Raw genomic sequence first — 57,671 nt, forward strand, 5'->3', positions numbered from 1 at the left:
GTCTCGAGCTCGGGCCCGGGCGCGCGCTCCGACTCCCGCGGGACCTGCCGGAGCGCCTCGGGCCGCCGGGGCTGCTCGGGGCGCGGACCGGCGGCGGGCCGGTCGGGCGCGCCGGGGGGCTCGCCCGCCGCCGGCGGAGCGGGCTCGGGCTCGGCCGGCATCGACCGGGCCAGCTCGCGCAGGGCGTCCCGGGCCGCGTCCACCGACGGCTCGGCGGGCGTGTCCCGGACCGGCTCGCGGGCGTCGACCTCGTGGCGGGGCAGCCGGGTCCCGGGTGCCGGGTCGGTGCGGTCGGCCCGCTCGAGCGGGTCGGTGCCCGCGGCCGCGACCGTCCGGTACTCCTCCTCGACCGGCTCGCCCGCGGTGACGGTGCCGACGCGCTCGTCGGCGCCGTCGCGCGGCACACCGAACGGCGGCACCTCGTCCGCGGGGCGACGCCACGGCGCGGCCTCGGGGCGGTGGTCCACGACCGGGCGGGGACGCACCGCCGCCGGAGCCGCCGGGCGGACGACGGCGGAGGAACCGCCGGTCCCGGCCTCGGGGGTGCCGAGCGGACGGGCCGCGCGCACGGCGGCGCGGTGGTACGCGGGCAGCTCGGCGCCGGCCGCGAACACCTCGACCGAGACGGCCCCGTGCTCCCGCGCCGCGTAGGCCACGTGGTGGGCGACGTGCTCGCAGTCGTCGGGCGAGTGGGTCTCGACCAGCACCACCCGGTGCGGCACCGGACCGGGCGCGGTGCCCGCCGGCGTCGTCCGCCAGCACTGGCGCACGCGCTGCACCCCCGGCAGGCGGGCGGCGGCACGGGCGACGGCCTCGCCGGCCCCGCCCGCGCCGGCGCCGGGCGGCGGGTCGGCGGTGAAGCGGTGCTCCTCGCGGCGGTCGGCGTCGGGGTCGCGGGGCAGGGCGTCGACCAGCTCGGGGTCGACCCGCGACGCGGCGAACCACCGGCCGAGCACGGCGTGCTCGCGCGCCGTGACGCCCGCGGCGGCGGCCAGCAGGCAGCCGCCGAGCAGCTCCGCCGCCGCGGCCTCGTCCTCGACGGCCACGAGCTCGCGTACCGAGGTCAGCGCGTCGTCGTCGATGCGACCGGCGAGCGAGAGCAGGACCTCGTGACGGCTGCCGCCCTCGCTCGGTGTGCCGGGGCGCGATTCGAGCCCGCTGCGGGCGCTCGGAGCGCCCTGCGGCCCTCGCCCCGGAGCGCCGCCGGCGTCCCGGGCCTCCGGCTCGACGACGCGGGAGCCGAACCACGGCGCGAGGTCGTCCTCGTCGGCCGAGCCCGGGTCGCGCCCGGCCGCCGGCGCGTCGACCGGCGCGGGGGCCGGCTCCGGCGTCGGCTCCGGCTCGGGCGTCGGCTCGGGGTCGTGCGACACCGCCGGCTCCGGCGCGGGCTCGTCCACCACGAGCACACCCTCGACCTGGACGACGTCCTCCACCTCGTCCCCGGCGTCCACGGCGTCGCCCGCGTCGGGCACCCTCTCGGGCTCCTCCGGCTCGACCGACGCCACCCGCCCGGCCTCCGGCTCGACCGGTTCCACCCGCCCGGCCTCCGGCTCGACCGGTTCCACCCGCCCGGTCTCGGCCGGCCCGGCGTCCGCGACCACCGTCTCCTCGGACCCGCGGGGCTCGCCCGGCACGGGCTGCCCCGGCACGTCGGTCGCGTGCGTCCCGTCCGCCGGTGTCGCCTCGCCCACCGCGGTGACCCCCGAGGCGCGCAGCCGCCGGCGCTCGGCGACGCGGCGCCAGGCGGCGAGGGCGACGGGGTCGCGGTCGGGACGGTCGGCGCCCGCCGCGCGCTCGTCGCGCACCGACCAGGGCGGGAGGTTGGCGAGGTCCCCGCCGCCGCCGGCGAGGCCGCCGAGGTCGGGGAGCTCGCCCAGGTCGCCGAAGCCGAGCCGGCCGATGCGCGGCGAGTCCTCGGCGCGACGGCGGGCAAGGCCGGGCGCGGGGTCGACGTCCGGCCGGTCCTCGCCGGTCATGTCCCGCTCAGCCATGGCCCACCAGCTCCCCGGCCTGGGCGCCCTGCCCGGCGCGCGTGGGCGACGGCACGCGCCCCTCGGCCGAGCGCCAGAGCACCTCGGAGGCCGCCAGCGCGGCCCGGTGGTACGGCGACGGGCCGGCGGACGGCCCGAGGACCTCCACGCACGGGTCGGCCTCGCCGCGGGCGCGCAGCGCGCGCTGCACGGCGCCGGCGAGCGTCGGCCGGTCGGCACCGCCGTCGGCGGCGACGAGCACCACGCGCACCGGCGCGCCCGAACCGGCGCGCCAGGCGCGGCGGATCGCGGTGACCCCCTCGGTGACCGGGGCGAGGGCCCGCAGCACGAGGTCGGTGTCGTCCCAACCCGGGCCGGCGCCGGGGTCGAGGAACGGCGCGCCCGGCTCGCCGACCGCGTCGACGTGCAGCACCGCGTCCACGAGGCGGGCGGGCCCGCCCCACGCGAGCACCGCGGCGCGCAGGCGGGCGCGCTCGTCCTCGGTGACGCCGACGCGGTGGCGCAGCAGGGCCCGGGGCAGCGCGGTGCGCAGCGCCACGTGCGCGCCGCAGGACAGCCAATCGCGCAGGCGCCAGAGCAGGCGGTCCGGCAGTCGCCCGGCCATGGCGAGCAGCACGTCGTGACACGCCTGCTCGGCATCGCCGGACGAGGGGGTCCAGGATCCGGTCCCGGTCCTCGATTCCACGCTCAGTGCTCCGATCCGCCCGCGGCGTCACCGCTCGCCCGCCCGGGGTGCCGGGTGGGTCTTCTCCCAGCTCACGTGAGGTCGACGACGACCTCAACCTCGACGGGGGCGTTCAGCGGCAGCGCCGCCACTCCGATCGCCGAGCGGGCGTGCTCGCCCGCCGAGCCGAACACGGCCCCCAGCAGCTCCGAGGCGCCGTTGACCACCTGGGGCTGACCGCCGAACCCGGGGGCCGACGCGACGAAGCCCACGACCTTGACCACCGACGCCACCGCCTCGAGCCCCACCAGCGCGTCCACCGCGGCGAGCGCGTTGAGCGCCGCGATCCGCGCGTAGGCGGCCGCGTCGTCGGGGTCGACCTCGGCCCCGACCAGCCCGGTCGCCGGCAGCTCGCCGCCGACGAACGGCAGCTGGCCGGACGTCCAGACCTGGTCGCCGGTGCGGCGCGCCGGGACGTAGACGCCCTTGGGCGCGGCGACGGGCGGGAGCTCGAGCCCCAGCGCCGCCAGCCGCTCCCGCGGTCCGTCGCTCATCCCCGCGGCTTCTTCAGGTAGGCCACGTGCTGCTCACCGGTGGGGCCGGGCAGCACGGTGACCAGCTCCCAGCCGTCCTCACCCCACTGGTCGAGGATCTGCTTGGTGGCGTGGGTCAGCAACGGCACCGTCGCGTACTCCCACTTCACGGCCTCGGCACTCATGGCCGCGAGGGTAGAGAAGGGCCCCGGCACCGCTGTGACCCGGACCCCGTGCGCACCGGCCGCGGCCCCCGACCGCCCGGCCTACGCTGGACGCCGTGACCGATCAGCGCTGGCCCGCCGCCCTCGCCGAGGCCCGGCTGCACGTGGTGAGCGGCAAGGGCGGCACGGGCAAGACGACGCTGGCCGCGGCCCTGGCCCTGGCCCTCGCCGCGGGCGGGCGACGGACCCTGCTCGTGGAGGTCGAGGGCCGGCAGGGCATCGCCCAGGTCTTCGACACCCCGCCCCTGCCCTACGCCGAGCAGCGGATCGCCGTCGCCCCCGACGGCGGCGAGGTCCGCGGGCTGTCCGTGGACGCCGAGGCGGCCCTGCTCGAGTACCTCGAGATGTTCTACAACCTCGGCCTCGCCGGTCGGACCCTGCGGCGGATGGGCGCGATCGAGTTCGCGACCACGCTCGCGCCGGGTCTGCGCGACGTCCTGCTCACCGGCAAGGTCAAGGAGTGCGTGGGCCGCACCGTCGGCGAGGACCGCCGCGGCGGCCGCCGGGTGCCGCTCTACGACGCCGTCGTGCTGGACGCGCCGCCCACCGGCCGTGTCGTGAAGTTCCTCGACGTCACCAAGGCGATGGGCTCGCTGGCGCGCACCGGCCCGATCCACTCGCAGAGCGAGGGCGTCGTGGAGCTGCTGCACTCGTCGCAGACGGTGGTGCACCTCGTCACCCAGCTCGAGGACCTGCCCGTGCAGGAGACCCTCGACACCGTCGACGAGATCCGGGAGGCCGGGCTGCCGATGGGCGGCGTGCTGGTCAACCGCGTCCGCCCCTCGCGCCTGCCGGCCACGGCGCTCACCGGGGCGGCCACCGGCGCGGGGCTCGGCGCCGGCCTGCGCTCCGGGCTCGAGGCCGCGGGGCTGTTCCTCAAGGACGAGGAGGTGGACGGGCTGGTGTCGGAGACGGTCGAGCACGCCGAGCGGGTGCAGGTCGAGGCCGCGGTGCGCTCGCGGCTCGACGCCGCCGGGCTCCCGCAGCTGGAGCTGCCCGAGCTCACCGAGGGCGTGGACCTGGGCGGGATCTACGAGCTCGCCGAGCTGCTGCGCGAGCAGGGGGTGCGGTGATGGCCGACCAGCGTCCGGGACGTCCCCGCCACCTCGACCTCGACGAGCTGCTCACCGACCGCTCCACGCGGGTGCTCGTGTGCTGCGGCTCGGGCGGGGTCGGCAAGACCACCACCGCCGCGTCGCTCGCGCTGCGCGCCGCCGAGCAGGGCCGGCGCGTCGTCGTGCTGACCATCGACCCGGCGCGGCGCCTCGCCCAGTCGCTGGGGCTCGAGGAGCTCGACAACGAGCCGCGCACCGTGCCGGGCGCGCTGCCGCCGGGCTCGGGGGACGGCGAGCTCCAGGCGATGATGCTCGACATGCGCCGGACCTTCGACGAGATGGTCGCGGGCCACACGACGCCCGAGCGCGCGCAGGTGATCTTCGACAACCCCTTCTACCAGACCATCTCCACCTCGTTCTCCGGGACGCAGGAGTACATGGCGATGGAGAAGCTGGGCCAGCTGACGGCCACCGGCACCTGGGACCTCGTCGTCGTCGACACCCCGCCGTCGCGCTCGGCGCTGGACTTCCTCGACGCCCCGCAGCGGCTCTCGTCGTTCCTCGACGGGCGCATGATCCGGCTGCTCTCGGCGCCCGCCCGCGCCGGCGGCAACGCCTTCCGCAAGCTCGTGGGCTCGACGTTCAACCTGTTCGCCAAGGCCGTGTCGACGATCCTCGGCGGGCAGATGCTCGCCGACGCCTCGGCGTTCGTGCAGGCCTTCGACACGCTCTTCGGCGGGTTCCAGGAGCGCGCGAACACGACCTACCAGCTGCTGCGCGCCCCGGGCACCGCGTTCGTCGTCGTCGCGGCCCCCGAGCCCGACGCCCTGCGCGAGGCGAGCTACTTCGTCGAGCGCCTCTCGGCGGAGAAGATGCCGCTGGCGGGCCTGGTGCTCAACCGCACCCACCCCGTGCACGCGACCCTCTCCGGGGCGCGGGCGCGCGAGGGCGCCGAGACCCTCGAGGCCTCGCGCGGGGACGCGCTCGCCGCCGCGGTGCTGCGCCTGCACGCCGACCGCGTCGAGACCGCCGAGCGGGAGCGTCGCGTGCTGGGCCGCTTCACCCGCGCGCACCCGACGGTGCCGATCGTCGACGTGCCCGCCATGGCCACCGACGTGCACGACCTCGCGGGCCTGCGCGAGATCGGTCGCCGACTGGCCTCCTGAGCCTCCTGGGCGACGGCCCGGTCGCCCCCGCGGCGACCGGGCCCACGCTCGGTCCGTCAGCCCACGTCCCGCTGGTCGCCGCCCTCGGCAGCCCCGGCCGTGCGCGGCGCCTCCACCGCGGCCGGGCGGGCCGTGCGACGCGGGCGGGCGGGGGCCTGCGGGTTGGCCGGCGGGCTCGCGGCCGCCGCGCGGCGCGCCGACTCGAGCAGCGCCGCCCAGGAGATGACGTCCGGGCGGCGCTTGAGCAGCGCGCGCCGCTCGCGCTCGGTCATGCCGCCCCAGACGCCGAAGCGGATGCGGTTGTCGAGCGCGTGGGCCAGGCACTCCGTGCGCACCGGGCAGGCCGTGCACACCTCGCGGGCGTCGCGCTGCTGGGCGCCCTGGACGAAGAGCGTCTCGGGATCCTCGTCGCGGCAGCGTGCGGAGTGCCGCCAGTCGATCGAGGTCGCCGCGCTCGCCGGCATCGACTCACCTGTCACGTCGTGTCCCCACCCTCTGTTCCCCGTGCGGGCCCCTCGTCCGTGGACACACCTCCCCGCAGGTGGGTCCACGTGCGCGCGCCGGATCGGTCCCCGGGCGCGTCCTGCCCGTCACTGGGGTCTGACGCAGCGTAGGAGCGGACGGTTCCACCCACAACGGGATCGGAAGGATCTCTGACGATCTGTGCTCGACCCGGCACGCGCCGACGGGCCGCTCACGCCCGGCCGCGTACCCTCGTCGCCGTGGCGCGGGGTGGACGGGACATCGGGACGAAGGTGCGACCGATCACCAAGCTCCTGGCGATCTGCCTGGTCGCCGGGGTGATCGTGGCGGGGATGGCGTTCCCGTTCGTGGGCGGCGTCGGCCTGCTCTCGAACGACGCCAGCGACACCGTGAACGCGACGTCGTCGGACCTCGCGGCGGGCCAGCTGCCCGGCGTCACCACCGTCCAGGACAACCAGGGCGCCCCGATCGCCTACCTGTACGAGCAGAACCGCACGCCGGTCCCGCTGGAGCAGATGTCGCCGGCGATGCGCGGCGCGATCGTCGCCATCGAGGACCGCCGGTTCTACGAGCACGACGGCGTCGACTGGACCGGCACGCTGCGCGCGCTGGTGACCAACCAGACCGCCGGCTCCACCCAGCAGGGCGCCTCGACGCTGACCCAGCAGTACATCAAGAACTACCAGCTCTACGTCACGGCGCAGACCGAGTCGGAGCGGCTGGAGGCCACCGAGCCGACCTACGCCCGCAAGCTGCGCGAGGTCCGGGTGGCCCTGCAGCTCGAGCGCGAGCTCGCCTCCGGGCGCAGCAAGCGCGAGGCCAAGGACGAGGTGCTCGAGCGCTACCTCAACATCGTCTTCCTGGGCAACAACTCGTACGGCGTCGCCGCCGCCGCGCGCACCTACTTCAACACCACGCCCGACCGCCTGACGATCCCGCAGGCCGCGATGCTCGCCGGGATGGTGCAGTCGACCACCCAGTTCGACCCGACCCGCCACCCGCAGGCCGCCACCGGCCGGCGCAACGAGGTCATCAACCAGATGCTGGGCCAGGGCATGATCACCCAGCAGCAGGCGCAGGAGGCCGTCGCGTCGCCCCTCGGCATCGTCGAGCCGCTGGCCACGCCGTCGAACGGCTGCATCGGCGCCGGCAACGCCGCGTTCTTCTGCAAGTACGTCGTCGACTACCTCGGTGAGTCCGGCATCTCGGCCGAGCAGCTCGACCGCGGCAGCTACACGATCCGCACCACGCTCGACCGCAACGCCATGAACGCGATGCAGCAGGCGCTGAACGACGAGGTGCCCGCCCAGCAGCGCAACGTCGCCGACGTCATGGCGACCGTGGCACCCGGGCAGGACCGACACCGCGTGGTCGCCATGGGCGCCAGCCGCGTCTTCGGCGTGAACGGTGACGCGTTGCAGACGAGCTACGGGCTGCCGTGGGAGCCGGTGAACCTCGGCGCCGGCTCGACCTACAAGATCTTCACGGCGGCCGCGGCCCTCGAGGAGGGACTCGGCATCAACTACAACATGCCGATCCCGCCGGACGGCTACGCGTCGCCGATCTACCGCGACGGCTCCGGTCGCCCGTTCCCGGTGCGCAACGCGGAGGAGGGGCTCGCGCCCTTCCTGTCCATGACCGACGCGCTGGCGCAGTCGCCGAACACCGGCTTCGTCAAGCTCATGGAGACCACGGGCGTGCCCCCGGTCGTCGACATGGCGGTCAAGCTCGGCCTGCGCTCGCTCGCCGACCCGGGGCCGAGCGGCGAGTCCATCGCCGACACCGCCCGCGAGCAGAACCAGGGCTCGTTCACCCTCGGTGTCACGCCGACCAGCCCGCTGGAGCTCGCCAACGTCGGGGCCACGCTGGCCTCCCACGGCACGTGGTGCCCGCCGAGCCCCATCGAGTCGATCACCGAGGCGTCCGGCGCGCCGGTGCCCGTCGCCGAGCAGCCGTGCGAGCAGGTCGTCGACCCGGCCCTGGCCGACACGCTGATGACCGGGCTGAGCAAGGACGACCAGCCGGGCGGGACCGCGGCGGCCGCCGCCGCGGCCAACGGCTGGAACCGGCCCCTGTCGGGCAAGACCGGCACGACCCAGAACAACCGGTCGGCGGCCTTCCTCGGCTTCAACCCGCAGTACTCGGGCGCGGTCATCACGTTCGACGACTCGTCCTCGCCCCGGACGCTGTGCGACGGCGGCGGTGAGAACCCGCCGTTCCCGTGCAGCGACGGGAACCTCTTCGGCGGCACCACGCCGGCCCGGACGTGGTTCAAGGCGATGAACCCGATCTTCGCGCCGCTGCCGGTCGCGCCGCTGCCGCCGACGACGCCCCGCTACCTGCAGGGCGGGTCGAACGAGCAGGTCCCCGAGGTCATCGGCGACCAGGCCGACGAGGCCACCGAGGAGCTGCGGGACGCGGGCTTCCAGGTGCAGCAGGTGCCCGTGGGCAACCGCGCGCCCGTCGGCACGGTCGTCGGCCAGAACCCGCGGGGCTCGGTGCTGCCCGACCAGGTCGTGACGCTGCAGGTCTCCGACGGCCGAGTGCCGGCGGCGCCGTCGCCGCCGAGCGGCCCGCCGCCGCTGGCCGGCGCCGCACCGGGGGCCGGCGGATGAGCGGCCTCGGCGGGACGCTCCTGCGCGCCGGTGCCGGCCTGACCGCGGCCGGCGCCCTCGGGCTCGGCTACGCCGTCGGCGTCGAGCGGCAGTGGTTCGCGCTGCGCCGGGCCCGGCTCGAGGTCCTCGACCCCGGGACCGCCGCCGGCCGCAGCCTGCGCGTGCTCCACCTCTCCGACCTGCACCTGCGCCCGGGGCAGCGCCTCGAGCGACGGTTCGTCGAGGGCCTGGCGGCGCTCGAGCCGGACCTGGTGGTCGACACCGGCGACAACCTGTCGCACCCGCGCGCCGTGCCGGAGGTGCTGCGAGCGCTGGGCACCCTGCTCGACCGGCCCGGCGTCGTCGTGTGGGGCAGCAACGACTACCACGGGCCGAAGCCGAAGAACCCGGCCGACTACCTGTTCCGCCCGCAGCACCGGATCCTCGGCCCGGAGCTGCCGTGGCGTGACCTGCGCGCCGCGATGCTCGAGCGTGGGTGGCTCGACGCGACCCACACCCGGCACACGCTGACCGTCGCCGGGGTGCGCATCGCCGTCGCCGGCGTCGACGACCCCCACATCGGCCGCGACGACCACGACCGCATCGCCGGGCCCGTCGACGAGCCCTGCGACCTGCGCCTCGGGCTCACCCACTCCCCCGAGCCGCGGGTGCTCGACGCGTTCGCCGCCGACGGCTACGACCTCGTGCTCGCCGGCCACACCCACGGCGGCCAGCTGCGCCTGCCCGGGTACGGAGCGCTCGTCACCAACTGCGGCATCGACCGCTCGCGGGCCCGCGGGGCGTCGCGGTGGGGGTCGCACATGAGGCTGCACGTCTCGGCCGGTCTGGGCACCTCGCCGTACGCGCCCGCCCGCTTCTCGTGCCGGCCCGAGGCGACGCTGCTCGAGCTCGTGCCGCGGCCCGCCGCGCGCGGTGCGGTCGGCGCCGCCGTCCACGACCGGGAGGGGCGGCCCCCGTCAGCTCGCTCGAGGGCGGACGGGTAGAGTCGTCCCTGCGCGATCGCCTCCGGGGTGTGGCGCAGCTTGGTAGCGCGCCTCGTTCGGGACGAGGAGGCCGTGGGTTCGAATCCCGCCACCCCGACACGCAGCACGACAGCCCTCATCCGCCGAGCGGATGGGGGCTTTCGTCGTTCCGGAGCAGTGACGTGGCGTCCCTCATCCGCTCCAACACTTGGCGGTCTCCGTCCGGTAACGACACGATGTCGACCGACGATGCCCCTCACGGATCACCCTGTCGGGGGGCTCTCACACGGATCGGGGACACCATGCGACACGGACGGGCACCGGGACCGCCCGCCGGCCGGCACGCCGCGCCGGTGACGCCGCTGCACCGCGACGCCGGACCGGGCGACGAGGTCCACGCGCCCGTGGCTCCGCTGCCCGGCGGACGGCACACGCGCCCGGCGCCGGCTGGGCTCGGCGGTGCCGGCGAGGAGTCCTTTCCGCACCTGCGGGCGGTGCCGGGCCCCGGTGTGCGCCCCGAGGACGGGCGCCGGACGCCGCGGCTCGCCGACATCCTGTCCGCGACGCCGGCCCCGCCCGCCCGGTCCTGGCACGCCGACACCCCGGAGATCGTGCCCGCGCCCCGCTCGGCGTCGGGGCCGTCGGCGCCCCCCGCGCCGCGTCCGGCCCCGCGCGGCGGCGAGCACCCCTCGTTCCCGGACCTCGCCCCCGTCCGGCCCGCCGGCCCCGTGCCGCCGCAGGGCCCCGCACCCGCGACCACCCGCCACGCGGCCCCGGTGCCCCGCGAGACGCCGCGACCCGCCCCGGTCCAGCCCGCCCAGTCCGCGGCCCCGACCACGTCCGCGCCCCCGATGACCGCGACGTCGGTGACGCCGATGCGCCCGCCGGTGAGGAGCGCCGCCGCCCCGACAGGTGTCGTCACGCCGAGCGTCACCACGAGCGCCACCGGGACGGTCGCCACGAGCATCACCCCCGCCGGCGCCACGAGCGTCACCCCGACCGGCACCACCGCGTCCCCGGCGGCGCCCGCCCGCCGCCCGGCCGCCCGGCGCTCGGACCCCGCCGAGATCGCCGCCCGCTCGTCGACCACGCTGCGGCGCGAGTCGTCCCGCACCAGCGCCACGGCGGTCGCCCCGGAAGCCCCCGCCACCCCCGTCTTCGCCGACGGCACGGGTCGCCGGGCGCGGCGCTTCCGGACCGTGGCGATCGCGGCGACGGCGGTCTGCGCGTCCTACGTCGGCGTGGTCGCGGTGGGCGCGGTCGCGGGCCCGGTCGGGCCGACCGCCGCGCCGACCCTGCTGCCCGCCCCGACGGCCGCACTCCCGCCGCCCGTCGCGGTCCCGCCGACGGTCGACGCGCGCAACGTCGCCGAGGTCGCGCCGACCACCACGACGAAGCGCTCCGCGCGGGCCACCACCCGCAGCACGCCGCGCTCGACCACCGCCCGGGCGCCGCGTGCGGTCCCTCGCCAGGTCGTCGAGCCCGCCGAGCCGGTGGCCCCGGCCCCCCGCGCCCAGGCCGTCCCGCCGGCCCAGCAGGCCCCGCAGGACGAGCTCCAGGGCCCGCAGAACCAGACCGACGGCGGCGCCGACGACGACGCCGCGGACACCTGAGCCGCCGGCGGCGCCGCGCGGCACGACCGTCGCCGGGCGCCGTCCTGGTCGCCGCGCTGGTCGCGGTGCTCGTCACCGCACCCGTGGTCACCGGGGAGACGCCCGTCCACGAGTCGGCGCTCACCGACGTCGCGGGCACGCGCGCCCCGGCCGCACCCGCGCGCCCCGGCGTCGCAGCCCCTGCCGGACCGCTGCCCGACGTGGCGTTCGCGCCCTACGTCGACCTGACGACCCCGCCCCTGCCGGCGATGACCGACATGGCCGACGCCACCGGCCACGCCGACGTGGTGCTCGCCTTCGTCCTGGCCGGCGCCGAGGACTCCTGCACGCCGACCTGGGGCGGCACCACACCGCTCACCGACCCCGCGATCGCGGCGCGCGTGGCCGGGCTCCGGGCGCACGGCGGGCGGATGACCGTGTCGTCGGGCGGCGCGCTCGGCGACTACCTCGAGACCGCCTGCCCCGACGCCCGCTCGCTGGCGAACGCCTACGCGGGCGCGCTCGACGCGGTCGGCGCCGACCACCTCGACGTCGACGTCGAGACCGACACCGGGCGCGAGGTGTCGACGCGCCGGATCGCCGAGGCGCTCGCGCTGCTCCAGCACGAGCGCGGCACGCGGGTCACGCTGACCGTGCAGGTCGACGGCGTCGCCGAGGGCCTGTCCGCGGACGCCCGCCGGCTCGTGGAGGACGCCACCGCGGCCGGCGTGGCGGCGCGCGTGAACCTCATGGTCATGAACTTCTCGTACGACGGTGGCTGGGCCGACGCGATGATCGGCGCGACGCGCACCGCGGTGGGCCAGCTCGAGGCGATGTGGCCGGGGAGCGAGCCCGCGGACGTCCGCCGCCGCGTCGGCGTCACCGTCATGATCGGCCGCAACGACATGGACATGACCACGACGCCCGACGACGCCCGCGCGGTCGTCGACGACGCCCGGGGCAACGGCTACGGCGGCGTCGGCTTCTGGTCGCTCGCCCGGGACAACGGCTCGTGCCCCGGCACCGAGGACGAGGCCGACGACTGCAGCGGTATCGAGCAGGAGCCCTGGGCGTTCACGCGGATCGCCCAGGGCTTCACCGCCCCGCGCTGACCTCCCGGGCCGTGGTCGGCCGGCGCACCGGGCATCCGTGACCGGACCCGGGGGCGCCGCTCACCGGGGGTCCGCGGGCCGTGCCACCGGGTAGGGTCCGGGGCAGCACGGAGCCGCGACGTCACCGCGGCACGGGGTCGCGAGGGGTGGGCGTTGAGCACGCAGAACGATCTGGCGAGGCTCCCGGACTCGGGTGACCGGCCGCTGGTCGTCCTCGTCGACGCCCCGTCGAGCACCGAGCGCCGCCTGGTCGACCGCTGGCTCGCCGCGATCCGCCACGACGTCGCGCGCAACCGGGGCATCGAGGTGCTGCCGGCCGAGGGCCAGCAGCTCGCCGGCCGGCTGACCCGCGGCGACAACCCGCTGCTCGTCCCCGTGCGCGTCGTGTGGTCGAACGACCCGGAGCCCGACCGCACCGTGCTGCGGCTCGTCGACGTCCTCACCCGCGGCTGGGCCCTGCGCTCGCGCGCCCGCGCCGCGCGCCGGACACCGCCCCAGCACCGCGTGGTCGTCGGCCGTCCGGCCACCGTCCGCGAGCTCATGCGCCGCCACCACCGCGAGCGTCCCGCCACCGACACCGCGGACTTCGTGCGCTTCGTGGCCCGCCAGGCGACGCTCGCGCTCGACCGTGCCGAGCGCGCGCTCACGGGCAACCGGTTCAAGGTGCCGCGCGAGGTCGCCGGGCAGATCGTCGGGTCGGCGCACTTCAGCCAGGAGATCCGGCGGCTGGCGGCGTCGACGGGACGGCCCGAGGACGAGGTGGCCACCGAGGCGGCCGCCGATCTCGAGAGCATCGTCGCCTCGCTCGACCCCGCGGCCGTCGACCTCTTCTCGGGCGTCCTGCGGCCCATGCACCAGAAGGCGTGGACGGTGCACGCCGACACCGCGGGGCTGGAGCCGCTGCGCGAGCTGAACGCCGAGCACGCGCTGGTGTTCCTGCCCTCGCACCGCTCGTACACCGACCCGTTCGTGCTGGCCGACGTGCTGCGCAGCAACGACTTCCCGCGCAACCACGTGCTGGGCGGCGACAACCTGCGGATCTTCGGGCTCGAGCAGCTCGCCCGCCGCAGCGGCATCATCTTCATCCGCCGCAGCTTCGGGGGCGACCCGGTCTACAAGGCCGTCGTGCGCGAGTACTTCTCGTGGCTGTGCGCCAAGCGCTTCAACCTCGAGTGGTACATGGAGGGCGGGCGCACCCGCACCGGCAAGCTGCGCCCGCCGAAGTACGGGCTGCTCTCCGACGTGGCCAGTGCCGTGGAGACGCGTCGCACCGAGGACGTCTACCTCGTCCCGGTGTCGATCATCCACGACCAGCTGCAGGAAGTGCACCAGATGGCGGCCGAGCAGACCGGCGCCGACAAGACGCCCGAGGGCCTGCGGTGGCTCGCCGGCTACGCCCGCGCGCAGCGCCGGCCGGTCGGCGGGGTGCACGTGAGCTTCGGCGAGCCGCTGTCGCTGCGGTCCGCGCTGACCGCCGCCAACGACCCCGCGCTCGACGCCCGGCGCGCCACCGAGGAGGGGGGCGAGTGCGCCGAGGACGCCGAGGACTCGGCGGCCCGCCGGCTCGCGCTGCAGAAGACGGCGTTCGAGGTGTTCGTGCGCATCAACCGGGTCACGCCGGTGACGCCGATCGCCCTCGCCGCGCTGGCGCTGCTCGGGGTGCGCGACCGCGCGCTGACGCTCTCGCAGGTCCGCCGCGTCGTGGAGCCGGTGCTCGACTACGTCGACGCCCGCCGGCTGCCCCACACCGGCATCGCGTCGCTGCGCACCAACGGCGGCGTCGCCGAGGCCCTGCTCTCGCTGCGGCGCGAGAAGGTCGTCAGCGCCTACACCGAGGGCTCCGAGCCGGTGTTCTCGGTGGAGAGCGGGCACCACATCGTCGCGGCGTTCTACCGCAACTCGGCGATCCACCACTTCGTCAACCGCGCGATCGTCGAGCTCGCGATCCTCGAGGTCGGTGACCTCACGGGACGCGAGGCGCTGGCCAAGGGCTTCCAGGCCGCGCTCGACCTGCGCGACCTGCTCAAGTACGAGTTCTTCTTCCCCGACAAGGAGACCTTCCGCCGCGAGCTGGCCGACGAGCTCACGCTCATCGACCCCGACTGGCGCTCCGACGACGGCGACATCGCCCGCACCCGCAAGATGCTGCGCCAGAGCCGGTTCCTGTGCGCGCACCGCGTGCTGCGCTCGTTCGTCGACGCGCAGTGGGTGGTGGCCGAGCGTCTCGCCGAGCACGACCCGGACACCCCCGTCGACCAGGACGCGCTGCTCGGCCGCTGCGCCGCCGTCGGGCAGCAGCTGCTGTTGCAGGGCAAGCTGCACGGGCCCGAGTCGCTGTCGCGGGAGCTCTTCGCGTCGGCGATCCGGCTGGCCGCCAACCGTGGCCTGCTCGCCCCGAACTCCTCGCCGGGCGACGGCGGGCCCGACCTCGCGACCCGGCGTCGCGCGTTCGCCGCCGAGGTCCGCGGGGTGGTGGAGCGGGTCGTGGCCATCGACGAGACCGACGCGACGAACCGACAGGAGTCCGCGGGTGTCCGACCCTGACCACCGCTTCCAGGACCTGATGGACGCGGTCGACGCCGCGCCCGACGGGCCCGAGGTAGGCGCGTTCTTCGACTTCGACGGCACGGTGATCGCCGGCTACTCGGTGACGGCGTTCATCCGCCACCACATCCGGCACCTCGACCTGCACCCGCGCACCACCCTCGGCACGCTCGCCAACGGCTGGCAGGGGCTGAACGACGAGGAGGACTTCCGCAAGTTCCTCGGCATCACCCTGCGCACGTGGGCGGGCCGCACGCCCGAGGAGCTCGAGAAGATCGGCAACAAGCTCTTCCGCGACGAGATCGGCCCGAGCGTCTACCCCGAGTCGTGGCGGCTGATCCGGGCGCACCTGGAGAAGGGCCACACGGTCGTGCTCGCCAGCTCGGCGACGCGCTTCCAGGTCGAGCCGGCCGCCAAGGCGCTCGGCGTCGACCACACGATCTACACGGCCGTCGAGATCGGCGAGGACGGGACGCTCACCGGGCGCCCCGACGGCCGCTCCCCCTACGGCGAGGGCAAGGCCGCCGCGGTCAAGGAGTTCGCCGCCGCGCACGACGTCGACCTCGACGCGAGCTTCGCCTACTCCAACGGCGGCGAGGACGTGCCGTTCCTCGCGACCGTCGCCCACCCGGCCGCGGTCAACCCGAGCGCGGGCCTGCGAGGCGCCGCGGCCGAGCGCGCCTGGCCGGTCGTCGACTTCACCGGGCGGCCCTGGACGACGCCGGTCGAGGTCGCCCGCACCGCGGCCACGTTCGCCGGGATGATGGGCGGCTTCGCCACCGGCCTGGGGCTCGGGCTGCTCGGCGGGTCACGGCGCGCCGGGCTCAACCTCGGCATCGGCCTGGGCGGCGACCTCTCGCTCATGGCCTCCGGGGTCTCGCTCGACGTGTACGGGGCGCGCCACATCTGGGAGTCCCAGCCGGCGGTCTTCCTGTTCAACCACCAGAGCCAGCTCGACGTCCTCGTGCTCGGCGGGCTGCTGCGCGGCAACTTCGCGCCGGTGGCGAAGAAGGAGCTCGCCAACGACGTGCTCTTCGGCGGGCTCATGCGCCTGCTCGAGACGGCGTTCATCGACCGCGCCGACAACGCCCAGGCCCGCAAGGCCCTGGAGCCGGCCGTCGAGCGCCTGCGCGAGGGCACCTCGATCGTCATCGCCCCCGAGGGCACCCGCTCGCCCACCCCGACGCCGGGCCGGTTCAAGAAGGGCGCGTTCCACCTGGCGATGCAGGCCGGGGTGCCGATCGTCCCGCTCGTCTTCCGCAACACCGGCGCGCTCATGAGCCGCAACGCGATGATCATCCACCCGGGCGTCGTCCAGGTCGCGGTGCTGCCGCCGGTCGACGTGTCCGACTGGACGCGCGAGGACCTCGACGAGCGCATCGAGGGCGTGCGCCAGCAGTACCTGCACACCCTCGCGCACTGGCCCGGCGAGTAGCCGGACCGACGCCCTCAGCCGATCGCGGCATGACGCCGGCGCGCTGGAGCCAGCCGAGCCAGTCGCCGAAGTGCCAGATCTCGACCGGGCGCTCGCCCTCCCAGTGGACGACGTGACTGCCGGACGCCTCGGTGGCGTTGCCCGTCGGAGCGCCGGGCAGGAGGCCGCCCTCGCCGGTGAACGTCGCCGTGCAGGTCCACCGGTGGGCGCTGCGGTCGCCGTCGACGAGGGTCTCCTCGATGCGGAGCGAGAAGTCCGGGAACGACCGGCAGAACCCGGCCATGAACCCCTTCAGCGCTTCCCGGTCCATGTCCGGGAAGCCGGCGAGGTGGTAACGGATGTCGGCGGGGAGGAGGTCGTCCACCTCCTCGACGCGACCGGTCTCCCAGACCTCACCGAACTGTGCGAAGAACTTGCCCTGATCCGGCATCGTCGACCCCGATCGACGTGGACGTGTGTGGGTCACGCAGTGTGCGAGCGTCCGGCAGGAACGGACAACACCGACCACCCGGGCAGCCGAAGATCGAGCGCGCAGGGCACCGCTGCCGTCACCCGGCGTCGACCGCGTGGTCTCCGCGGCGCTGGTCAGCGCCCGCGGAAGACCGGCGCCCGCTTCTCCTCGCGCGCCCGGCGGCCCTCGGCGAGGTCCTCGCTCGCCCAGCAGGCGTCGAACGCCGCGGCGACCTCGTCGGGCACGGGCGCGTCCTCGAGCAGGCGGGCGACGGCGAGCTTGTTGTAGGCGAGCGTCAGGGGTGCGAGCGCCGCGATCTCGGTCGCCCAGGCCAGCGCGGTGTCCCGGTCGCCGACGCGGTCGACGAGCCCGGCCGCGCGCGCCGCGTCGTGGTCGAGGCGCTCGCACGCGAGCAGCAGCCGCCGCGCCGCTCCCCCGCCCGCGACGAGGGCGAGGCGGCGGACGGTCCACGGGTCGACCGCGAGCCCGAGCGCGGCGGTCGGCAGGCCGAACACGGCGGCCTCGGCGCCGACGCGCAGGTCGGCGGCCAGGGCGAGCTGGGTGCCGGCGCCGATCGCGGGCCCGTGCACCGCCGCGACGACCGGCACCGGGACCTCCGCGAGCCGGTGCAACATGCCGTAGAGCGCGGCGAGGAAGTCGGTGTCGCCGACGGTGTCGAGGTCGGCGCCCGAGCAGAACGCCGTCCCCGCGCCGCTGAGCACGAGCGCGCGGGCCCCGTCGGCGACCGCGGCGTCGACCGCCGCGTGCAGGTCGCGGCAGTGCGCGGTGTCGAGGGCGTTGCGCCGCTCGGTGCGGTCGAGACGGATCTCGTGGACGCCGGCGTCGTGGCGCTGGGTGCCGATCACGGGGTCATCACGGCAGCGATCATCCCGGCCGTCACGGCACCCGCGCGACCACACCCCACAGCCCGCTGCCCGTGACCTCGGCGCCGGGCGCGGGCCCGGTGGGCGTCCAGTCCGGCGCGGACACCCAGCCCGGGCCGATCAGCTCCATGCCCTCGAACCAGGGCGCCATGTCCTCGGGGTCACGCAACCAGGGCGCGTAGGAGTAGCCGGAATGGCGGATGTCGCACCAGGCCCGCAGGTCGGGGTGCGCGAGGCCCGTCGGGTGGCTGAGGGCGATGACGCTGCCCGGGGCCAGCGCCTCGCGGTAGCCCTGCACGGTCCGGCGGGCGACGTCGTCGGTGGAGCTGTGGAGCACCGCCACCGCCAGCACCGCGACGGGACGATCGAGGTCGAGCAGGCGTCTGACGCCCGGCGAGCCGAGGACGGCCCGCACGTCGGTCGCGTCGGCGCACTCGACCGCGACGCCGGGCTCGTCGGCCACGAGCCGCGCGGCGTGCTCGACCGTCTCCGGCACCCGGTCCACGTAGACCACGCGCCGGTCCGCGACGGACCGGGCGGCCACGGTGTGGACGTGGTCGACCGTCGGCAGCCCCGAGCCCAGCTCGAGGAACTGGTCGTACCCGCTGTCCGCGAGGTGGCGCACCACCGCGCGGGAGAAGCGGCGGTGGTCCCGGCACAGCTGCCGCATCGCCGGGAAGACCCGGTCGGCCTCCTCGGCGAACTCGCGATCGATCGCGAAGTTCTCCGTCCCCCCGAGGAAGTGGTCGTAGATGCGCGCCCGATTCGGAGTCGGGCCCGCCAGTTCCGGTGGCTCCTCGCGCACCTGGTGTCCCCCCATGTGTGCTGGTCGAGACCATCCTCTCCCACGCCCGGGTCCGTGCGGCGCACGCGGCACCGCGACGGGCAGGATCGGGGGCATGACGTCGTCGCCCACCCGCCGCTCCGACCCGGTCCCCGCCGTCCCCGAGGCCCTGTTCGCCGACCCCGAGGTCGAGGCCCGCTGGCGCGGCCGGTTCACCGCGGCGCGCGTCTCGGTGCCCGACTGGGCCCGCGACGCCCCCGACCGCAGCGTCTACTCGTCGAACGCGACGGGCACCTGGGAGATCTACGCCTGGGACCGGGCCGCGGACACCCACCGCCGCGTCACCGACCGTCCCCAGGGCACCCGCGGCGGCGCGGCCAGCACCGACGGCGAGAGCATCTGGTGGTTCGACGACACCGACGGCGACGAGTTCGGCGTCTGGGTGCGCGAGCCCTTCACCGGCGGGGAGGCCTCCCCCGCGGTGTCCGGTGCGGCACCGGGCTACCCGGCCGGCCTCGAGCTCGGTCGGCGGACGGTGGCGGTGGGCTGGTCGACCGACGACGGGTCGACGCTGGCGGTCAGCGAGGACGGCGGGGACGCGCGCGTCGTCTACACCCACACCGAGGACGCCGGCATCGGCGCGCTGTCCCGCGACGAGACGCTGCTCGCGATCTCGCACGCCGAGCACGGGGACTCGCGCCACCCCGCGATCCGGGTCATCCGGGTGTCCGACGGCGAGCCCGTCGGCGAGCGCCACGACGGCGAGGGGAAGGGCCTCGACCCGATCGAGTTCGCGCCGGTCGAGGGCGACCAGCGGCTGCTCGTCGGCCACGAGCGCCGGGGCCGCGACGAGCTGCTGGTCTGGGACCTCGCGACCGACACCGAGACCGAGGTGGCCATCGACCTGCCCGGCGACCTCTCCGCGGGCTTCTACCCCGACGCGTCGGCGCTGCTCGTCGCGCACACCCGCGCCGGGCGCACGACCCTGCACCGCTACGACCTCGCCACCGGTGAGCTCACCGACCTGCCCACCGCGCCCGGCTCGGTCGGCGGCGCGGACGTGCGTCCCGACGGCACCGTCGAGTACGGCTGGTCGTCGGCGGCGTACCCGTCGTCGGTGCGGGCGCTGCGCCCCGACGGCACCGACACCGAGCTGCTCGCCCCGCCCGGCGAGCGCCCGGCGCCGTCGGTGGCGCTCGACGACGCGTGGGTCGACGGGCCGGGCGGGCCGGTGCACGCGCTGTGGACCCGCCCGGCGGGCACCACCGGACCGGTCCCGACCGTCTTCATGATCCACGGCGGGCCCCAGGCCGCCGACGAGGACCGCTGGTCGCCGGTGCGCGCGGTGTGGGTCGACGCCGGCTTCGCGGTGGTGCACGTGAACTACCGCGGCTCGTCGGGCTACGGCTCGGCGTGGCGCGACGCCATCGAGGGGCGCCCGGGCACCACGGAGCTCGAGGACGTCGCCGCCGTGCACGACTGGGCGGTGTCGACGGGCCTCGCCGACCCGGCCGCCTGCGTCCTCGAGGGCTGGTCGTGGGGCGGGTACCTGACCCTCCTGGGTCTGGGTCGCCAGCCCGAGCGCTGGGCGGTCGGCTGCGCCGGTGTGCCCGTCGCCGACTACCTCGCGGCGTACGAGGACGAGATGGAGCCCCTGCGGGCGTTCGACCGCTCGCTGTTCGGTGGCTCGCCGGACGAGGTGCCCGAGCGCTACCGGGAGGCCTCGCCCCTGACGTGGGTGGACGCGGTGCGCGCGCCGGTGCTGGTGCTCGCCGGCGAGAACGACCCTCGCTGCCCCATCCGCCAGATCGACAACTACCTGGACGCCCTCGCCGAGCGGGGTCGCGAGTACGCGATGGTGCGCTACGACGCCGGCCACGGCTCGCTGGTCGTCGCCGAGACGCTCGCGCACACCGTCGCCGAGATCGCCTACGCCCGCGCGGCCCTGGGGCTCCCGGTCCCGGCCTGAGCCGCCCCCGAACGAAGGAACGGCGCTCTCGCTGCATCGCAAGCAGCGAAAGCGCCGTTCGTTCTCGCAGGTCGGGAGGCATCCAGCCGCCCGCGCTGGCCCGGGTGGACGCGGCTCAGGCCGTCTTGGCCTGCCACATCCAGTGGGCCTCCTCGAGCTTCGCGGTTTGCGCGATGAGCAGGTCCTGGGTCACCGGGTCGGGCTCGTCGGTGGCGGCGATGCGCTCCCGCATGCGCTCGATGAGCGTCTCGAGGGTCTGCACGACCGCCTGGTTGACGTCCTCGACCTGGCGCCACCCCTCCTCGGTGGTGGGCAGGCCGCTGCTCTTGGCGACGGTCTCGGCGCGCCCGTCGGGCGAGACGCCGAGTGTGGCCGCGCGCTCCGCGACCTCGTCGGTGTAGGTACGGGCGAGGTCGACGAGCTCGTCGAGGTGCAGGTGCGCCTCACGGAAGTTCCTGCCGACCACGTTCCAGTGCCACTGCTTCGCGGTCAGGGACAGGTCGACGTAGTCGGCCAGGCTGTCCTGGAGGACCGTCCCGACGACCTGCTTGGCGTCGTCGGACAGCGGGCTGGTGATCGGGGCTCCTGCCATGGTGGTGTTCACTCCTTCACGACCGTGGATCGCACGGTGCACGACGGGTCAGACCGGGGTTAGCCGTCGCGGCGGTGGCGATAACGCCGGACACACCGCGACCCGCCCCACGTACAGCGTGGGACGGGCCGCGGTTGTTCCCGCTGTTGTTCACGAAAGGGCAGGTCAGGAGCGGGTCAGCTCTGGCTGAGGACCTTCTGCTCCTTGCCCGTGAGCTCGCGCACGCGGGCCTCGACGCGCTCGCCCATGCCCTGGTCGATCGACTTCCAGTAGTCGAACGCGCGGGCCAGTACGTCGTCGCCGACGCCCTTGGCGAGGTGGCCGGAGACGTTCTCGACGAAGCGGTCGCGCGCGGCGTCGTCCCAGACCTCGAGCATCATCGTGCGGGCCTGGACCTCGTCGGTGTCCTCGGCGTGCGGCACGTAGGCAGCGCGCTGGATCTGTCCGTCGGAGTACCACGTCGGCGGCTGGATCGTCTCGGTCGTCTGCGGGCCGCCCTTGGTGTTGGGCGCGTAGACGGGGTCGGGCGCGTTCACGACGCGCATCGCCCCGGCGACCGTGTACGGGTGCGCCTCGGTGCCCTGCGGCGAGTTCACCGGGATCTGCTTGTAGTTGACGCCGAGCCGGGCGCGGTGGGCGTCCGCGTAGGAGAACCCGCGGGCCAGCAGCATCTTGTCCGGCGACAGGCCGAGCCCCGGGGGCTGGTTGTTCGGCTCGAACGCGACCTGCTCGATCTCCGTGTGGTAGTCCTCCGGGTTGCGGTTCAGGGTCAGCTTCCCGACCTCCTGCAGCGGGTAGTCGCCGTGCGGCCACACCTTGGTCAGGTCGAACGGGTTGAACCGGTAGGTCTTGGCGTCCTCGAAGGGCATGATCTGCACCTTGAGGGTCCAGCTCGGGAACTCCCCGCGCTCGATGGCCTCGTAGAGGTCGCGCTGGTGGTAGTCGGCGTCCTCACCGGCGAGCCGGCCGGCCTCCTCCTCGGTCAGGGTCTCGACGCCCTGGTCCGAGATGAAGTGGTACTTGACCCAGAACTCCTCGCCGGCGGCGTTGATCCACATGTACGTGTGGCTGCCGTAGCCGTTCATGTGGCGCCAGTCCTTGGGGATGCCCCGGTCGCCCATGAGCCACGTGACCTGGTGCTTCGACTCCGGCGAGAGCGTCCAGAAGTCCCACTGCATGTCGTGGTCGCGCAGGCCGTTGCGGGCGAGGCGCTTCTGCGAGCGGATGAAGTTCTGGAACTTCATGGGGTCGCGGATGAAGAAGACCGGCGTGTTGTTGCCGACCATGTCCCAGTTGCCCTCGCGGGTCCACAGCTTGAGGGCGAAGCCGCGCGGGTCGCGCCAGGTGTCGGGGCTACCCCGCTCACCGGCGACCGTCGAGAAGCGGATGATGCCCTCGGTGGTCTCGCCGGGCTGGAACACCGCGGCCTTCGTGTACGCGGTCACGTCCTGGGTGACCTCGAACGTCGCGAACGCGCCACTGCCCTTCGCGTGCGGCTGGCGCTCCGGGATGCGCTCCCGGTTGAAGTTCGCCATCTGCTCGATGAGGTAGTGGTCCTGCAGCACCAGGGGGCCGTCGGTCCCGACCGTGGCCGAGAACTCGTGGCTGGGCGCCGGGATGCCGGCGTCGTCGGTGGCGTAGGAGCGATGCGAATTGGTCACGTTCGCCTCTCAGGGTGGTGGTGGCTCTCGTGCAGGACCGCGACGGCGCCGCGCACGGCACGCCGCGAGTCCCGGGTACCCGCTCCTGCTCCGGCGCAGGTCGGACACGTCCCCCAGAAGACGACCTCGGCCTCGTCGATGACGAAGCCGCCGGCATCGGAGGGGACCAGGCACGGGGGCTCGCCGACGACGCAGTCGACGTCGGCGGTGGCCCCGCACGAGCGGCAGACCACGTGGTGGTGGTTGTCCCCGGTGCGGGTCTCGTAGCGGGCCGCCGAGCCCGCGGGCTCGATGCGGCGGACGAGACCGGCGTCCACGCACGCGGCGAGGACGTCGTACACGGCCTGGGTGCTGACGGACCCCAGCCGCGCACGCACGTTCGACGCCACGGCCTCGGCCGTGGAGTGCGGGTGCTCGCCCAGGACCCCGAGGACGGCCTGCCGCGGCGCGGTGACCCGCAGGCCCGCCTGACGGAGGCGGGCCCGCGGGTCGGCGATGTGGTGGCGCGGATCCGGGGCCGGACCGGGCACCGACTCGGCCGCGGCGATGGGCGCAGCCTCGTCCCGAGGACCGGTCGGTGGGGTCATGATGGCCCCACGGTGCCAGCGAGATTGGAACGAGTCAAGAAAAGCGGGGCGCGGCCGGGTCAGCGCCGGACGAGCTCCTCGGCGATCTCGTAGGTGTTCAGCGCCGCGCCCTTGCGCAGGTTGTCGCCGCACACGAAGAAGTCGAGGGTGTTGGGGAAGTCGAGCGCCTGGCGCACGCGGCCCACGTACGTCGGGTCCTCGCCGACGACGTCGGCGGGCGTCGGGAAGCGCTTGGCCTCCGGCTCGTCGACCAGCACGATCGACGGCTGCGACGCGAAGACCTGGTGCGCGGTGGCCACGTCGACCGGCCCGTCGAAGGTCGCGTGCACCGCGATCGAGTGCGTCGTGACGACCGGGACGCGCACGCACGTCGCCGACACCTTGAGCTCGGGCAGCCCCAGGATCTTCCGCGACTCGTTGCGGACCTTGAGCTCCTCGGAGGTCCAGCCGCCGTCCTTGAGCGAGCCGGCGAACGGCACCACGTTGAGCGCCAGCGGCGCGTTGAAGGGCGACTCCGCCGACAGGCCCGCCGACGCGATGGCCTCGGCGACGTCCCCGCGCCGGTGGCCCACGCCCTTGCCGGCGACCGCGGCGATCTCGTCCTGCAGCCGGTCGATGCCCTCCTGGCCCGCGCCGGACGCGGCCTGGTAGCTCGCGACCACGAGCTCGCGCAGCCCGAAGGCACGGTGCAGGGCCCCGAGCGCGGCCATCATCGACAGCGTCGTGCAGTTCGGGTTCGAGACGATGCCCTTGGGGCGCTCGTGGGCCTGCTCGGCGTTGACCTCGGGCACCACCAGCGGCACCTCGGGGTCCATGCGGAAGGCGCCGGAGTTGTCGACCGCGATCGCCCCGCGCGACACCGCGACCGGCGCCCACTCGGCGCTCACGGCGTCGGGGACGTCGAACATCGCGATGTCGACACCGTCGAAGGCCGCCGGCGACAGGGCGACGACCTCGATCTCCCGGCCGCGGACGGTCAGGCGCTTGCCGGCCGAGCGGGGCGAGGCGATGAGCCGGATCTCGCTCCACGGCACGCTCTCGCGCTTGTCGATGATGTCGATCATGACGGAGCCGACCGCACCGGTGGCCCCGACGATGGCGAGCGTCGTCATGGCTCTCTCCCGTCCCTACCGACCGGTCCCGGCGTGCACCACGGCCTCCTCGTCGCCACCGAGGTCGAAGGCGTCGTGCAGGGCGCGGACGGCGTCGTCGAGCTGGGTGTCGCGCAGGAGCGCGGAGATGCGGATCTCCGAGGTGTTCATCATCTCGATGTTCACGCCGGCCTCGGCCAGCGACTCGCAGAACGTGGCGGTGACACCCGGGTGGCTGCGCATCCCCGCGCCGACCAGCGTCACCTTGCCGACGTGCTCGTCGTAGATGACGTCCTCGTGGCCCACCTCGGGCTGCACCGCGGCGAGCGCCTCGACCGCCCGCGGGCCGTCCTTGCGTGGCAGCGTGAAGGTCACGTCCGTCTTGCCCGTCTGCAGGTGCGAGATGTTCTGCAGCACCATGTCGATGTTGACCTCGACGTCCGCGACGGCGCGGAAGATGCGCGCCGCGAACCCGGGCTGGTCGGGCACGCCGACCACCGTCACCTTCGCCTCGGACCGGTCGTGCGCGACGCCGGTGAGGACCGCCTGTTCCACGCTGAGCTCCTCGATGGACCCGACGATCGTCGTGCCGGGCTTGTCGTTGTACGACGAGCGCACCCGCAGGGGCACGTTCTCGCGGCGGGCGTACTCGACGGCGCGCAGGTGCAGCACCTTCGCCCCGCACGCGGCCATCTCGAGCATCTCCTCGTAGGTGATGGTCTCGAGCAGCTTCGCGTTCGGCACGATGCGCGGATCGGCCGAGTAGACGCCGTCGACGTCGGTGTAGATCTCGCAGACGTCGGCCTTCATGGCGGCCGCCATCGCGACCGCCGTCGTGTCCGAGCCGCCACGGCCGAGCGTCGTGATCTCCTTCGAGTCGACGCTGACGCCCTGGAAACCCGCGACGAGCGCGATGTGGTCCTCGGACAGGGCGGCGTGGATGCGGCCCGGGGTGACGTCGACGATGCGCGCGTCGCCGTGCTTGCCCGTGGTGATCATGCCGGCCTGCGAGCCGGTGAACGAGCGCGCCCGCCCGCCCTGGGCGTTGATGGCCATCGCGAGCAGCGCGTTGGAGATGCGCTCGCCCGACGTCAGCAGCATGTCCAGCTCGCGCGGGGGCGGGCTGGGGTGGACCTGCATCGCCAGGTCGGTCAGCTCGTCGGTCGTGTCGCCCATGGCCGACGCGACGACGACGACGTCGTTGCCGTCCTTGCCCGTGCGCACGATGCGCTCGGCCACACGACGGATCCGCTCCGCGTCCTGGACGGACGAGCCGCCGTACTTCTGGACGACGAGTGCCACCGCGACTGACCTCCACCTGCTGGTCGGCGAACGCGCTCGACCCTATCCGAGGCGGGGGACGTCACGAGGTGTCCGGTGACACCCCTGGGCCGCCTACGGCGCGAGGGCGTTGAGCAGCTTCGAGACGACGATCCCGATCACGATCCACACCACGGCCGCGAGGCCGAAGTTGAGGATGATCCGCAGCGACTCGCTCGCGGGCAGGAACAGGTCGCCGATGCCGAGCGTGAGGTTGGACGCGAGGTCGCGGAAGAAGACCGTGATGCCGTTCGCGGGGTTGGCGCCCGCGACCGACAGGATCACGTGGATCACGAGGATCGCCGCGAAGACGACCGTGAGGACGCGGATCACCGAGGCGGCAACCGTCAGGACCTTCCGGGTGAGCGCACGGAGGTCCTCTCCGGTGTGCGAACGCCGCTGTTCGGACGTCTCCGTGCTCGCATCCTGCGCCATGCGCGACATCATGGCACGCGACTTGACTCGTCGGTAGCCAGGGCTGCGACCTGTGTCACCAGCGGTCGATCGTCGCAGTTCAGCGGCACTGTCCGGCCCTCGAGACACCCTCCGTCAGGGGCCCGGGGTACCGGGTCGGCGCGTCGCGGGGCTACCGTGGAAGGTGATGTCCCTCGCGCTCGCAGCCCTCGGGCTGCTCCTTCGCCGCCGCGGCGGGGTCTGAACCGACCGGCCCCCTGTCGCGGGTGATGTGCGCTGCCGGTCGCCATCCCCCGCAGTGCTGCAGGCAGGAGCGCGACACCCCATGAGCATCACCCCCGGCGTATCCGGCAACGACACGCCGATCGCCGACATCCGCTCGACCGTCGTCCATCCCGACGGCGACATCCCGGCCGACCAGCCGGCGTGGAACACGCAGCGGCCGAGCAGCATGCCGGTCCACCGCTACCGGCCCTTCGCCGACCTCGTCGAGAAGATCTCGCTGCCGGACCGCACGTGGCCCGAGAAGGTCATCACCAGGGCCCCGCTGTGGGGTGCGGTGGACCTGCGCGACGGCAACCAGGCGCTGATCGACCCGATGTCGCCGGCCCGCAAGCGGCGCATGTTCGACCTGCTCGTGCGCATGGGCTACAAGGAGATCGAGGTCGGCTTCCCCGCCGCGTCGCAGACCGACTTCGACTTCGTCCGCGAGATCATCGAGCAGGACGCGATCCCCGCCGACGTGCGGATCCAGGTGCTGACGCAGGCGCGCCCCGAGCTGATCACGCGCACGTTCGAGTCGCTCGAGGGCGTCCACTCCGCGGTGGTACACCTCTACAACTCGACCTCGATCCTGCAGCGCCGCGTGGTCTTCCGGTCCGACCGCGACGGCATCACGAAGATCGCGACGGACGGGGCGAAGCTGGTCCGCGAGGAGGCCGAGAAGCGCCCGGACACCGACTGGCGCTTTCAGTACTCGCCGGAGTCGTACACCGGGACCGAGCTGTCGTACGCCAAGGAGATCGTCGACGCCGTCGGCGACGTCTGGGAGCCGACGCCCGAGCGCCCGATGATCGTCAACCTGCCGGCCACGGTGGAGATGGCGACGCCGAACGTCTACGCCGACTCCATCGAGTGGATGCACCGGAACCTCGCCCGGCGCGACTCGATCATCCTGTCGCTGCACCCGCACAACGACCGCGGCACCGGCGTCGCCGCCGCCGAGCTGGGCGTCCAGGCCGGCGCCGACCGCGTCGAGGGCTGCCTGTTCGGCAACGGCGAGCGCACCGGCAACGTCTGCCTGGTGACCCTCGGCATGAACCTGTTCAGCCAGGGCATCGACCCGCAGATCGACTTCTCCGACATCGACGAGGTCCGCCGCACCGTCGAGTTCTGCAACCAGCTGCCCGTCGGCGAGCGCCACCCCTGGGGCGGCGATCTCGTCTTCACCGCGTTCTCCGGCTCGCACCAGGACGCGATCAACAAGGGCCTGCAGGCGATGAACGCCGAGGCCGCGGACGCCGGCCACGACGTCGACGACCACCCGTGGGAGGTCCCGTACCTGCCCATCGACCCGAAGGACGTCGGCCGGACCTACGAGGCCGTCATCCGCGTGAACTCGCAGTCGGGCAAGGGGGGCGTGGCGTACCTGATGAAGGTCGAGCACCAGCTCGAGCTGCCGCGGCGCCTGCAGATCGAGTTCTCGCGGCGCGTCCAGGAGGTCACGGACACCGAGGGCGGCGAGGTCTCGGCCAAGGAGATGTACGACATCTTCACCGAGGAGTACCTCCTGCGCCGCGTCCCGCTGGAGCTCGTCAGCTCGCGGGTGCAGACCCACGACGACGGCAAGGCCGAGCTGTCGGCGACGCTGAAGGTCGAGGGCGACCTGCACGAGGTCACCGGCGTCGGCAACGGCCCGATCGCCGCCTTCGTCGACGCCCTGGCGACGGTGGGCTACGACGTGCGGGTCCTCGACTACGCCGAGCACGCCATGTCCGCCGGCGACGACGCCCGCGCCGCCGCCTACGTCGAGGCCGCGGTCGGCGACGTCGAGGTCTGGGGCATCGGGATCGACGGCTCGATCCTCACCGCGTCGCTCAAGGCCGTCGTGTCGGCCGTGAACCGGGCGATGCGCTAGGAGCTCGTGTCGTAGGTGTCCTGGGTGGCGGAACCCGCGCCGGGCGCGGGTTCCGCCACCGAAGCCCTTGATCGCGGTCTCGGTGACGGAGCGCCGCAGATCTGCGGGGGTTCGTCACCGAGACGTTGATCATGCCTCGGGGAGGTCGAACTCCCCCGCCTTGACGCCGGCGACGAACGCGGCCCACTCGCCCGGGGTGAAGCGCAGGGCCTCGGACGACTTGGTGTCGACGACGCGCACCTCGCCGTCCCCGATCGCGACGCCGACGCAACTCCCGTCACTGCAGAAACTGCTCGTCACCAGCACGTTCGCGTCACGATGCGGTTGCACCGAGGCATCTTCGACGGCAGCTGCTCGCCGCGGAAGGCGGACTCACCCGTCGGAGGCGGCCATGCGGCGAACGGCTCGTTTCAGCAGGGGGATGGACTCCGGCTCACTCAACGCCGCCGCGTACAGGCTCCCCAACCAGACCTCGTGGTCGGCGATCTCCGCCGGGTCCGCGAGGAACTCCCCCGCGATCGGCGGCCGCTCGACGTACACCAGGCCGTGCTCGATGCCCTCGCTGTAGTCGAGCTTGGCGAAGGCGCCACGGCTCCCGGGCACGAGGCCCGCCGAGAAGGGGAGGACGCGCACGTCGACGTGCTCCTCCTCGGCCGTGGCCAGCAGGTGCTCCAGCTGCGCGCGAAGGATGTCCGGTGATCCGACGACGCGGTTGAGGATCGACTCGTCGAGCACGCAAGAGAACGAGAGCCCGTGCTCCTGCTTCAGGGCGTCCTGACGCCGCATCCGGACCTCGACGAGCTTCTCGATGGCGCGCTCGGGAGCGTCCGGTCCGAGCGCGCTGCGGAGCACGACGCGCGCGTAGTCCGGCGTCTGCAGGAGCCCGTGGACGACGAACGGCTCGTAGGCCTGGATGCGCGCCGCGTCCCACTCGAGCTCGACGTAGGTCGCCATCACGGGCGGCATCACGTCGGCGTACTTCGACCACCACATCGGCGCACGGCCGCTCTGCGCCCAGTCGAGCAGCCGCGCCCGCTCGTCGCCCTCGGGCACGCGGTAGACCTCGAGCATGTCCCGCACGTCGCGCCAGCGGGGCACGCCCTTGCCGTTCTCGAGCCGACTGATCTTCGAGGGCGAGCACTCGAGGCTGCGTGCGACGTCCTCGAGCTTGAGGCCCAGGCCTTCACGGAGTCGCTTGAGCTCGCCGCCGAGCCGGCGACGGGTCACCACGGGGCCGGGTGACTGGGACATCCGTACGCCTCCTGCGTCGGGCGAACGATGGCGGAGAGGCCGGCTCCCCCTCGACCGGCGGCTGTCCGTACACGGTAGACCGCGCAGGGCCATGTCGTCACGCAATCGTTGCGTGCAATTGCAGAATTCGCTTGTGCGGTGAACTCGCACACAGCACTCTCATGAAGACCGGAGCTGTTTCGCCGGAGCCGTGGACCGCACAACGGACTGCACGACTCGACGGGAGGCACTGATCATGAAGGCGACGAAGGGCGGCCGACGATGACCGCCATGACGATCATCATCGCGGTGGTGATCTTCTGGGCCCTGTTCGTGGTGGGCGTGCTCGTGGGCATCTCGGTGCACCGCGAGGCGACGCGACGTCGCAGCGCCCGCCTGCACCGCGCCGAGATGGCGTTCGACCACGACACAATCATCGCCGGCCGCACGCCCGTGCGCGGCCGGGACTTCCGCATCTGACCTGCACGACGTCTGAGCAGATCGACGTCCGACCGGCGAGACGCCTGCCCGGCTAGAAGGCGCGGCGACCGGCGAGGGCGCGGCCGAGCGTGAGCTCGTCGGCGAACTCGAGGTCGCCGCCCATGGGCAGGCCCGAGGCCAGCTTGGTGACGGTCAGGCCCGGGAAGTCGCGCAGCAGCCGCACGAGGTAGGTGGCCGTGGCCTCGCCCTCGGTGTTCGGGTCCATCGCCAGGATGACCTCGGCGATCTCGGGCTCGTCACCCGCCCCGCCGATGCGCTGGAGGAGCTCGCGGACCCGCAGCTGGTCGGGACCGATGCCCGAGAGCGGGTCCAGCGCCCCGCCCAGCACGTGGTAGCGACCGCGGAACTCGCGGGTGCGCTCCACCGCCACGACGTCCTTGGGCTCCTCGACCACGCAGACGAGCGTGGCGTCGCGCCGCGCGTCACTGCAGATGCGGCAGCGGGGCTGCTCGGAGACGTTGCCGCAGACCTCGCAGAACACGACCCCGATCTTGACCTTCTGCAGGGCCTCCTGCAGGCGCGTCACGTCCGCCTCCTCGGTGGCGAGGAGGTGGAACGCGATGCGCTGGGCACTCTTCGGCCCGATGCCGGGCAGACGGCCCAGCTCGTCGATGAGGTCCTGGACCGGCCCCTCGAACACGGGCCTACTGGCCGGGCAGGCCCAGCCCGCCGCCCATGTCCCCGAGCCCGCCGGCGAGCGGGCCCATCTTCTCCGCCTGCAGGTCCGCCGCGGCCTGGGCCGCGTCGGAGATCGCGCCGACGATCAGGTCCTGCAGCGTCTCGACGTCCTCCGGGTCGACGACCTTCGGGTCGATCGTGACCGAGCGGATCTCGCCGGTGGCGGTCTGCGTGACCGTGACCAGCCCGTTGCCCGCCTGGCCGGTGACCTCGGCCTCGGCCAGCTCCGCCTGGGCGCTCATCAGCTGCTCCTGCATGGCCTGCGCCTGCTGCAGCAGGGCGCCCATGTCCATGCCTTCGGGGTTCTGGCCGGGTTGCATGTGCCCACACTAACCGCGCCGTCGCGTGCTCGACCGGGCACGCTGGGCTCGATGGACTCCACCGACGCCGGCACCCTGCTGCACCGCCTCCTCGACGCCACCACCTGGCGCTCCTTCGACGTCGACGCCGAGGGCCGCATCCTCGCGGGCCACGACGCGTCGGGCTCCGTCCAGCTCGTGGAGCTGCACCCCGACGGCACGCGGGTGCCGCTGACGGCGCTGCCCGGGGCGGTCAGCGGGCGCTACCTCCCGGGGCGCCGGCAGGTCGTCGTGTCCCACGACGTCGGCGGCAACGAGCGCGCGCAGCTCTCGCTGCTCGACCCGGACGCCGTCGCGAAGGAGGGCGAACCGGTCGGCGAGGACGGCCTGACCCCGCTCGTGCACGACCCCGACCACCTCCACGGCCTGGTCGAGGTCCTGCCGGGCGGCACCGTCGTCTACGCCACCAACCGCCGCAACGGCGTCGACTTCGACCTCGTCGTCCGCGACGTCGACGCCGGGACCGAGACCGTGCTCTACGACGGCGGCGGGATGGTCGGCAACGCCGCGATCGCTCCGGACCGCACGCGCGCGCTGATGACCCGGCCCGCGCGCCCGGCGCTGAGCTCGCAGGTCCTGCTGCTCGCCGGCGACACCGTCACCGAGCTCACCGACGCCGACGAGCACGCCCGCCACCTCGCCCCCGAGTGGCTGCCCGACGGCACCGCGGCGGTCATCACCACCGACGTGGGGCGCGACCACCTCGGCGTCGCCCGGCTCGACGTCGCGACCGGCGCGGTCACCTACCTGATCACCGACGACGCCCACGACGTCACCGGGCGGCTGTCTCCCGACGGCCGGCTGCTGCTCGCCGTCACCGACGACGACGGCGCGAGCCGCCTCGCCGTGCACGACGTCGACGGCACCTTCCTGCGCGCGATCGCCCTGCCGCCCGAGCTGCGCGGCGGCGTCGCCGACTTCCTCGCCGTGCCGCGCTGGTCCCCGGACTCCACCGGCCTCGCGATCACCTGGACCGACCCCGCCACGCCCGCCGACGTCTTGCTCGTCGACGCCGGCCGCGGCCGCGCGGGCGTGCTCGCCTCGTCGCGGGAGCAGCTCTCCGACCTGTCCTTCGTCGACCCCACCAGCCACGGCGTCCCGACCCCCGACGGCGAGACCGTGCCGTGCTTCGTCTACGCCCCCGCGCAGCCGGCCGGGTCGAGCGTGGTGATCGTGCACGGCGGGCCCGAGGGGCAGTCGGTGCGCTCGTTCTCGGCGATCGTGCAGGCCCTGGTCGGCGACGGGCACACCGTCCTCGTGCCCAACGTCCGGGGCTCGGTGGGCTACGGGAAGCGCTGGTATTCCCTCGACGACGTCGAGCGCCGCCTCGACTCGGTCGCCGACCTCGCCGCCCTGCACGCCTACCTGCCCCGCCTCGGTCTCGACCCCGCCCGCGCGGCGCTGTGGGGCGGCTCGTACGGCGGCTACATGGTGCTCGCAGGGCTCGCGTTCCAGCCCGAGCTGTGGGCGGCGGGCGTCGACATCGTCGGCATCTCGTCGCTCGTGACGTTCCTCGAGAACACCTCGGCCTACCGCCGCGCCCACCGCGAGCGGGAGTACGGCTCGCTCGAGCGCGACCGGGAGTTCCTCGAGCGCGCCTCGCCGCTGAACCGCATCGGCGACGTCCGCGCGCCGCTGTTCGTCATCCACGGCGCCAACGACCCGCGGGTGCCGCTGTCGGAGGCCGAGCAGGTGGCCGCGGCCGTGCGGGCGAACGGCGTCGAGGTCGAGATGGTCGTCTACGACGACGAGGGTCACGGACTGGCGAAGCGGGTCAACCGGCTCGACGCCTACCCGCGGGCCGTCGCGTTCCTGGGGCGCACCCTGCTCGGGTGACGCGGCACGAGCCGCCACGCGATCCATCACCGGCGCTCACCGCGCGTTCATCCGGTGCCCCCGTGGGTGGGTTGGGGTGGCGGCGTGTTGCAGCGACCCCGAGTGCTGGTGCTCAGTGCGGCGATCGGCCAGGGCCACGACGGCGCGGCCCGCGAGCTCGTCCGGAGGCTCGACCGTCGCGGCCTCGACGCCCACGTCGTCGACTGGACCGACCTGCTCCCCGCGTGGGGCCGCCGGCTGCTGCGCGACCTCTACGCCCCCTCGGTGCACCACGCGCCCGCGCTGTTCGACCGCATCTTCACCGACCTCGAGCACCCGCGGCGTCCGGCGAGCGTCGTCACCCGGCGGCTGATCACGCTCGCCGAGGAGCCGGTCCTGGCCGCGGCCGCCGACGTCGACGCCGTCGTCGCGACCTACCCGCTCGCCGGCCAGACGCTCGGCCGGCTGCGGCTCGACGGCCTCCTCGACGTGCCGGCGCTGACCTTCCTCACCGACCCCGCCGCCCACCGCCTGTGGTGCCACCCGGGCCTCGACGACCACCTCACGGTCAGCGACGCCACCGCCCTCGACGGCGCGCGCTACGGCGTCGCGCTGACCAGCGTCGGGCCGCTGTGCGCGCCGCGCTTCTCGCGGCCCATGCCGGTCGCGACGCGCGGGCGGGTGCGCGCCGAGCTGGGGGTGCCCGACGACGTGCCGGTGGCCCTGCTGGTCGGCGGGTCGCTCGGGATGGGCGACGTCGAGCACGCCGTCGACGCGCTCGGACGGGACCCGCGGGCGTGGACGCTCGTCGCCTGCGGGCGCAACGGGAAGCTGCGGGCGCGGCTCGCCGGCCGCGAGCGCGTGGTGACGCTCGGGTGGCGCGACGACGTCCCCGAGCTCATGGCCGCCGCGGACGTCCTGGTGCACAACGCGGGCGGGCTGTCGTGCACCGAGGCGCTGGTCGCGGGGCTGCCGGCGATCACCTACCGCCCGATCCCCGGGCACGGCCGCGCGAACGCCGCGGTGCTCGACGACGCCGGGATCGCGCCGTGGCTGCGGGGTCCCGACGAGCTCGTCGAGGCCGTCGACCGGGTCGGCGCGCGGCCCCGGCGCCGCCGACCGCCGCGGCCCTGGTGGACCGAGGAGCGCGACGCCTCGGCGGCCGTGGCCCGCCACGTGCTCGGTGCCCCGGACCTGGTCGCGGCGGGGTAGGCTCGTGCTCGCCGAGGTGCTCGCCGTCGGGTCGGCCGCCGCGGCCGGGTCGGCGGTGGTCGCCCAGCAGCGGGCCACCCACGAGCTCGGCGCGGCGGACGCGCGGCTCCTGCGCCGGCCGTGGTGGCTCGCGGGGACCGGTGCCTCGGTGGTCGCGAGCCTGCTGCAGGCCGTCGCGCTGGCGTCGGGCGCGGTGGTCGTGGTCCAGGCCCTGCTGGCGACGGCGGTGGCGTGGACGACGGTCGGCGAGTCACTGCTGGCCCGGCGGCTGCCGGGGCGCGGGCCGGTGCTCGGGGTCCTGCTCGCGATGCTCGGCCCGCTGCTCGTCGTCGTGCTGCTCGGGCCGGTCGAGGCGGCGGCGAGCACGCCGGTCGACCTCGCCGGACTCCCGGTCGCGCTGAGCGTGCTCGGCGTCGGGGCCGTCGCGGCCGGTGGCCTGTGGTGGGCGCGGCGGCGGCCCGGACGGCCCGGAGCGCTCGGGCTCGCGCTGGCCTGCGGGGTGGGCTACGGCCTCGGCGCCTCGCTGCTGGCGGTCCTCGCCCGCGACCTGGCCCGCGACCCCGGCGCCGCGCTCACCGACCCGCAGCTGGTCCTCGCCGGGCTCCTGCTGGTGCTGGCCGGCCCGGCGGCCTTCGTCGCGAGCCAGCGAGCGCTCGCCCGGGCGCGGCGGGCGGGGCCGGTGGTGACCGTGATCCTGCTCGCCGACCCCCTGACCGCGACGGGCATCGGGACGGTGTGGTTCGGCGAGCGCGTGGCCCTCGACGCCCCGACCGCCGCCGGGATCGTGCTGGCCGCGGGCCTCGCCGTGCTCGGCGTCCGGTTGCTGGACCCGGCGCGGGCGCGGGACCGGACCACGGTCGGACCCTCCTAGCGGCCGTCCACCCGGCGGGCGCCGAGCTGCGAGGTCAGCAGCTCCATCGCCGCCTCCTCCGGGTCGACCCGTGTGCCGCCGGCGGCGCCGCCCGGGTCGGCGGCGGCCTCGTTGTACATGTCCTCCTCGGTGACCTCGCCGTCCTCGGGCGGCGGCTCCGGCGGCGGGGGGACGTCCGACGGTCCGGGCGCGGGGCGGCTCGGTCGACGGATCTCGCGGGGCCCGCCGTCCCGGCCCTGCTCGCGGCCCTGCTCGCGGCCCTGCTCGCGGCCCTGCTCGCGGCCCTGGTCCCGGCCCTGCTCGCGCGCGGGCTCGGGCGGGGCGTCCTCGCGGCGGGGGCGCTCCGGGCGCTGGGGCGGGTCGGGGCGCCGGCGCGCGGGCTCGGGACGCGCGCCTCCCCCGCCACCCCCGCCGCCGTCCCCCGTGCCGTGCACGGCGTGCACCGTCCACTGCCCGGACAGCACGACCCCGAGCGCCGCCGCCACGTGGTCGGCGCGGTTGGGCTGGGAGAGCTGGCGCGCGAGCGGCGGCGTCGGCATACCGAGCGTGACCGTGGTGCCCTCGACCGCCGTGACCGTGGCGTTCTGCAGCAGCGCGTGGGTGGGCTTGTTGCGCTCGCGGACCTGGTTCATGACCTCCGGCCAGACCCGGCGCAGCGCCGCGGCGTCGACGGCGCCGGGCCCGGCCGACGCGGCGGGTGTCGGCGCGGGCTCCGGCCGCGACGGCTCCGGACGAGCGGGCTCGCTGCGCTGCGGCGCAGGCTGCTCCCGGCGCGGCGGCTCGGGACGCTGCGGTCCGGGACGCTGCGGCTCGCGGCGGGGCACGTCGCGCGGGGGGTCGTCGGTGCTGGCGACGGTGGCCGTCGGGCGGTCGGTGGGCGGGGCGACGGTGGCGTCGAGGTCGCCGGCACGGTCGGGGGCACGCTCGGGCCGGGGCGCGCCCTCGCCGTCGTCCGATCCCTCGCTGCGCTGCGAGGGGCGGCTGAAGCGGGCGGGGGCGTCGTCACCCGGCGCTCCGGCGGCAGGCGCTCCCGACGCGCCCAGCGCCAGGCGCCGCTCGACGCCCTCGAGGCGCTGGACCATCGCCGCGTCCTCGGACGACGCCGCGGGCAGCAGCATCCGCGCGCAGACCAGCTCGAGCAGCAGGCGCGGGGCCGTCGCGCCCCGCATCTCGGTGAGCGCGGTGTGCACGAGCTCGGCGTACCGGGCGAGCGCGGCGGGACCGAGGCGCTGGGCCTGGTCGACCATCCGCTCCATCTCGTCGGCGGGCACGTCGACCAGCCCGCGCTCCCCGGCGTCGGGGACGGCCTGGACGAGGATGAGGTCGCGCAGGCGCTGCAGGAGGTCGGCGGCGAAGCGTCGGGGGTCGTGCCCGGCCTCGACGAGCCGGTCGACCGCCCCGAACACTGCGGGCCCGTCCTGGGCACCGAGCGCGTCGACGACGTCGTCGAGGATCGCGACGTCGGTGACCCCGAGCAGCCCGACGGCGTGCGCGTAGGTGACGCCGGCGTCGTCCGCGCCCGCGAGCAGCTGGTCGAGCACCGAGAGCGAGTCGCGCGCCGAGCCCCCGCCCGCGCGGACGACGAGCGGGTAGACCGCCGGCTCGACGGTGACGCCCTCCTCGGTGCAGATGCGCTCGAGCAGCCCGCGCAGCGTGCTCGGCGGCAGCAGGCGGAAGGGGTAGTGGTGGGTGCGCGAGCGGATGGTGGTGAGCACCTTGTCCGGCTCGGTGGTGGCGAAGATGAAGATGAGGTGGTCGGGAGGCTCCTCGACGACCTTGAGCAGCGCGTTGAACGCCGCCGTCGTCACCATGTGCGCCTCGTCGATGATGAAGACGCGGTAGCGGGAGCTCACCGGCGCGAAGTGGGCGCGGTCGCGCAGCTCGCGGGCGTCGTCGACGCCGTTGTGGCTGGCCGCGTCCATCTCGGTGACGTCGAGCGAGCCCGGCCCGTTGGGGGCGAGCGCGATGCACGACTCGCACACCCCGCACGGCTCGGGCGTCGGGCCGCGCTCGCAGTTCAGCGAGCGGGCGAGGATGCGCGCGCTCGACGTCTTGCCGCAGCCCCGAGGCCCGGAGAAGAGGTACGCGTGGTTGATGCGTCCCGCCGCCAGCGCCGTGCGCAACGGCTCGGTGACGTGGTCCTGCCCGACGAGATCGGCGAACGTCGCCGGCCGGTACCTGCGGTAGAGCGCCAGAGCCACACGGCGAGGCTACGCGGAGGGTCCGACGACCGGACGCCGGTCCCACAGAGACAGGGGAGCACGCCGAGAGGGAAGGGGACCCCGCGCACCCGCCAGAGCCCGCTGACCCTTGCTGCCTTCCGGCCCTGGGGGAGTTCACAGGATGGACGCCGCGCGGGGTCCGTGCGCCAGTGTATCGAAGACGGCCAGCCCCTCCGTGCCCCCCGCCCCGACCCCCGGGACACACCGGGGGGAGCTGTATCGTCTCCCGCGGAGGATTGGCCGAGCGGCCTAAGGCGCACGATTGGAAATCGTGTTGGGGCAACACCCCTCACGGGTTCGAATCCCGTATCCTCCGCCACGCTGACCAGCACCGATGCCGGCCGACCCCTCGAGGGCCGGCCGGCATCGGTGTGTCGGGGCCGCGGTGTCAGCGCGCGGTCCCGGTGGTCGACGAGCCGGACCGGCTGCTCGTGCCCTTGGTGCCGGACGTGCGGCGCGCGGGCCGTGAGGCCCCCGACGACCCCGAGCTCTTGCGCGTCCCGCTCGCGCGGCGGCGCTCCCGGCGATCGGTGGCCTCGGCGCTGGCGGCGTCGACGGTCGCGACGGCCTCGGTCCCGGAGTCCCCGGAGTCCCCGGAGTCCCCGGAGTCCCCGGAGTCCTCGGCGTCGGCCGAGGCATCCGGGCCGATGTCGAGGGCCGCGATCACCTCGCCGGTCTCCGCGCCCGGGTCCGCGCCCGGGTCCGCGCCCGTGTCCGCGCCCGTCTCCGCCGCGGCGCCGCCCGTCTCGTCGTCCTCGGCGTCGACGGTCCCGCCGACCTCGACCCCGGCATCGACCCCGGCATCGACCCCGGCATCGACCTCGAGCACGCCACCCTCGACGGCGGCGCCCTCGCTGTCGGCACCCTCGCTGTCGGCACCCTCGCTGTCGGCACCCTCGCTGTCGGCACCCTCGACGTCGTCGCTCGCGCCGGCCTCGATCTCGTCCCGCTCGGTGTCGACGACGTCGGCCTCGTCGAGGTCCATCTCGACCACGCCGTCCTCGACGCCGCCCTCGCGCGCGAGGTCCGCGTCGCCGAGGACGGTCTCGCCGGGCCCGCCCTCGACCCCGGCGTCCTCGAGCCCCTCGACGTCGTCGAGCACGAGGTCCTCGGCATCACCGACGTCACCGGCCCCGGCGTCCCCGAGCCCGGCCACGTCGACGGGCGCGTCCACCCACGCACGATCGGTCTCGGCGTCCTCGTCCCCGGCCCGGTCGCCGAGCTCCGGCACCACGACCGGCACGACGGCCTCGGCGGGATCGACGGGCTCGGGCGTCCCGGCGACCGGCGCCGCGGCCGTGGCACCTCCCGACCTGCGCGCCTGCACCGTCGCCGACAGTCGCTCGGCCCCGTCGGCGACCTTCTCCCCGGCCTTCTCCCCCACGTCCAGCACCGGCGCCGATGCCTTCACCAGCGCGACCGCGAGGCGGCGCTGCGAGTCGATCATCTCGCCATAGATGCGGAACACGTCGTCGAACCAGCTCGCGACGGCATCGGACACCATCGGTGGCGTCCGCCCGTAGTCCTCGGAGGTCATCCGCACTCCCGTTCGCTCCTTGTCCTGGGGCCGCTCCGCGGTGTCGGGGGCGGCCGGATCGCCGGGTGGTGCCCGGCGCGTCGCGGCGACACGCGGGATGCGCGCGACGCGCCAGGGAGTCACGCCGACCGGTCCAGGCGGGTGCGCCGCCCGCCCGGGGAGGGTGCGCCCGGCGGCGAGCGGTGCGGCGGCTGATGACACGGTGTCCCCCGTGCGTGGATGCCTGGTCACCCTGCTCGTGCTCGTCGCGGTGGTCGTGGGCGTCGACTTCGGCGCCCGCTGGATCGCCGAGGACCGGGTCGCCGTGGCGCTGCAGGACTCCCTGTCGCTGCCCGCCGAGCCGGACGTCGACGTGCGCGGCTTCCCGTTCCTCACCCAGGCGCTGTCCGGCCAGTTCGAGGACGTCGGGCTCTCGGCGCCACACATCCCGTACGGCGAGCTGCGCGACATCACGCTGACCGCGGACCTCACGGGCGTCTCGGTGCCGGTGGAGAGCCTGCTGAACGGGCAGGTCCCCGAGATCCCGGCCGAGCAGGTCGTGGCGTCGGCGCGGGTGAACCCGACCGACCTCGCCCGTCTGCTCGACGTCGGGGACCTGACGATCGAGCCGCTCACCGAGGCCGACCTCGAGGCCCTGCGCGCCGACGCCGCGGCCGACGACTCCGGCGCGTCGGGCAGCAGCAGCGCACTGGCCGACGTCGATCCCGCCCAGGCGGTGCGCCTGAACTCGACGCGGACGATCGGCGGCCAGCAGGTCCAGGTCTCGGTCGTGGCGACCTTCCGCCTCTCGGGCGGGCGGATCACCCTGCAGGCCCGCGACATCCGCGCCGAGGGCGGCGAGGGCAGCAACGATCCTGCGGGGCAGGTGGCGGCGGCCGCGCTGCGCCGTCAGCTCTCCGGGTTCTCGACGAGCGTCGACCCCGGCCAGCTCCCGTTCGCGATCACCGCGACCGAGCTGCGCGCCGAGGGCGGCGAGCTCGTCGTGTCGGGGACCGCGCGGGACGTCGACCTGCTGGCCCGCCCGGGGTCGTGACACCGCACGCTGACACAGTGAGCGCCATGCCAGACAACGGGGCCGCCATCCGATGGGGCATCGCCGGCCCCGGCCGCATCGCCGCGAAGGTCGCCGAGGACCTCGCCCTGGTCGAGGGGGCCACGCTCGCGGCCGTCGGGTCGCGCTCGGAGGAGCGGGCCCGGGCCTTCGCGGACGCGAACGGCGGCGCCCAGGTGCGCGCCCACGGCAGCTACCGCGCGCTGGTGGACGACCCGGACGTCGACGTCGTGTACGTCGCGACCCCGCACCCGCAGCACGCCGCCTTCGCGGTCGCCTGCCTCGAGGCCGGCAAGGCGGTGCTCGTCGAGAAGGCGTTCACCGCGACGCTCGCCGGGGCGTGGCGGGTGGTCGACACCGCACGCACGAGCGGTGTGTTCGCGATGGAGGCGATGTGGACGCGCTTCCAGCCCGCCGTCGTGCGCCTGCGCGAGCTGATCGCCGAGGGCGCCATCGGCGAGCCCCGCTCGGTGCAGGCCGACCTCGGCACCGTCCGCGACGTCGACCCCACCGACCGGCTCTTCGCCCCCGAGCTCGGCGGAGGTGCGCTGCTGGACCTCGGCGTGTACCCGGTGTCGTTCGCGCAGATGGTGCTGGGCACGCCGGACCGCGTCACCGCCGTCGCGTCGCGGGAGACCACGGGCGTCGACGCCGACGGGGCGATGCTGCTGGGGTTCCAGGACGGCCGCTACGCCACGCTGCACACGTCGTTCCACAGCCCCTCGCCGGGCCAGGCGCGGGTGTTCGGCACGACGGGCTGGATCGACGTCCTCCCGCGCTTCCACCACCCGAGCACGATCGTGCTCCACCACGACACGAACGACCCGGGCGAGCGGATCGAGCTGCCCGCGACCGGGGCCGGCTACTACCACGAGCTGCTCGAGGTCACGGAGTGTCTGCGCTCCGGGGCCACCGAGAGCACCGTCATGCCCCTCGACGACACCCTCGCCGTCCAGGGCGTGCTCGCGGAGGCCGCCGACCAGATCGGCATCGTCTTCCGCGAGGACGACACCGCCGTGTGAGGCGCTCCCCCTCTACCCTTTCCCTCCCGGATGGTGGGAGGTGGCATGACGGACCGTGAGCGCGGGACGGCGGCGAGCGCGCGGAGCACGTCGCCGCACAGCGGGCTGCGCCGCGCGACCACCGAACGCGCGATCCTCGACGAGCTCGCCGCCGAGTTCGGCCCGCTGACCCGCGCCGAGCTGTCGCGGCGCACCGGCATCTCGCCGCCCGCGATCAGCGAGGCCGTGCGGCGTCTCGAGGTCGACGCGGTGCTCGTGCCCGTCGGCCCGCGCTCCGGGGTGCCGGGGGCGGTCGCCACGCTCTACGACCTCGCGCCCGGCGCCGGCGTGGTCATCGCCGTCGAGATCAACCGTCGCGTCGTGCGCACCGCGGTCGCCGACCTCGCCGGCCGGCGCCTCGAGCACCTCGACCACGACCCGCCCGACGACGGCATCGTCGCGCCGCGCCTCGACGACGTGCTCGCCACGGTCGGCGGACGCTGGAGCGCCGAGGGCCGCCCGGTGCGGTCGGTGGCCGTGTCGATCGCGAACCCCGTCGACCCCGCCACCGGCCGGGTGGTCGAGCTGCGCGAGTCGGCGTTCCCCGCCGGCGTCGTCGGCGTCGACGACGTGCGCGGGGTCGACCGATCGATGGTGGTGCTCGACAACGACGTGAACTTCGCGGCGCTCGCCGAGCGCGACCACGGCGCCGCCGTCGGCGCGGCGACGTTCGCCTACCTCTACGTCGGCGAGCGGCACAGCGTCGGCCTGGGCCTCGTGCTCGACGGGGTGCTGATCCGCGGCGCCCGCGGGCTCGCCGGCGAGATCGGCTACCTCCCGCTCGGCGAGGGCACCGGGCGCTTCCGGTTCGGCGAGGCGATGGCGGCCCACGGGCTCACGCCGCCGGCCGACGCCCCCGACGATGCGCCCGAGGCGGCGGGCGACGACCCGGCCCTCGCCGCCGCCGGCCGCACGCTCGGCGAGGCCGCGGTGGCGGTGTGCGCGACGGTGGACCCGGCCCTGCTCGTGCTCGGCGGCCCGGTCGGCCTCACCCCGGGGCTGCGGCCGCACGTCGAGGCCACGGTCGCGGAGCTGGCCCCGCGCCCGGTGCCGGTGGTCGCCGGCGCGCTCGGGGAGACCGCGCCGCTGTGGGGCGCGCTGGCCGAGGCCCGGCACCGCGCGTGGGAGGGCCTGCTGTCCGGACGGCGGTAGGTGATCAGGCGAGCCACCCCGCCGCGTCCTCGACCAGCGCTCGCTGGGCGGCGTGGTCGTCGCGCGCGGCCGTGTCGGCGTCGCGGTGGGTGTCGAGCAGGACGTGGGTGGCGCCGAGCGCGCGCAGCTCGTCGAGGTCCGCGCGGATCTGGTCGGGGCGGCCCTCCCCGAGCAGGCGGTCCTCGTCGGGGCGCCGCTCCGCGGTGGGGTGCAGGACGATGCGCGGGGCGAGCGCGGGCAGCGGGCGCCCGGCGTCCTCGGCGGCGCTCCGCAGCCCCGGCGCCCCGGTGGTGCGCAGCCAGCCGACCGGCACCCGCAGCGGGTGCCAGGCCTGCCCGAGCTCCACCGCCCGGCGACGCGCGGCCGTGCCGTTGCCCCCGACCCAGACCGGCGGGTGCGGGCGCCGCCGGGGCCGCGGGCGGCTGTCGACGTCGGTGAAGGCGACGTGGCGGCCGTGGAAGCTGACGACGTCGTCGGACCACAGTGCGAGCAGTGCGCGCAGGTACTCGTCGGTGACCTCGCCGCGCCGGTGCGGGTCGAGGCCGAGCGCGGCGAACTCGTCGGCGGCCCAGCCGACCCCGACGCCGACGATCAGCCGCCCGTCGCTGAGCTGGTCGAGGCCCGCCAGGCTGCGCGCGGTGAGCAGGGGCTCGCGGTAGGGGACGACGAGCACCGTGGTGCCCAGCTCGACACGACGCGTGACGCCCGCGAGGTAGCCGAGCAGCGTCAGCGGCTCCCAGAACGGGCCGGGATAGGCGGCGGTGACGTCCGGGGTCGCGGCGACGTGGTCGCCGACCATGAGGAAGTCGAACCCCGCGTCCTCGACGACCGCCGCCCACGCCCGCAGCGAGTCCGCCGTCGCGGCCGGCCCGAAGTTGGGGACGGTGATCCCGATCCTCATCCGCAGGCCCGCACCGGGGACGCCGACACGGCGCCGTCCGCGCCCTCCCCGTCCCACGTCATCCGCACGGTCTGGCCCGAGCGCCGCGACCGCTCGGCGGCCCAGACGATGCGGTGGCTCGCGAGCGCCTCGTCCAGGCCGGTGAGGTTGGCGTCCGGGTCGTCGTGCGCGACGGCGTGCAGGAACGCCCGGACGAGCTCCTCGTCGCCCTGCTGGTGCGGGGCCCGCCCGTCGCCGGTGGTCAGCGTCTCCACCGTGGTCCGGGGGTGGGCGCGGAAGTCGTGGAAGCGCAGCACGGCGCCGTCGACCTCGACCGAGCCGTGCGTCCCGAAGACGCGCGTCTGGCGGGAGGCGGGCTCGGTGAACGCGGTGACGGTGTGCGTCGCGCTGACCCCGTTCGCGAACTCGAACGCGACGACCTGGTGGTCGACGACGTCGTTGTCGCCGCCGTAGACGCAGCGACCGTAGGGCCCGTCGCGCAGCGCGGCGTCGAGGGCCGCGGGCGTCGGGGCCTCGGTGACGGCGCTGAGCAGCTGCTCCTCCCAGTCGGGGTCGCCGAGGCACGAGCGGTAGAGCCGCGGCGCGGAGAACGGGCAGGTCGGCTCGACCGGGCAGTCCAGGCAGCGTGCGGCGGCGTCCGCCGGCCGGTGCTCGGGGCGGAAGTGGCTCAGCCGCCCGAAGGAGGACAGGCGCGCGGGGCGGTCGCCGACGAGGTGGGTCAGCAGGTCGATGTCGTGCGAGCACTTGGCGAGCAGCAGCGACGACGCCGTCTCCTCGCGCCGCCACGGCCCGCGGACGTAGGAGTGGGCGAAGTGCCAGGCGCCGACCGGCTCGAGGTGCTGGACGGACACGACGTCGCCGACGCGCCCGGCCCGCAGCGCGGCCACGAGCGCGCGCGTGGAGGGGGCGTAGCGCAGCGGGTGGCAGACCGTGAACTGCACGCCCGCCCGGCGGACCGCGTCGGCGACGCGCCGCGCGCCGGGCTCGTCGGTGGCGACCGGCTTCTCGCAGAGCAGGTGCACCCCGCGCTGCGCGAAGGCGACGGCGGGCTCGACGTGGTCGTGGTCCTGCGTGGCGATCACGACGACGTCGAGCCGGTCGGCCCCGCGCTCCGCGAGGTCGGCCCAGTCCGCGTACCGCGCCGCGGCGGGGACGTCGTGCGCGTCGGCGATCCGGTCGCGCCGCCCCGCGTGCGGCTCCGCGATCGCCGCGACCCGCCCGCCGGCGCGGTGGACGTGCCGGGCGTGCAGGCGGCCCCGGCTGCCGGCCCCGACGATGCCGACGCGGACCGGACCTGCCCCGAGGCTCACCCTCGCTCCTCCCGCCGGAACCGTCCTGTGCTCCCCCCGGCCCCTCATCTTGCCCCCGGACGGGCGACCCGAGACAGCCGGTGACCGCAGCCATGCCCCCGCTCGGCGGTGCGAGCAACACCACGTTTCGAACGTCCGATCGGCGTTCGTTACGTTCCCGTGACCTGAACATTGGTCCTGTCAGCTCCCCACCACTCCGGCGGACGGTCTCTCCCGGCTCGCCCGAAGGGACCTCCTTCATGCCCGGCAAGCACCACACCGCGCCCCGGCCACCACGTCGTCCGATCGCGAACAAGAGATCCGCGACGACGGGCCCCCCGACCGGCATGCACCGGCGCCGGTTCCTCGGCTACCTCATCGCCGCCCCGACGCTCGCGGTCGGCGCGAAGCTGACCGGCGACTCGCTCCTCTCCGCCGAGGCGCTGCCCTCGCCCGCGCCGGAGGTGTCGGAGGTCTACGACCTGTCCGACCTCCTGCTGGACTCCACCCGCCCGACCGCGAACCTCATCACGGTCGTCGTGAACTCCGACGGGACGGTCTCGTTCACCATCCCGCGGGCCGAGAGCGGGCAGGGCATCACCACGACGGCGGCGATGCTCATCGCCGAGGAGATGGGCATCGACGTCTCCGACGTCACCGTCGACCTCGCCGACGCGCGACCGGAGCTGCTGTTCAACCAGCAGACCCAGGGCTCGGCCTCCGTCATCTCGATCTACACGCCGGTCCGGGTCGCCGCGGCGCTCGCCCGCGGGCGGCTGGTCGAGGCGGCGGCGACGATCCTCGGCGACGAGGCCGAGAACCTCCGCACCACCGCGGGCCGGGTGCTGTCCACCGGCGGCTCGAGCATCCCGTTCGCGGAGCTGGCCGCGGCCGCGGCGAACGAGGTGACCCGCGAGGCGGTCACCGAGCTCAAGGCCGTCGACGAGTTCGAGATCATCGGCAAGGGGCAGCGCCGCGACGACGTCGTCGCCGCGGTCACCGGGCGCAAGAAGTACACGATGGACCTCGACGTCCCCGACGCGCTGCCGACCATGATCGCCCGGCCGCCGACGATCAAGGGCACGGTCGAGTCGGTCAACAACCTCGCGCAGGTCAGGGGCATGCCCGGGGTCACCGACGTCGTGGAGATCTCCACCGACGCCGAGCCCGGTCGCGGCACCACGTCGTCCGCGGTGGCGGTGCGGGCGCGCACGTTCGGGCAGTGCATCGACGCCGTGAACGCCCTGGACATCACCTGGGGCCGCGGCAACGTCGACGGCGAGTCCGACGCCTCGATCCTCGAGCAGCTGCGGGCGGCCGACGCCCCCGCCAACCTGCCCTCGCCGGGGCCGGTGGACGAGGTGGGCGGGCGGCTCCCGCTCGTCACCGAGCCCGTGGGCGACGTCCTCGACGGCGTCGGGGCGGTGGAGACGATCGACCAGGAGTTCGTCTTCTACTGGCGCAGCAACGCCGCCATGGAGCCCAACGTCGCCATCGCCGACGTCCGCGACGGCGAGGCGGAGGTCTGGACGCCCAGCCAGATCCCGATCGTCACCCAGACCCAGCTCGCCCAGGTGCTGGACCTGCCCCAGAGCCAGGTCACCGTGCACGTCCCGCGGGGCGGCGGGGCCTTCGGCCGCCGGCTGTTCAGCGACGCCGCCCTGGACGCCGCGCGGGTGTCGAAGAAGGTCGGCAAGCCGGTGCGGCTCATGTGGCACCGGGCCGACGAGTGCCGGGCCGGGCGCGTCCACCCGATGTGCATCTCCCGGGTGCGGGCCACCTACAGCCCGACCGCCGGCGAGGTCGTCAGCTTCGAGCAGCGCCACACCAGCGTCGCCACCGACTACACCGAGTCGTTCGGCGACATGATCACGTCCCAGGCCGCGAAGCTCCCGTTCGCCAACGAGCTCACGCTCTCGCAGACGGTCTTCCTGCTGACCGCGAGCGTCCCGTACGACCTCGGCGCCATCGCGCTGGGCTACAACGAGATCTTCGACTTCGACCGCTTCGCCACGGGCAGCGTCCGCAACCTCAACAACCAGGACTTCCGGCCCGCCCAGGAGCTCGTCGTCGACCAGCTCGCCGAGCGGCTCGGCGAGGACCGCCTCGAGTTCCGGCGCGACCGCGTCGAGGACGAGCGCGCGAAGGCCGTGCTGGAGGCCGTCCGCGACCAGGGCGGCTGGGGCGAGGACCTGCCCGAGGGCGTCGCGCAGGGCGTCGTCGTCCACAACGAGTACAAGGGCTCGGTCGCCGTGCTCGCCGAGGTCGACACCCGGCCCGCCACCGCCGAGCGGGAGATCCCCGGCGCGACGACGGGACCGCGGGTGCGCAAGGTGACCGTCGCGGTCGACGTCGGCCTGCCCATCAACCCGCTGGGTCTCAAGGCGCAGATGGAGGGCGGGGTGATGACCGGCATCGCCCACGTCTTCACCGGCAGCCTGCACCTGCGCGACGGGAACTTCCTCGAGGGCAGCTGGGACGACTACCGCTACACCCGGCACTGGAACGCGCCGCCGGAGATCGACGTGATCGTCATGCCGCCGAGCGGCGACCGCCCCGGCGGCGCCGGCGAGCTGGCCGTGGGCGCGGCGACGGCCGCCGTGGCCTGCGCCTACGCCCGCGCCGTCGGGGAGATGCCGACCAGCTTCCCCATCGGCCACACCAAGGACGTCCCGTTCGAGGTCAAGGACTTCGTCCCGCCGCTGCCCCCCTCGCCCACGGACGGCCTGGAGGCGTACCCCGCGCCGTCCGCGGCCGGCCCGGCGTTCAACCCCGCGAGCTGAGGAGCCCCCCATGCCTCCCCGCACCCTGTCCGTCAACGGCCGTCAGGTGACGGTGGACGTCGAGGACGACGTCCGCCTGCTCTGGGTGCTGCGTGATCTGTTGAAGATCAACGGCCCGAAGTACGGCTGCGGCATCAACGTCTGCAAGGCCTGCACGAGCCACATCAACGGCCGCGCCTTCAACCCCTGCTCCGTGCCGGTGGGCCGGATCCGGCCCACGGACGAGATCACGACGATCGAGGGCCTGCCCGACACCGTCGGCGCCGACCTGCACCCGATGCAGGAGGCGTGGATCGACCGGGACGTGCCCCAGTGCGGCTACTGCCAGCCCGGCCAGATCATGGCCGCCGTCGACCTGGTCAGGAAGGTCAAGGCCGAGGGCGGGTCGGTCACCGACGACGACATCGACGAGATCCGCAACATGTGCGCCTGCGGCACCTACGCCCGCATCCGCGAGGCCATCAAGCAGGGCGCCGAGAACATGTGAGCCCGGCTCCTCCCCACGCCCTCTCCCCACGCCGTCTCCCCACCGGAAGGACCCGTCATGACCGGAGCACTGAGCCCGTCCCACTGGCTGATCATCCTCGTCGTCCTGCTGCTGCTGTTCGGCGCGAAGCGCCTGCCCGACGCCGCCCGCGGGATCGGCCGGTCGCTGCGCATCTTCAAGGCCGAGACCTCGGCGCTGGCGGAGGACGACAGGACCGGCGCCACGAAGGTCGAGGACGCCGCGCCCGCGGCCGTGGAGGGCGCGACGGTGACCGCGCCGCCGACCCGCACCACGAACGGCACCACGGTCTGAGCGCGTGACCACCCTGACGCGCCCCTGGGCGCAGCGGCTGCGGTGGTGGCCCGGCCGGCGACGGCGCGACCCCGAGGCGACGATGTCGGTCCTCGACCACCTCCTCGAGCTGCGCCGCCGGCTGGCGTGGGCGCTGGTCGCGCTCGCGGTCGGGACCGTGGCCGGCTTCGTCTGGTACGAGCACGGGGTGCTCGGTGTCCCGAGCCTCGGCGCGCTGCTCATCGAGCCCTACTGCTCGCTGCCCCCGTCGGCGCGGGCCGGGCTGAACGGCACCGACTGCCGCCTGCTCGCGACCGGCCCGTTCGACCAGTTCCTGCTGCGGGTCAAGGTCGCGGCGACGGCCGGCGTGGTCCTGTCCGCGCCGGGCTGGCTCGGGCAGCTCTGGGCGTTCGTGACGCCCGGGCTGCGCCGGCACGAGCGCCGCGGCGCCGTGGTCTTCACCGGCACGGCCTCGCTGCTGTTCGCCGGCGGGGCGGTCGTGGCCTACCTCGTCGTGGCCCAGGCGCTCCGCTTCCTGCTCGGCATCGGCAACTCGGTGCAGACGACGGCGCTGCGCGGCGACGAGTACTACTCGCTGGTGCTCTCGCTGATGGTCGTCTTCGGCGTCGGCTTCCTGACCCCGCTGGTCGTCGTCATGCTCAACCGCGTCGGCGTCGTCTCCTACCGGCGGTTGGCGAGCTGGCGGCGCGGGATGATCTTCGGTGCCTTCCTGTTCGCCGGGATCGCGACCCCGGGCGGCGACCCGATCTCCATGGCGGTGCTCGGCCTCGCGCTCTGCGTGCTGCTCGAGCTGGCCGTCCAGGTCTGCCGCCTGCACGACCGCCGCCGCGCGCGGCGCGACCTCGGCTGGGCGGACCTTGCCGACGACGAGGCCTCGCCGCGCCCCGACGCCTCCCCGCTCGCGGACGGGAGGTGACCGTGCTCGGTCTCGGCATGGGGGAGCTCGTGCTGCTCGCCCTCATCGGGTTCTTCGTCATCGGCCCGGAGCGCCTGCCCGGCGCCATCCGCTCGCTCGCCCGCGTCGCCACGCAGGCCAAGGGGTACGCGGCGTCGGTCCGGGAGCAGGTCGACACGGCCGCGGACCTCGCCGAGGTGCGCCGCCAGCTCGACGAGCTGCGGGAGCCGCTGGCCGAGATCCGCTCCGCGGACCCCCGCCGGGCGGTGCGGGAGGCGTTGCGGGACGCAGCACCCCCGGGTCCCCGCACGCGCGCCTGAGGGTCACGCCCGGGGGCGCCACAGCGCGCCCTCGAGCGCCTCGGGGCTCCCCGCCGGCGCCGCCCGCAGGTCGCCCAGCTCGTCGCGGTGCTCGGCCAGCGCGAGCGCCGAGAGGGCGGCGTCGAACGCGTCCTCGGTGGCGACGACGTCGTCGAGGAGGGCCGCGGGGATGCGGGGGTCGGCGCCCGCCACCGCCCGCCGGGCGGTCGCCGAGCGCTTCACCACCGGCCCCGTGTGCACGCGCGGGTAGATCTCCACGAGCGTCGCGGGGCCGGCGTCGTCGAACGGCCACACCGCGAACCCCGCCGCGCGCAGCCGCGCGAGGTGCGGCATCCCGCGCAGAGAGCCCGTGCCGACCGCGCCGGCGCCGCCGATCTGGAAGGTCGAGCGCGGGTCCAGGCCGTCGGCGCGCGCCGCCTCCTCGGTGACGCGGAACCCCGGCCGCGCCGGGTCGAGCGGCGGCCGCGGCGTCGCGCCGCGGCCCCAGAACGGCGGGCGGCACTCCCGCAGCCACCGCTCGCCCTCGCGCGCGACGAGGTCCCAGAGCGCGGCGACGTCGGCGCACCCGTGCTCGCGCGCGAACCAGGCGGGCAGGGCGAACGAGAAGTCGAGGCCCGCCACCAGCGGGCCCGCCGCGGCGCGCTTGCGCAGGAGGGCCGCCACGCCGTCCCGGTCGAGGCCGCCGCGCACCGCGACGAGGCGCCCGGGCTCCGCGGTCGCGACGCGGATGCGCCGGTGGGCCGCACGTGCGTCGCCCGACCAGTCGACCGCGATGGCCTCCACGGCCCTCCTCCCACGCTTCCCCGACCGCGCCGCTCACCTCGGCCGACCTGCCGCTCGTCGCGCCGCACCCACCGCTGGTCCCGCCGTACCCGCCACCACGCTTTCCGGTGGCCCTTCGTCGCACCGATTGCCGGGCCTCCCCCGGACGGGTTGAGTCCGATCTGGCCGTTCACCGCAGCTGCAGATGCGACGAACGGTCTCCTTCGTTCACGCGTTCGCGAGGAGACCTCATGTTCCGACGCACTGCCGCCACCGCCTCGGCGGCGGTCGCCCTCACCGCTGCCGGGCTGTTCGCGGCCGCCCCGCTGGCCGCGGCCGACCCCGTCACCACCGACGACGACATCACGGGGATCAGCCTGCTCGACGACCTGACCGTGCTGCCCGTCCAGACCTGCGGGCTGGACGCGAGCATCCCGATCCTCTCCGACCTGCTCGAGCCCGGCGACGCCGCACCCGACGCGTCCTGCGCGATCGTGGACGACGCCGAGGACGACTGACCGCCGCGACACCCCGGGACCCCGGGCTCCGGGCGGCCCCGAGCCGTCCGGCGCCCGGGTCTCGCGTCGGGTCTCGCGTCGGGATTCGGCGTCGGTCAGCCGACGAGGACCCGGCTCGGCGCCTCCGCCGCGGTCACGGCGGGCATCCGCAGCCGCACCGCCGTGCCCACCCCGGGCCGGGTGTCGACGTGCACGTCGCACTGCGAGCCGAACGTCGCGTGCAGCCGGCGCGAGACCTCGGCGATGCCGCCGTGGCGCCGGTCGACCTGCGACGCCGCGCGCGTGGCCTCCGGCCCCATGCCGGCGCCGTCGTCGGACACGGTGATGACGCAGTCGGCGCCCGAGCCCGACGCGAAGACGCTCACCGAGCCCCCGCCCGGCACGGGCTCGATGCCGTGGCGCACCGCGTTCTCCACCAGCGGGGCCACGACGAACGGCGGCACCAGGACGCCGCGGACCTCCGGGGCCACCGCGACCTCGGCGCGCAGCCGCTGCCCGAAGCGCGCCTGCTCGAGGGTGAGGTAGCGCTCGGCGTTGAGGAGCTCGTCGCCGACCGTGGTGAGCTCGCCGCCCGACCGGAACGAGTAGCGGGTGAAGTCGGCGAACTCGGTGAGCAGCTCGCGGGCCCGTCCCGGGTCGGTGCGGACGTAGGCCGCGATCGCGGTGAGCGTGTTGTGCACGAAGTGCGCCGAGAACCGCGACCGCAGCGCCGACTCCACGTCCTCGCTCGACGGGGCCGCGACGACGTCGGCGACCCGGGCCGGGGTGCGGGCATGGGTCCGCGCATCGGCGACCTCGAGGTCGTCGAGCTCCAGGTCGGTGTCGACCACGGGCGCGGAGAGCACCGGCGCGGCGACGGTGGCGGGGTGCGCCGAGCGCAGGCCCTGCCAGATCGGGCGCTCGAGCAGGCCGGTCGCGGTCCAGCGGCGGTGCTCGACCTGCCCGACCAGCCGCGGCGCCAGCCAGTGCACCGTGCCGCCCGCGTCCTCGGGCAGCGGGGTGGCGAACGGGCTCACCGAACGCTCCAGGCCGCCGAGCAGCCCGTCGAGCTCGCGGCGCGCGGCCGCGGTGACCCCGGTGACGACGCGGCCCGAGTAGCTCAGCCCCGCCTCGCCCGGCACACCGACGAGCAGCGCGCCCACCGCGTCCGGTCGCCCGCGCGCGGGGACCCAGCCGCCGACGACGACGTCCTGGGTGCGCCGCACCGGCGTCTCGATCCAGCTCCGGGAGCGGCGACCGACCTGGTAGGTCGACTCCAGGCGCTTGGCGACGACGCCGTCGAGCCCGTAGCGCCGGGCGGTGTCGACGACGGCGTCGGCGGCGACGCCGGTGAAGAACGGCGGGATCACGACCCTGCTCCCGGAGAGATCGAGCTCGGCGAGCAGCTCGCGGCGCTGGCGGTAGGGCAGTCGGCGTGTCGAGGCGCCGGCCACCTCGAGGACGTCGAAGACGTAGAAGGACACCGGCACCTGGGCCTGGAGCACCTCGGAGGGGTGCGCGACGCGGTGGCGGCGGCGCAGCTTGCCCGCGCTCGGCCGCCCGACCCCGTCGAGCGCGACCACGACGCCGTCGAGCACGAGGCCATCGGTGTTGGTCCACGGCGCGGTGACGCCGAGCTCCGGGAAGTGCGAGGTGACGTCGCGGCCCGCGTCGGTGACGAGGCGCAGGCCGTCGGGGCCCGTGCGCGCGAGGCAGCGCAGCCCGTCCCACGCGAACTCGAACGCCCAGCCGGCGCCGCGCGGCACGTCGCCGGCGCTCGCGAGCATGGGGCGCCCGGGCGAGGCCTCGGTGGCACCCGGCAGTCCGGTGGCGAGGGTCGCCACGTCCGTCATCGGCGCCCCTCCCCGACCCGTCGCGCTGCCGTGCCGGCGAGGTGATCGCCGGCTCGGTCCACGGTAGACGCGCACCGCGACGCTGACACCGTCGTCGCGGACGCGGCGCGCGCGAACTGCGACCGGGGACCACCGAGCAGCGACGAACGGTGGAACGGCGCGTGGCGCGCGGGTCACACCCCGGCCGGGGAGAGCGTCAGCCCGCCACCAGACCGACGGCGACGACCGTCGACGGCCGGGGCGGCACGGGCCCGCTGGCCTCGACGGACACCGCCCAGCCACGGGGCGCCGGTGTCCCCGGACCCGGTGCCGGCGCATCGCCGAGCGGGCGTGTCACGCCGTCGTCCGGATCCATGACCGCCACCGCCTCCGGCGCGTTGCCGGGCAGGCCGGTGGCCCACACGACGTAGTCGCGCGCGGTCCCGGTCGACGGGAGGTCGAGCGCGACGAGGCGGACGCCGGCGGTGGGGTCTCCGGGGTCGAGCAGGACGGCGACCGGGGCGCCGGTCTCCCCGCGCAGGACGGTCGCGCGCACCCCCGGGTCGGCGGCGCGGGCGTCGGCGACCACGCGGTCGGCGCGCTCCTCCGTCGCGGTGACCGGCGTGTCGGGCACCGGCGAGCGCGTGGGCAGCACGCCACCCGCGACGACGAGGACGAGCCCCAGCACGACGGCGGCGACGAGCGCGCCGGCCGTGGCGAGGACCGGGCGGCGGGCCGGCGCCGGGGTGGACGGGGGCGCGCTGGGAGGCACGGTGGGGGGCGAGGGCTCGCGCCCGCGCTCGGCCCGGACGGTCTCGAGGAGCCGGCCGCGCAGCGCGGGCGGCGGGTCGGTCTGCGGCACCGCGGCCCCGAGGGCGGCGACGATCTCCGCCGCCGCGGCGAGGGTCCGGCGGCAGGCCGCGCAGTGCGCGAGGTGGGCCCGGAACGCCAGATCCTCCTCGGGCTCGAGCGCGGAGAACGCGGCACCGACGGCGTCGGCGTGCAGGTCGCAGGTGCTCACGCCAGATCCCCGAGCGCGTCGGCCGCCGACGCGCCCAGCACCGGCCCGAGCAGCACGCGCAGCCGCGCGACCCCGGCGAACATGCGCGACTTGACCGTGCCGATCGGGACGCCGGTGAGGCTCGCGACCTCGCGCTGCGAGTAGCCGCCGTAGTAGGCGAGGCCCAGGGCGGTGCGCTGCTCGGTCGGCAGCCGGTGCAGCGCGGCGCGCACCTGCTCGCCGATCACCGCGCCCAGCGCCTGCCGCGCCGCCGACGGACCGCCCGCGGGGACGCCCTCGTCCGGCTCGCCGGTGGTCGGGTGGTGGCGGCGCCGGGTGGCCTCGCGGCGCACGGCGTCGACGGCCTTGTGGTGCACGAGCGTCATGAGCCAGCCCGCGACCGTGCCGCGCGACGGGTCGAAGCGGGCGGGGTCGCGCCACAGCGCGAGGAACACCTCCTGGACGACATCCTCCGCCAGCCCGTCGTCGCCGCAGATCCGCCGCGCGAGCGAGTACGCCGGGCGCCCGTAGCGCTGGTAGAGCTCGTCGAGCGCCGCCTGCTCCCGCCCGGCCAGGCGGGCGACCACGGCGGCGTCGAGGCTCGCCGGGCCGTCGGTGTCGGGCTCGGCCTCCTCCGCGGCTGGTGCGGTGTCCGCCGGCATCACGGGCAGGGCCACGCGGCCACCTCCTCGTCGGTTCCCGGGCATCGTTCGCCCACGGGTCGTCGGCGGTTCGGCCGATGGGAGGAACTGCTCGGGCGTGGGCGCGCCGGCAGGGCCACGGCTTCACGACGCTCACCGACCGGACCGCGACCTTCCAGCTCGTGCGCGGCCCGGCCGAGCTGCAGCGCTGGCAGGGCGCCGAGCGCGCCGGCGGGCCCGGGGTCGACGGCATCGTCGACCGGCCGCCGGCCCGCTGGGGCCTCGCCGCCCGGGGCGCGCTCGTCGAACCGGGCGGGCCGACCACGGGGTTCGACATCGACCGCCGCGAGGTGGTCTGGGCCGACCTCGCCCCGCGCCTCGACGCCCACGCGGCCGCCGCCCAGTGGGACCCGGCGACCGCGGTCGACTGGGACGCCGCCCCCGCCGACCCGGTGCCCGACGTCGAGGCCGCCGTGGTGCAGGTGATGACCTACCTCGTCGAGAACGAGCAGGCCGCCCTCGTCGTGCCGGCGGGCCTGCTCGCGCGCGTGCACCCGCACTTCCGCGAGGTCCAGCAGCTCCTCGCCGTGCAGGCGGCCGACGAGGCCCGGCACATGGAGGTCTTCACCCGGCGCGCGATGCTCCACGGCGGGCCGATGGGCACCTCCTCGGCCGGCGGTCGCTCGTCGCTCGCGACCCTCCTCGCCGAGCCGGACTTCTCGCTCGCGTCGTTCCTGCTCTCGGTCCTCGGGGAGGGCAGCTTCCTCGCCCTGCTCGGCTTCCTCGAGCAGCACGCCCCGGACCCGGTCACGGCCCGGATCACCCACCTCGCCCGCGTCGACGAGGCGCGGCACGTGGCGTTCGGCGTCGCGCACCTCGAGCACCAGAGCACGCTCGACCCGTCGCTGCGCGGGTCGCTGCGCACGGCGATCGCGCGGCGTCACGACGCGCTGGTCGACACCGCCGGGCTCAACGCGGACGTGCTCGACGCCCTGGTCCTGCTCGCCGCCGGGTCGTGGGCGCCGGAGGCGATCGCGCGCGGGTACGACCGCGTCCAGGAGCTGCACCGCGCGATGGACGAGGGCCGCCGCGGGCGGCTGGCGCGGCTGGGCTTCCCGCCCGACGAGGCCGCCGAGCTCTCGGCCCTGCACACGCGCAACGTCATGGAGGCGCGCTCAGCTCAGGCGACGAGCGCGGCCTGCAGGTCCTCGCGCGCGTGCTCGAGGGCGCGCAGCCGGCGCCCCCGCGCGGGCACGTACTCGTCGGCGAGCAGCGCGGCGATCTCGGCCTCGACGGCGCGGAGCCGGTCGCGGGCCGCGGCCCGGGCGACGACCCGCTCGGCCTCGCGCGCCACCTCCCGCGCGGCGGCGCTGCGCCAGGTGTCGCGGTCGACCAGGTCCCGCCAGCTCCGTGGGAGTCGCATGTCCCCTCCTCCTGTCGTCGCATCCTTACTAAACCGGTTCAAAGCAGGAGCGCGCAAGAGGTGGCGAGAAGTCGATCGACCTGCGGTTGAACCGGTTCATCTGCTCGTCGGCTCCCGGCCACCACGCCGGGCGCGGGAGAATCGGGGGGTGCAGACCGACGGGCGCCGGGGCGGGCGGGTCACCCTCGCGACGGTGGCCGACGCGCTGGGCGTCTCGCGGGCGACGGTGTCCAACGCCTACAACCACCCCGAGCGGCTGAGTCCCCGCCTGCGCGATCGGGTCCTCGACACCGCCCGCGAGCTGGGCTACGCGGGACCGCACCCGCTGGCCGCGACGCTGTCGCGGGGGCGGGTCAACGCCCTGGGCCTCGTCTACGACGACCCGATGTCGTTCGCGTTCAGCGACCCCGCCGCGGTGCTCTTCCTGCAGGGGGTCAGCGAGGTCTGCGAGGACGAGGACCTCGCCCTCGTGCTCATCAGCGGCGGGCCCGCCGGGGCCGTCGCCCGCGTGGCGCTGGTCGACGCCGTCATCTGCTACTGCGACGTGCCGATCGAGGGCAAGCTCGCCGCGATCGTCGACCGCGGCCTGCCCTTCGTGGTCGTCGACGGGCCGCGGCTGCCGGGCGCCGGGCACGTCGGCATCGACGACCGCCGGGGCGCCGCGTCCGCCGCCCGCCACCTGCTCCACCTCGGCCACACCCACCTCGGCGTCATCGCCATGCCGATCGTCGACGACGAGTGGGAGGGCACCGCCGACCTCGACCGCCAGGCCCGCGCCCACTACCGCGCCGCGCGCGAGCGTCTCGTCGGCTACCGCGAGGCCGCGGAGCAGGCCGGCCTGACCTGGGCCGACGTGCCCGTCGAGGAGCGCTCGCCGTACGGGCGCGACGCGGGCCGCCGGGCCGCCGCCGCGCTGCTCGCCCGCCGGCCGCGGCCGACGGCGCTGCTCGCGATGAGCGACGAGCTCGCCCTCGGGGCGATGGCCGCCGCGCAGGACGTGGGGCTGTCGGTGCCGGGCGACGTGTCGATCGTCGGGTTCGACGACGTCCCGGCCGCCGCCGACGCCCACCCCGCCCTGACGACGGTGCGCCAGCCGCACCGCGAGAAGGGCCGGCGCGCGGCGGCCCTGCTGCTGCGCCCGAGCACCGTCGACGACGAGCACCGCCTGCCCGTCGAGCTCATCGTGCGCGCCTCCACCGGCCCGCCGCCCCGGCACTGAACAGGTCCGGCGCAGGTCCGGGGCAGGTCCGGGGCAGGTCCGGGGCAGGTCCGGAGCAGGTCCGGCCCCCTCCGAACGGAGGGCCCCCGGACCGTCCGCGCAGACACCGTGCGCCGCGCCACGCGCCGGTACGGTGCTGTGGAGCGAGTCACGCGGAGAAGGGTCGTCATGGCTGGTCAGTGGTTCGAGTCCGTGGCCGAGGCGCAGCGGCGCGCCCGCAAGAGCCTCCCGAAGTCGGTGTACGGCGCGCTGGTCGCCGGCAGCGAGGCCGGCGCGACGCTCGAGGACAACGTCAACGCCTTCCGCGAGCTGCAGTTCCTGCCGCACGTGTGCGACCTGCCGTTCGAGAAGGACCTGACGACCACCGTCATGGGCCAGGACATCTCGATGCCGGTGATCATCTCCCCCACCGGGGTGCAGGCGGTCAACCCGGAGGGCGAGGTCGCGGTCGCGCGCGCGGCGAAGAACGCGGGCACGGCCATGGGCCTGTCGTCGTTCGCCAGCCGCGCGATCGAGGACGTCGTCGAGGCCAACCCGACGACCTTCTTCCAGATGTACTGGGTGGGCGACCGCGACACCCTCGCCGCCCGCGCCGAGCGGGCGAAGAAGGCCGGCGCCAAGGGCCTCATCGTCACGCTCGACTGGTCGTTCTCCCACGGGCGCGACTGGGGCAGCCCGGCCATCCCGGAGAAGATGGACTGGAAGACGATCCTCAAGTACATCCCCGAGGGCGCGACACGGCCGAAGTGGGGCCTCGCGTTCCTGCGCTCGGGCAAGATCCCCGACCTGACGGTCCCGAACATCCCCACCCAGGGCGAGCAGGCCCCGACGTTCTTCGGCGCCTACGGCCAGTGGATGTTCACCCCGCCGCCCACCTGGGCCGACGTCGCGTGGCTGCGCGAGCAGTGGGGCTCGGACCTCCCGTTCTGCGTCAAGGGCATCACCCGCATCGACGACGCCAAGCGCGCGGTCGACGCCGGCGCCACGGCGATCCAGGTGTCCAACCACGGCGGCAACAACCTCGACTCCACCCCGGCGCCGATCCGCGTGCTGCCCGGCATCGTCGACGCGGTCGGGCGCGACGTGGAGGTCATCCTCGACGGCGGCATCCGCCGCGGCAGCGACGTCGTCAAGGCCCTGGCGCTCGGCGCGCGCGCCGTCGCCATCGGCCGCGCGTACCTCTGGGGCCTCGCCGCGGCCGGCCAGCCGGGCGTGGAGAACGTCTTCGAGATCCTGCGCGGGGGCATCGGCTCGGGCCTCATGGGGCTCGGCAAGTCGTCGGTGCACGACCTCGTGCCCGAGGACCTCATCATCCCGCCGAACTTCACCCGCCAGGCCGTGCACTAGCGGCCCCG

Annotated in this window: 49 protein-coding genes, 2 tRNA genes, 1 other RNA gene and 2 pseudogenes; 27 read left to right on the forward strand and 27 right to left on the reverse strand. The window is 75.2% G+C overall.

Features of this window, described 5'->3' with window-relative positions:
• The 4 genes from PH190_RS18750 to PH190_RS18765 form a co-directional block, all read right to left on the reverse strand.
• On the reverse strand, positions 1–1,991 hold a 1,991-nt coding region (locus tag PH190_RS18750), incomplete at its 3' end, for a hypothetical protein (protein WP_274233055.1).
• Entirely contained in the window at positions 1,984–2,595 is a 612-nt protein-coding gene (locus PH190_RS18755) for a hypothetical protein (RefSeq protein WP_274233056.1), read from the reverse strand. The genes PH190_RS18755 and PH190_RS18750, both read right to left, overlap by 8 nt.
• Before the next feature lie 152 nt (positions 2,596–2,747).
• Entirely contained in the window at positions 2,748–3,209 is a 462-nt protein-coding gene (locus PH190_RS18760) for a RidA family protein (RefSeq protein ID WP_274233057.1), read from the reverse strand.
• Positions 3,206–3,373 carry a Sp36 family protein gene (locus PH190_RS18765; RefSeq protein ID WP_274201030.1) on the reverse strand — a complete coding sequence of 56 codons (168 nt, stop codon included), beginning with the start codon at positions 3,371–3,373 and terminating at the stop codon, positions 3,206–3,208. The genes PH190_RS18760 and PH190_RS18765 overlap by 4 nt, the downstream gene beginning before the upstream one ends.
• A 95-nt stretch (positions 3,374–3,468) precedes the next feature.
• Between PH190_RS18765 and bagA the strand changes: the two genes are divergently transcribed.
• Positions 3,469–4,485, forward strand: a complete 1,017-nt coding sequence (bagA, locus tag PH190_RS18770; protein WP_274233058.1) for an ATPase BagA — start codon at positions 3,469–3,471, stop codon at positions 4,483–4,485.
• Positions 4,485–5,633: an ATPase BagB gene (bagB, locus tag PH190_RS18775; protein ID WP_274233059.1), complete on the forward strand. Its 1,149-nt coding sequence runs from the start codon at positions 4,485–4,487 to the stop codon at positions 5,631–5,633. Before bagA ends, bagB begins: the two co-directional genes overlap by 1 nt.
• 188 nt (positions 5,634–5,821) lie before the next feature.
• Here the strand turns inward: bagB and PH190_RS18780 are convergent.
• Positions 5,822–6,097, reverse strand: a pseudogene (locus PH190_RS18780) (WhiB family transcriptional regulator); the annotation flags it as partial.
• Positions 6,098–6,355: 258 nt separating this feature from the next.
• Between PH190_RS18780 and PH190_RS18785 the strand changes: the two are divergent.
• From PH190_RS18785 to PH190_RS18815, 7 genes are all read left to right on the forward strand, one after another.
• Positions 6,356–8,731, forward strand: coding sequence for a transglycosylase domain-containing protein (locus PH190_RS18785; RefSeq protein WP_274233060.1), 2,376 nt, complete (start codon positions 6,356–6,358; stop codon positions 8,729–8,731).
• Positions 8,728–9,714 carry a metallophosphoesterase gene (locus PH190_RS18790; RefSeq protein ID WP_274233061.1) on the forward strand — a complete coding sequence of 329 codons (987 nt, stop codon included), beginning with the start codon at positions 8,728–8,730 and terminating at the stop codon, positions 9,712–9,714. Before PH190_RS18785 ends, PH190_RS18790 begins: the two co-directional genes overlap by 4 nt.
• A 23-nt stretch (positions 9,715–9,737) precedes the next feature.
• A tRNA-Pro gene (locus tag PH190_RS18795) sits at positions 9,738–9,811 on the forward strand.
• A 184-nt stretch (positions 9,812–9,995) separates the two neighbouring features.
• Positions 9,996–11,306: a hypothetical protein gene (locus PH190_RS18800; RefSeq protein WP_274233062.1), complete on the forward strand. Its 1,311-nt coding sequence runs from the start codon at positions 9,996–9,998 to the stop codon at positions 11,304–11,306.
• Positions 11,307–11,371: 65 nt separating this feature from the next.
• The gene (locus PH190_RS18805; protein ID WP_274233063.1) at positions 11,372–12,397 is read left to right on the forward strand and encodes a glycoside hydrolase family 18 protein; all 1,026 of its coding nucleotides are present in this window, start codon (positions 11,372–11,374) and stop codon (positions 12,395–12,397) included.
• A 153-nt stretch (positions 12,398–12,550) separates the two neighbouring features.
• Positions 12,551–14,941, forward strand: coding sequence for a glycerol-3-phosphate 1-O-acyltransferase (locus PH190_RS18810; RefSeq protein ID WP_274233064.1), 2,391 nt, complete (start codon positions 12,551–12,553; stop codon positions 14,939–14,941).
• Positions 14,928–16,376: an HAD-IB family hydrolase gene (locus PH190_RS18815; RefSeq protein WP_274233065.1), complete on the forward strand. Its 1,449-nt coding sequence runs from the start codon at positions 14,928–14,930 to the stop codon at positions 16,374–16,376. The genes PH190_RS18810 and PH190_RS18815 overlap by 14 nt, the downstream gene beginning before the upstream one ends.
• Positions 16,377–16,431: 55 nt before the next feature.
• On the opposite strand, the pseudogene PH190_RS30850 reads toward PH190_RS18815, so the two are convergent.
• The 3 genes and pseudogenes from PH190_RS30850 to PH190_RS18825 form a co-directional block, all read right to left on the reverse strand.
• A pseudogene (locus PH190_RS30850) lies at positions 16,432–16,806 on the reverse strand (ester cyclase); the annotation flags it as partial.
• 155 nt (positions 16,807–16,961) lie between these two features.
• Complete coding sequence (locus PH190_RS18820; RefSeq protein ID WP_274233066.1) at positions 16,962–17,693, reverse strand: enoyl-CoA hydratase; 732 nt, start codon at positions 17,691–17,693, stop codon at positions 16,962–16,964.
• 31 nt (positions 17,694–17,724) lie between these two features.
• Positions 17,725–18,531 (reverse strand): SAM-dependent methyltransferase, encoded by an 807-nt coding sequence (locus tag PH190_RS18825; RefSeq protein ID WP_274233067.1) that lies wholly within the window; start codon positions 18,529–18,531, stop codon positions 17,725–17,727.
• 79 nt (positions 18,532–18,610) lie between these two features.
• Here PH190_RS18825 and PH190_RS18830 point away from each other — a divergent pair, with 79 nt between their 5' ends.
• On the forward strand, positions 18,611–20,464 hold the full coding sequence (locus tag PH190_RS18830) for a S9 family peptidase (protein ID WP_274233068.1): 1,854 nt from the start codon (positions 18,611–18,613) through the stop codon (positions 20,462–20,464).
• A gap of 115 nt (positions 20,465–20,579) precedes the next feature.
• Here PH190_RS18830 and PH190_RS18835 read toward each other — a convergent pair whose 3' ends face one another.
• The 6 genes from PH190_RS18835 to PH190_RS18860 all read right to left on the reverse strand — a co-directional run bounded on the left by PH190_RS18835 (position 20,580) and on the right by PH190_RS18860 (position 26,048).
• Entirely contained in the window at positions 20,580–21,056 is a 477-nt protein-coding gene (locus PH190_RS18835) for a Dps family protein (protein WP_274233069.1), read from the reverse strand.
• 176 nt (positions 21,057–21,232) lie between these two features.
• The gene (locus PH190_RS18840) at positions 21,233–22,717 is read right to left on the reverse strand and encodes a catalase (protein WP_274233070.1); all 1,485 of its coding nucleotides are present in this window, start codon (positions 22,715–22,717) and stop codon (positions 21,233–21,235) included.
• Positions 22,714–23,214, reverse strand: a complete 501-nt coding sequence (locus tag PH190_RS18845) for a Fur family transcriptional regulator (protein ID WP_274233212.1) — start codon at positions 23,212–23,214, stop codon at positions 22,714–22,716. Before PH190_RS18845 ends, PH190_RS18840 begins: the two co-directional genes overlap by 4 nt.
• 149 nt (positions 23,215–23,363) lie before the next feature.
• Complete coding sequence (locus PH190_RS18850; protein ID WP_274233071.1) at positions 23,364–24,416, reverse strand: aspartate-semialdehyde dehydrogenase; 1,053 nt, start codon at positions 24,414–24,416, stop codon at positions 23,364–23,366.
• Between the two features lie 15 nt (positions 24,417–24,431).
• On the reverse strand, positions 24,432–25,697 hold the full coding sequence (locus tag PH190_RS18855; protein ID WP_274233072.1) for an aspartate kinase: 1,266 nt from the start codon (positions 25,695–25,697) through the stop codon (positions 24,432–24,434).
• A 93-nt stretch (positions 25,698–25,790) separates the two neighbouring features.
• Entirely contained in the window at positions 25,791–26,048 is a 258-nt protein-coding gene (locus PH190_RS18860) for a hypothetical protein (RefSeq protein WP_274233073.1), read from the reverse strand.
• 406 nt (positions 26,049–26,454) lie between these two features.
• Here PH190_RS18860 and leuA point away from each other — a divergent pair, with 406 nt between their 5' ends.
• Positions 26,455–28,266: a 2-isopropylmalate synthase gene (gene leuA, locus PH190_RS18865; protein WP_274233074.1), complete on the forward strand. Its 1,812-nt coding sequence runs from the start codon at positions 26,455–26,457 to the stop codon at positions 28,264–28,266.
• 129 nt (positions 28,267–28,395) lie between these two features.
• Here the strand turns inward: leuA and PH190_RS18870 are convergent, their stop codons facing one another.
• Positions 28,396–28,596 carry a DUF397 domain-containing protein gene (locus tag PH190_RS18870; RefSeq protein ID WP_274233075.1) on the reverse strand — a complete coding sequence of 67 codons (201 nt, stop codon included), beginning with the start codon at positions 28,594–28,596 and terminating at the stop codon, positions 28,396–28,398.
• Positions 28,597–28,638: 42 nt separating this feature from the next.
• Entirely contained in the window at positions 28,639–29,517 is an 879-nt protein-coding gene (locus PH190_RS18875; protein ID WP_274233076.1) for a helix-turn-helix domain-containing protein, read from the reverse strand.
• A 270-nt stretch (positions 29,518–29,787) separates the two neighbouring features.
• Here PH190_RS18875 and PH190_RS18880 point away from each other — a divergent pair, with 270 nt between their 5' ends.
• Positions 29,788–29,976: a hypothetical protein gene (locus PH190_RS18880; protein WP_274233077.1), complete on the forward strand. Its 189-nt coding sequence runs from the start codon at positions 29,788–29,790 to the stop codon at positions 29,974–29,976.
• A 52-nt stretch (positions 29,977–30,028) separates the two neighbouring features.
• Here PH190_RS18880 and recR read toward each other — a convergent pair whose 3' ends face one another.
• Together recR and PH190_RS18890 are read right to left on the reverse strand one after the other, a co-directional pair.
• Positions 30,029–30,637, reverse strand: a complete 609-nt coding sequence (gene recR, locus PH190_RS18885) for a recombination mediator RecR (protein ID WP_274233078.1) — start codon at positions 30,635–30,637, stop codon at positions 30,029–30,031.
• Between the two features lie 4 nt (positions 30,638–30,641).
• Positions 30,642–30,995 carry a YbaB/EbfC family nucleoid-associated protein gene (locus PH190_RS18890; RefSeq protein ID WP_274233079.1) on the reverse strand — a complete coding sequence of 118 codons (354 nt, stop codon included), beginning with the start codon at positions 30,993–30,995 and terminating at the stop codon, positions 30,642–30,644.
• A gap of 51 nt (positions 30,996–31,046) precedes the next feature.
• Here PH190_RS18890 and PH190_RS18895 point away from each other — a divergent pair, with 51 nt between their 5' ends.
• From PH190_RS18895 to PH190_RS18905, 3 genes are all read left to right on the forward strand, one after another.
• Positions 31,047–32,870 (forward strand): S9 family peptidase, encoded by a 1,824-nt coding sequence (locus PH190_RS18895; RefSeq protein ID WP_274233080.1) that lies wholly within the window; start codon positions 31,047–31,049, stop codon positions 32,868–32,870.
• Between the two features lie 84 nt (positions 32,871–32,954).
• Positions 32,955–34,061, forward strand: coding sequence for an MGDG synthase family glycosyltransferase (locus PH190_RS18900; protein ID WP_274233081.1), 1,107 nt, complete (start codon positions 32,955–32,957; stop codon positions 34,059–34,061).
• A gap of 4 nt (positions 34,062–34,065) precedes the next feature.
• Positions 34,066–34,932, forward strand: a complete 867-nt coding sequence (locus tag PH190_RS18905) for a DMT family protein (RefSeq protein ID WP_274233082.1) — start codon at positions 34,066–34,068, stop codon at positions 34,930–34,932.
• Here the strand turns inward: PH190_RS18905 and PH190_RS18910 are convergent.
• Positions 34,929–37,133 (reverse strand): DNA polymerase III subunit gamma and tau, encoded by a 2,205-nt coding sequence (locus tag PH190_RS18910; protein WP_274233083.1) that lies wholly within the window; start codon positions 37,131–37,133, stop codon positions 34,929–34,931. The genes PH190_RS18905 and PH190_RS18910 overlap by 4 nt on opposite strands.
• A gap of 70 nt (positions 37,134–37,203) precedes the next feature.
• Positions 37,204–37,298: signal recognition particle sRNA small type (ffs, locus tag PH190_RS18915), an RNA gene on the reverse strand.
• An 86-nt stretch (positions 37,299–37,384) separates the two neighbouring features.
• Here ffs and PH190_RS18920 point away from each other — a divergent pair.
• Positions 37,385–37,473 (forward strand) — tRNA-Ser (locus tag PH190_RS18920).
• A 69-nt stretch (positions 37,474–37,542) separates the two neighbouring features.
• Here the strand turns inward: PH190_RS18920 and PH190_RS18925 are convergent.
• Complete coding sequence (locus PH190_RS18925) at positions 37,543–38,691, reverse strand: hypothetical protein (protein WP_274233084.1); 1,149 nt, start codon at positions 38,689–38,691, stop codon at positions 37,543–37,545.
• Positions 38,692–38,902: 211 nt separating this feature from the next.
• Between PH190_RS18925 and PH190_RS18930 the strand changes: the two genes are divergently transcribed.
• From PH190_RS18930 to PH190_RS18940, 3 genes are read left to right on the forward strand one after another with little or no spacing between them, the layout of a single operon-like run.
• On the forward strand, positions 38,903–39,724 hold the full coding sequence (locus tag PH190_RS18930) for an LmeA family phospholipid-binding protein (RefSeq protein ID WP_274233085.1): 822 nt from the start codon (positions 38,903–38,905) through the stop codon (positions 39,722–39,724).
• A gap of 26 nt (positions 39,725–39,750) precedes the next feature.
• On the forward strand, positions 39,751–40,764 hold the full coding sequence (locus PH190_RS18935) for a Gfo/Idh/MocA family protein (RefSeq protein WP_274233086.1): 1,014 nt from the start codon (positions 39,751–39,753) through the stop codon (positions 40,762–40,764).
• Positions 40,765–40,809: 45 nt separating this feature from the next.
• Positions 40,810–41,955, forward strand: a complete 1,146-nt coding sequence (locus PH190_RS18940) for an ROK family transcriptional regulator (protein WP_274233087.1) — start codon at positions 40,810–40,812, stop codon at positions 41,953–41,955.
• Positions 41,956–41,959: 4 nt separating this feature from the next.
• Here PH190_RS18940 and PH190_RS18945 read toward each other — a convergent pair whose 3' ends face one another.
• Positions 41,960–42,856, reverse strand: a complete 897-nt coding sequence (locus PH190_RS18945; RefSeq protein ID WP_274233088.1) for a TIGR03619 family F420-dependent LLM class oxidoreductase — start codon at positions 42,854–42,856, stop codon at positions 41,960–41,962.
• Complete coding sequence (locus PH190_RS18950) at positions 42,853–44,166, reverse strand: Gfo/Idh/MocA family protein (RefSeq protein WP_274233089.1); 1,314 nt, start codon at positions 44,164–44,166, stop codon at positions 42,853–42,855. Before PH190_RS18950 ends, PH190_RS18945 begins: the two co-directional genes overlap by 4 nt.
• Before the next feature lie 239 nt (positions 44,167–44,405).
• Here PH190_RS18950 and PH190_RS18955 point away from each other — a divergent pair, with 239 nt between their 5' ends.
• The 5 genes from PH190_RS18955 to tatB are packed head-to-tail and all read left to right on the forward strand — an operon-like array spanning position 44,406 to position 48,942.
• Positions 44,406–46,928, forward strand: a complete 2,523-nt coding sequence (locus PH190_RS18955) for a molybdopterin cofactor-binding domain-containing protein (protein ID WP_274233090.1) — start codon at positions 44,406–44,408, stop codon at positions 46,926–46,928.
• Between the two features lie 10 nt (positions 46,929–46,938).
• Positions 46,939–47,415, forward strand: a complete 477-nt coding sequence (locus tag PH190_RS18960) for a (2Fe-2S)-binding protein (RefSeq protein WP_274233091.1) — start codon at positions 46,939–46,941, stop codon at positions 47,413–47,415.
• 57 nt (positions 47,416–47,472) lie between these two features.
• Positions 47,473–47,727 (forward strand): Sec-independent protein translocase subunit TatA, encoded by a 255-nt coding sequence (tatA, locus tag PH190_RS18965; protein WP_274233092.1) that lies wholly within the window; start codon positions 47,473–47,475, stop codon positions 47,725–47,727.
• Positions 47,728–47,731: 4 nt separating this feature from the next.
• The gene (tatC, locus tag PH190_RS18970; protein ID WP_274233093.1) at positions 47,732–48,643 is read left to right on the forward strand and encodes a twin-arginine translocase subunit TatC; all 912 of its coding nucleotides are present in this window, start codon (positions 47,732–47,734) and stop codon (positions 48,641–48,643) included.
• Positions 48,640–48,942, forward strand: a complete 303-nt coding sequence (gene tatB, locus PH190_RS18975) for a Sec-independent protein translocase protein TatB (protein ID WP_274233094.1) — start codon at positions 48,640–48,642, stop codon at positions 48,940–48,942. The genes tatC and tatB overlap by 4 nt, the downstream gene beginning before the upstream one ends.
• Before the next feature lie 3 nt (positions 48,943–48,945).
• Here the strand turns inward: tatB and PH190_RS18980 are convergent, their stop codons facing one another.
• A complete protein-coding gene (locus PH190_RS18980; protein WP_274233095.1) occupies positions 48,946–49,725 on the reverse strand; it encodes a hypothetical protein in 780 nt (259 codons plus the stop codon).
• Positions 49,726–49,955: 230 nt separating this feature from the next.
• Here PH190_RS18980 and PH190_RS18985 point away from each other — a divergent pair, with 230 nt between their 5' ends.
• Complete coding sequence (locus PH190_RS18985) at positions 49,956–50,222, forward strand: hypothetical protein (RefSeq protein WP_274233096.1); 267 nt, start codon at positions 49,956–49,958, stop codon at positions 50,220–50,222.
• 95 nt (positions 50,223–50,317) lie between these two features.
• Here PH190_RS18985 and PH190_RS18990 read toward each other — a convergent pair whose 3' ends face one another.
• The 3 genes from PH190_RS18990 to PH190_RS19000 all read right to left on the reverse strand — a co-directional run bounded on the left by PH190_RS18990 (position 50,318) and on the right by PH190_RS19000 (position 53,710).
• Positions 50,318–52,054 carry an ATP-dependent DNA ligase gene (locus PH190_RS18990; protein ID WP_274233097.1) on the reverse strand — a complete coding sequence of 579 codons (1,737 nt, stop codon included), beginning with the start codon at positions 52,052–52,054 and terminating at the stop codon, positions 50,318–50,320.
• A gap of 196 nt (positions 52,055–52,250) precedes the next feature.
• The gene (locus PH190_RS18995; RefSeq protein WP_274233098.1) at positions 52,251–53,054 is read right to left on the reverse strand and encodes a zf-HC2 domain-containing protein; all 804 of its coding nucleotides are present in this window, start codon (positions 53,052–53,054) and stop codon (positions 52,251–52,253) included.
• Positions 53,051–53,710: an RNA polymerase sigma factor gene (locus PH190_RS19000; protein ID WP_274233099.1), complete on the reverse strand. Its 660-nt coding sequence runs from the start codon at positions 53,708–53,710 to the stop codon at positions 53,051–53,053. The genes PH190_RS18995 and PH190_RS19000 overlap by 4 nt, the downstream gene beginning before the upstream one ends.
• A 62-nt stretch (positions 53,711–53,772) precedes the next feature.
• Here PH190_RS19000 and PH190_RS19005 point away from each other — a divergent pair, with 62 nt between their 5' ends.
• Positions 53,773–56,316 (forward strand): substrate-binding domain-containing protein, encoded by a 2,544-nt coding sequence (locus PH190_RS19005; protein WP_274233100.1) that lies wholly within the window; start codon positions 53,773–53,775, stop codon positions 56,314–56,316.
• A gap of 168 nt (positions 56,317–56,484) precedes the next feature.
• Positions 56,485–57,663 carry a pre-mycofactocin synthase MftD gene (gene mftD, locus PH190_RS19010; RefSeq protein WP_274233101.1) on the forward strand — a complete coding sequence of 393 codons (1,179 nt, stop codon included), beginning with the start codon at positions 56,485–56,487 and terminating at the stop codon, positions 57,661–57,663.
• Positions 57,664–57,671 lie beyond the last annotated feature (8 nt).

This window comes from Actinomycetospora straminea (assembly GCF_028737255.1).
GTDB lineage: Bacteria > Actinomycetota > Actinomycetes > Mycobacteriales > Pseudonocardiaceae > Actinomycetospora > Actinomycetospora straminea.

Bases quoted from the DNA above. Each gene is read 5' to 3' on its own strand.
- PH190_RS18755 (WP_274233056.1), bottom strand. From the start codon at position 2,595: ATGGCCGGGCGACTGCCGGACCGCCTGCTCTGGCGCCTGCGCGATTGG.
- leuA (WP_274233074.1), top strand. From the start codon at position 26,455: ATGAGCATCACCCCCGGCGTATCCGGCAACGACACGCCGATCGCCGAC.
- PH190_RS18925 (WP_274233084.1), bottom strand. From the start codon at position 38,691: ATGACCTCCGAGGACTACGGGCGGACGCCACCGATGGTGTCCGATGCC.
- PH190_RS19005 (WP_274233100.1), top strand. From the start codon at position 53,773: ATGGGAGGAACTGCTCGGGCGTGGGCGCGCCGGCAGGGCCACGGCTTC.
- PH190_RS18935 (WP_274233086.1), top strand. From the start codon at position 39,751: ATGCCAGACAACGGGGCCGCCATCCGATGGGGCATCGCCGGCCCCGGC.
- PH190_RS18835 (WP_274233069.1), bottom strand. From the start codon at position 21,056: ATGGCAGGAGCCCCGATCACCAGCCCGCTGTCCGACGACGCCAAGCAG.
- PH190_RS18800 (WP_274233062.1), top strand. From the start codon at position 9,996: ATGCGACACGGACGGGCACCGGGACCGCCCGCCGGCCGGCACGCCGCG.
- PH190_RS18890 (WP_274233079.1), bottom strand. From the start codon at position 30,995: ATGCAACCCGGCCAGAACCCCGAAGGCATGGACATGGGCGCCCTGCTG.
- PH190_RS18765 (WP_274201030.1), bottom strand. From the start codon at position 3,373: ATGAGTGCCGAGGCCGTGAAGTGGGAGTACGCGACGGTGCCGTTGCTG.
- PH190_RS18955 (WP_274233090.1), top strand. From the start codon at position 44,406: ATGCCCGGCAAGCACCACACCGCGCCCCGGCCACCACGTCGTCCGATC.
- PH190_RS18960 (WP_274233091.1), top strand. From the start codon at position 46,939: ATGCCTCCCCGCACCCTGTCCGTCAACGGCCGTCAGGTGACGGTGGAC.
- PH190_RS18825 (WP_274233067.1), bottom strand. From the start codon at position 18,531: ATGGGGGGACACCAGGTGCGCGAGGAGCCACCGGAACTGGCGGGCCCG.
- PH190_RS18985 (WP_274233096.1), top strand. From the start codon at position 49,956: ATGTTCCGACGCACTGCCGCCACCGCCTCGGCGGCGGTCGCCCTCACC.
- bagB (WP_274233059.1), top strand. From the start codon at position 4,485: ATGGCCGACCAGCGTCCGGGACGTCCCCGCCACCTCGACCTCGACGAG.
- PH190_RS18850 (WP_274233071.1), bottom strand. From the start codon at position 24,416: ATGACGACGCTCGCCATCGTCGGGGCCACCGGTGCGGTCGGCTCCGTC.
- tatA (WP_274233092.1), top strand. From the start codon at position 47,473: ATGACCGGAGCACTGAGCCCGTCCCACTGGCTGATCATCCTCGTCGTC.
- PH190_RS18790 (WP_274233061.1), top strand. From the start codon at position 8,728: ATGAGCGGCCTCGGCGGGACGCTCCTGCGCGCCGGTGCCGGCCTGACC.
- PH190_RS18880 (WP_274233077.1), top strand. From the start codon at position 29,788: ATGACGATCATCATCGCGGTGGTGATCTTCTGGGCCCTGTTCGTGGTG.
- PH190_RS18990 (WP_274233097.1), bottom strand. From the start codon at position 52,054: ATGACGGACGTGGCGACCCTCGCCACCGGACTGCCGGGTGCCACCGAG.
- PH190_RS18895 (WP_274233080.1), top strand. From the start codon at position 31,047: ATGGACTCCACCGACGCCGGCACCCTGCTGCACCGCCTCCTCGACGCC.
- PH190_RS18945 (WP_274233088.1), bottom strand. From the start codon at position 42,856: ATGAGGATCGGGATCACCGTCCCCAACTTCGGGCCGGCCGCGACGGCG.
- PH190_RS18875 (WP_274233076.1), bottom strand. From the start codon at position 29,517: ATGTCCCAGTCACCCGGCCCCGTGGTGACCCGTCGCCGGCTCGGCGGC.
- PH190_RS18760 (WP_274233057.1), bottom strand. From the start codon at position 3,209: ATGAGCGACGGACCGCGGGAGCGGCTGGCGGCGCTGGGGCTCGAGCTC.
- mftD (WP_274233101.1), top strand. From the start codon at position 56,485: ATGGCTGGTCAGTGGTTCGAGTCCGTGGCCGAGGCGCAGCGGCGCGCC.
- PH190_RS18940 (WP_274233087.1), top strand. From the start codon at position 40,810: ATGACGGACCGTGAGCGCGGGACGGCGGCGAGCGCGCGGAGCACGTCG.
- PH190_RS18830 (WP_274233068.1), top strand. From the start codon at position 18,611: ATGACGTCGTCGCCCACCCGCCGCTCCGACCCGGTCCCCGCCGTCCCC.